Source organism: uncultured Cocleimonas sp., from assembly GCF_947495625.1.
Classification (GTDB): Bacteria; Pseudomonadota; Gammaproteobacteria; order Thiotrichales; family Thiotrichaceae; genus Cocleimonas.
On sequence record NZ_CANLZW010000042.1, the window covers coordinates 1 to 41,977 of the forward strand.

Genomic DNA, 41,977 nt, shown 5'->3' on the forward strand with positions numbered 1-41,977 from the left:
ATTGAATGATTTACATCTCCAATTATGGCACTTTGATGCCGCATTAAAGAGGAGGAGACCATCTCATCACCTTTTAGCCTGTTTTTTATAGTTGCATGATTGTGGCCGTTTTAAGTTAGTCGCAAAAAAGCCAGATAAAAATCTGGCTTTTAAATTATCAGTTAAAGTTTAATTTTATTGTCTGATAATTACTTTTTTCTGGCCTGTGACGCTTATATCAACTCTACGATTTTGAGAGCGACCATCTTTAGAGCTATTGTCAGCAACCGGTTGCGACTCACCTTTACCAGATACGCTCATGATATTTCTGTTCATACCTTTACTGGTTAAGAAGTTTGCAACTGAAGTTGCACGTCTTTCCGATAGTCCTTGATTATAGTTATCTGAGCCAATGCTATCTGTATGACCAACTACCGATATACGATCGGGCGAAACTTTTGCAGTTTGTACGCTGCCGACAAAGTTGTTGAGCTCTCTCATCGCTTTACCGCTTAATTTATCACTATCAAAAGCAAAGTTTGAGCCACCTGTTTCGTTTAGGGTTAACACCTTAACTATAGGCTTTTGCGGCATGCGTTTTACTACAGGTTTAGGTGCAACATAAACTGCCACTGGTGGAGCTTTAACAGGCGGTTTTGCTTTCACTACTGGTGGTGGTTCAATAATAGGTGCGGCTGTTGGAATACAGCTGTTTACTGTGCTACCTAAAGAAGATGTTACACAATCTCCCGAAGCATCAGTCACTGCCATTCCGTTTGCAGATTGTACATAACCTCTTTCCATAGCATTTACTGATGTTGCCATTAAAGCAGTCGTTAAAATTACTACACTGCTTTTCGTCATATTCATTGTGATATTTTTGATAGTCATAATTTCTCCATATAGAACTTTTAATTTTAAAATTATCCAGTGTTTAAATTTACTGCGCCTGGATTTCGAATCGCTTCTGAACTAGAAAGTAGTTGTAAGCAACGATGGAGTAACTATATGGCTTTGCTCAAAGACTTTATCTCAGTAGAGTCTGTTAACAAGGTAATCTTTCAACTGTTTACAAAGTAGGAATTAACCTACGTTAATAGTTATATGTATATTTGTGAGTAGAACGCAGGTTTAGAATGTTATTTAGAGATGAGATTGAAAGCACCTTTTACATAACGATATTGTAAAGGAGGTTTAATTTTTAGGAGTTCTCCATCGAGTGCTATTTTAGTTTCTGATTTGCTACGCAGTGTAATTTCCATCTCGGTAAGGAAATGGTTCTCTATTTCATTATTTTTCTCTAAAGGATCTACACCTAAAAAAATTGCTCGTATCGCAACGAGTAGGGTAGAAAAAGAATTACGACTTTTGATAGCGATGACGTGAAGTTTTCGGTGACCATCTTGATCTATTTCACCCAGGCTCGGTAAGCTGACTTCTCGTTCACCAACGCCTATAAATATCAATGGTGTTTTTAATACAGTATTGTTCAGCTGTATATTTAAGCGGCGAAAATTAAGTAATCTGTTAGTCATCGCATAGACACTGGCGAATAAATAACCAAGATCTGCTTTATGGGTATTTCGTTTTTTCACGAAATGAACGTAAGCCCCGAGAGAGCTGGTATTCAGGAATAGGTTGTCATTTACATAAGCAACATCAATCGCTTTTTTTTGACCGTTCAAAGCCAAATCTAATGCGGCTTTAGGTTCGATAGGTATATCATGGCGTTTGGCAAAATGATTTAAAGTCCCGCCCGGAATCACTGCCATTGAGATATCTTTACCGGCTATTTTATTAGCAATCAAAGCGAGTGTTCCATCACCACCCGAAACGAGCAGTATGGATGGATTCCGCTTAATTTCTTCGTCAATCGCAGTATTGAGTTCTTCAGGTGCTAACGAAACTATTTTGATTCGTTCATCATCTTGCAAAGCCGCAGTTATTGCATCTGAGCTGCCTGCTAATTTATTTATCCAGAGTGGAATTCGCTTGGATGATGTATTCATTTAAGTGATTTATTCGTAAAGTTGATGCAAATAGATGGCGCAGAATGATTACGTTTCATACCACTCACCTTTTTCTCTATGAAAGCTCTGCTTTTTAACTGGAGCAAAACTGTCTTCTCTATATTCCCAGTTTTCAATAGATAGATTCTTCCGGTCACCGTTCATGACATTAAAGCTATTGGGTTGATTTTTCAAAAGTCGATTAGAGAGTGTCGTTCCCGCATGTGAAATTATGATGCCTGAATATAATTTGTGGTACGCCAAATGGATATGACCACTTAAGATAATATCTACGCCGACTTTATCTAGTGCCGCGATTGCCTCGTCACGTCTGCCGATGAGGTTGCGGCTCTCATAAGCTTTTGGTAGCCAAAAAGGATGATGGGCAACCAATAAGCGTAAATTGGTATCAGGGTTGTTTTTAAATATCTCTTCTGTGCGCTTTATTTGTTGGTGTGAAATACGCCCCCTTGACAAATCAAAATACCAGCCGAGGCGTCTTGCTGTATTTATTCCTACAGCAGTATATCCATCTCCTTCTATTAGGGGTTCAAGTTCCGTAGATATATACTTGCACCAGTTTTTCCACGGATTAAAGAACCGTTCAAGCACTCGAAAAACGGGTAGGTCATGATTGCCCGGGATTAAAATATAAGGAAATTTAAGTCTATTTAGAAATGCTTTGGCTTTTATGAACTCTTGTTTTGTAGCTCGCTGGGTAATATCACCACTGATAATGATTAAGTCCGGCTTGAGATTATCTAGTTGCTTGACAAGTTTATCCTCTAGATTTGCGATCTCGCGACCATAATGCAAATCTGAGATATGGATGAAAGTATTCACTCTAAATTTTGATAGTTGCTCTAATAGTGTGTATAAAAAGGTTACTCAAAATTAATTGCTACCTACGCATCAATGTTTCAATTATCAAAGCTTTGTATATCAAGGCTTCGCAATAATTTTTTTGGTATTATGTTTTTTATATTTGGACAGATAGCGGAAAAACTCTACTATACTACTTGAAGAGAAATATAATAATATCTTTAACAGTATTAAGGTTTAGCTGGGTCTCAATCTATTAATGAGAAATTCATTTTGGGGCTGTTCTAGATAACTAAAATTATCTAGTTTGGTTTAATCATAGAAAGCAGATTAAGCAAGTACGGCTTATAGAATTTTTTGTTGCAGGGACGACAGCACGAACAGCGGCTTCATTAATCGGAGTTAATTAAACGCTCCCAGCTGCTATTTTCAAAGGTTGCGCCAACTCATTTACGAACATACTGAATACCTTGAAGGATGGTTTGAAGCAGATGGAAATTATTTTGGTGGTAAACGAAAAGGAAAGCATAGGCGAGGAGCGCCAGCTAAAGTATCTGTATCTGATCTTCTAAAGCGCGTGGCAAGGTTTTTACGGTGGTCGGTAAACACCGGGCGGGGCGTCATTACCAATAATCAGACAGCATTGTTTATACTGACACATGGTGAAGACATAATGCGCTAGATGTTTCGGAGTTTAAGCACTATCGAATTAATTATATTGAATTGTTTGCTTATAAGCATCATCACCTAAATGGAAGAGATAATTTTTGGAAGCAGGCTAAGCGTCACCTGGGAAATTTAACGAGGTCCCAGAAGATCACTTTTATCTCTTTTTAAAGGAATGTGAATGGCGTTTTAACAACAGTGACTCAAAGACTCAATTAAAATAATTGAATCAATGAGTTAAAGATAAAAGGGGTTGATTAACTAGGGTAGCCTCTAGGATTAACTATATAGACTAGCATACAGATTCAATATTAAATCTATCATAATATTAATCGTCATAACCGTAAAAAGTCAATGCTGCTTGGGCTGTAGCTGAAATATCTTTAACTTTGACGACTGGATGATTATTAGGGTATTTTACTCTTGAAACTGCTTTATTAACTTCTTCTTGATTAGCATCTATTTCAAGGAAGTTTAGAATCTGTCGAATTGTTGTCTCTGGTGATTCTAGTAAAGTTTCGTATTTTAATTCAAAATATTGCTCATCGGATAATGCAGAACAGTTTTTATGCGCTTCCATAACATATTCAGCCCAAAGGTCTAAGCTAAGTGATGTGCTTAAAGAGACTAATGACAATGACTTCCCTTCCTTCAAATTGTTATTCCCCCGATTCAAAAGACTAGAAGCTACTGACTCACCATTTCTTAATATGTTAATAACTTTAGCATTTGGGAAAATATTTAGCCAAATTGGTAAAGTGTAGGTATTTCTAGGGTCTTTGAATCCCCATAGTTTTCTTTTGTTTTGCCTGCAAGGATTTGTTGAAAAGCGAATAGATTTGGACTTGCTCAATTCATGACTAATGACTTTGGTTAGCGCTAAATTCCAGTCTTGATTTTTTAGAATGCTTGAAAAAGATTTTGGATTATCCCATGTCGCATTAGAAAGCGCTAATAATAACTCGTTAAGGCGTTGAAAGAAAAGGTCTTCACTGGTGCTGATTTGTTGTTCGCAACCCATAGACACGCCTAAATCTTCTAGTAAAAGAGTAGTCAATGTAGTTCCTGATCGGTGCATGCCAATAATTATAATAGGACTTTCTGGTCTGGATTTAAGAGGAGTTTTGTTAGCTAGTTGCTGTGAGAATAATTTCACTGTGTTGTAGTACAGTAACTTTTGCTTGAAGAGTCGAAAGGCGTAAGCAAAAAGTAATTTACTTTTAATGAATATGTTCAAATTAGCTGTTCTGATGTTGCTGGGGTCTGATCTATATGGTTGGAATAAGTACTATATAAATTAACTAATTTTTTCAAGTCAGGATTTTTTTTAAGTACCCTAGCAGATGCATCAGATAATAGGGTATTGTTTTCTATTTCTTTAATTAAAGTGCAAATTTCAACTCGGCGATTTTTTATTTCAATAATATTATCAGCCTCTTCCTTACTACAATTGAACCGTCTACTGTTAATAAATGCTATTAGATTTCTTGGTAAATAATTTCTTAGAATGTCTTTTATGAGAGAGGCAAAGTTATAAATTGATGGTTTAATTTCACCACTGAAACCACCAATATGAATAAGGTTGTTAATATTTCTATAAGATAATTTATGCCCACGGTCTTGAAGGAGGATGTTTATAACTTTTGCAGTGTCATAAATACTTTTATCAAAACCAAGTTTTTTTAAAGTAATAAAGACTTTGGGTGGTAATTCCTTTTTATGATAACTTTTAAATGATAGTCCCATTGATTTAATTAAATCTCTTAGTTCACGACAACGGTATGATGCAAGATATGTGCAACCTAAAAAATCATCTTCTGTATCTTTTATAAACTGTCCTGCCATAATCTTCGATGTTTTAGGCATAGTTAAATCAATATTTGAATGCCATACTGGTAGGCAAGAGCTTATAGCTACTTCATTATCGGCTGGTAGAATATCTCTGTAAGAGATTGGGCCAATTGCAAAGATGTCTGAGTCCATAAAGCTGAAAAAATCTGTAGGCTCAAGTTCCAGTAAATAGTCTAAAACTTTACCATGTTCAATTACCTTCGATGAGTTCATTGATAAGAATATTAATTTTTCAGACTTATTACATAAGTTGATTAGAATTTGTTCTTCGTCACGATTACAGCCATTAGAAATAATTCGAAAAGATAAATTAGTTAAATCAAGAAGGGAATACAGAAATGGTTTGAGGCTCTCAACGCTTTCTTTAACAAAAATGATGTTAATATAATGTGGATTTAAATCTTTATCCATAATTGACTTTAGTTTAGACCTTTTTCCTATTATGAATGATTGATCATCTATTTTAAACACTGTCAAAGCCAATTGATATTAGCTTTGCTTAATTATTAAGATGATAATCCGCCAAGATATTAGGTAATAAATATTAATCATTATAACCATAGTAATCTAATGCAGTTCTCGCTGTAACTGAAATATCTTCAACTTTAACGACTGGATTATTAGGGCGTTTTACTCTTGAAACTGCGTTATTAACTATTTCTTGATTAACATCTATTTTAAGGAAGTTTATAATTTGTCGAATCGTAGCTTCAGGTGATTCTAATAGTATCTCATATTTTAATTCTAAATATTTCTCACCGGATAATATAGAACAGTTTTGATTTGCGGTCATTACATATTCTGCCCAAAGATCTAGGCTTAGAGCTGGTTCCAGTGATACTAGAGATGGTATTTTGTTCCTCTCTTGTGAGTTTTTGCCCCGTTGTAGCAAGCTCGAAGCTACCGCATTACCTTCCCTTATAATATTAATGACTTTTGCGTTAGGAAAGATATCCAGCCAGATTGGAAGTGTAATCGAACTTCTTGGGTCTTTGAATCCCCAAACCTGTTCTTGCTTTTGCGTCAAATTTACTGATCTAAAAGACATGAAGTTAAATGTTTCTAAATCATGCGCAATAACTTTGGTAAAAGTCTTTCTCCAATGAGGTAATCTTAGTGCGCGTGAAAAGGCCTCAGGGTTGTCCCAGGTTGCATGAGTCATTTTAAGTAAAACTTCATTTCGACGCTGAAAAAAAAATCTTCACTTGTATTTATCCCTTGACTATTACCCATTGAGACACAAAGGTCTTCAAGCAAGCGTGTTACAAGAGTTGTACCCGAGCGGTGCATACCAATAACAATGACTGGACTCTCTGAACGTGGTTGAGCGGGTTTATCGCATTCAAGATACTTAGAGAATAGTTTTTCTGAACGGAAATGAAAAAGAGTGTCCGTAATTTTTCGAACTTGTAAATGTAAATACGGTAGTAAATAACGATAGATTTTTAACATATTAAGTTTTGCTTGATACTTTGTTATAGATGTTTATACAGGTAGGCTGATGCTCCAGAAACATTAGATGATCAGGATTTTTGCTGGTGGGTTTGGAGTTTCTATTCATCGATAGCACCTGATAAATAAGATATATAATTATTCGGATTAGTCAATAATGCTGAACGAATTTTGTTATAGGATAATTGGTTAGCTTCAATGACTGGAACGAGTAACTTATCCCGCTTTTCGAGAGTACGTGCAGATACAAAAGATTGTAAAGGTTTATATGGAATAAATCGACTGATCTTTAACTTTAGCTTGTCAATCGTAGATAAATGGACGTTTTGTACATCTTTTCTACAAAGTTTGATGCTACGAGAACCGGCACCAAGATGGAAAATAATGTCACTATATACACCACCCATAACAGTGTGTTCATTAATCATGTTGGATCTTGTTAAATTTCTCCAAGACAAGCCATTTTGCTGCAATATATAGCTGATGCCAATGCCCGTATCTAGTTCAGATATGTTTCGGATGTAAAAAAATAGACAAGCGAAACATTTGCACTCTTTCCAACTAGGGTAAATTTGAGGTTTATAGGTTACCCAAAAACTGCGTTCAAAGAAAGTGCATGATGGGTGTGTTAAAACAGAATCTCCGTTTTCCTCACGTAAAATAGCTGCTACCGGTGATTCATTAGTCAAGCTTGAGGCAAGGTCTTCTGCCCAACCAGGTTTGATAGGAAACGAATCGACATCTAAAGTACATAAATGACTGACATTATCAGAGACTGCTATATCGGCCAGAGTTTCCAGATAATAAGCATGCTCCTTAGACAAACGTATATCTGTGGTCGGAATAGAGCAAATAATTAAGTCGGATCTTTGTTCAAGTTTTAAACGTAATCTGGGTGAAAGTCTGTTTACTGCTGCATAAATAGTGTAATTGACATGAGTGTTTTGCTTTATCATATCCAGATGTAAGTCGAGGATAAGTTCTTCGTTCTCATCTATAAAATATACAACTAGGATTCCGAGTTTTTGAATTGAGGCCATACTTTCTGTTAAACCATTGAGGTTAATTTGTTTACTACAACTGATAATTGGGAGATGTAATACGGATGTGCTATTAATCGAGCTCGAAATTCCTCATGGTTTTGGTAAATACAACAAAGAAATTGAGAGTTAACCATCTCGTTGAAACTAATTACTATAGCTTTGTGCATAGTATTTATATCAGGATAATTTTTTTTGACGGTAACACAAGCCACTTCATCTGGACCTTTCAAACGACAATAATCCACAATAATGAGAAAACGTAACATGTACAAAATATCTTGCATTAGTCATTCCTGGCCATAACGATAATCAATCTCCGCATGTAAGCCTAATAGATAAAATTAGTTCGGTTTATAGGCGAGATTTAAGTATCAATCAGTGTCTTATAATTGCTTATGTAAGAGTAAATCACTTTGTTGTTTGAACTTTAAACAGTTAATTACAAGGATGTTTTTGAAGGAAAATCATCCTATATAATTTACCCGTGTATAATACCACAACAGCTAAATCAGATTGTATCGAACTGTAAAAGCTTTCCCTTGTATAATCATAAGTATTTCATGAATGACGTTACCTAACTTTCTAATTATCGGAGCTGGCCGTGCAGGTACAACCTCCATGTATAATTATTTGAATCAGCATCCTCAAATATTTATGTCTCCAGTAAAAGAACCTCGATTTTTTGCTTACGTCAATAATAAGCCTGAATATAAAGGTCCTCCGCTCGGCATTAATAACCTGGAAAGATATAGTACTGATTTATCATCATATAAAAAACTATTTTCCCAAGTATCAAATGAAACAGCTATTGGAGAAGCGTCAGTTGATTATTTATACTTACATTCATCCGCAGAACGGATGAAGGTTTATATTCCTGATGTAAAAATAATTATCATTTTAAGACAGCCTGTCGATCGAGCCTATTCACAATTTTGGGCAAGAGTTTCATCAGGCATGGAGCCATTAACTGATTTTTTTCAAGCTATGGAAGCAGAGGACGAAAGAATGCGGAACAACTGGCCACCACAATTCCATTATAAACAAAAAAGCTTTTATGCTTCTTCTTTAAAGCATTACTTTCAATTATTTGATAAAAGTCAAATTAAGATAATTTTATATGATGACTATAGTAAAGACCCAAAACAAACACTGAATGAAATAACTAATTTTTTGGGTGTAAATAATGTTTTCGAATTTGATTTAAATCGTAGATATAATTCTCCTCGAGGCTTAGCAAAATTTCAGTTCATAAACAAAATTCGCAGTTCACGTAGTTGGGTAAAAACAACACTTAAAGATTTAATCCCTAGTTCCTTTCTTACGTATTTAAGGAATGCCTATAATTCTCTTCAATTTTCTCGTAGACCCTCATTGGATAAAAAATTAAGAAAGGAACTAACAAGCATATATATAGAGGACATTTTAGAGGTAGAAAAACTTATTAAAAGGGATTTGTCAGAATGGATGAAATAGCCAGTATTGTTTGATTCTATATTTTCTAAGTATCGCTGAAAAACTGGTATAGCGATTTTACTATGAGCAAAAAGTACTTTTTTTAGTAATGTAGTAGATTAAATCGAGTTAAATAATATAGGCTGTTTAACCTTTTTTAGAGTAATCTTAATATTCGAAAACTACTCTTTGGAGATTTAAGATTTTTTCCGGAGTATGAAAAGTAAGAACGGCCTTGATGTTGCAGGTAATTAGAAAGGGTGATCTAGAACATTTAAGTAATTATCTAAGGCAGTATCCTGATATTTTACCGTCATGGAAAAGCTCATAGCCTCATTTTTTTAAAATGGAAATAAATTTTTTGATCCTAATAATCAGGTAAGTTCAATTTAGAATAAATTAAATTTATCGATATATGTATCATTATTAAAGGCATTTGTAGAAGAAGGTATGGCAAATCTTAAAGAGCGAATAACTCACATACCTACTGAAGTAATAGGTGTTCTAATACATATTACCTATGTGGTTCTAACTTTCCTTGCTTGGGCTATTCTTGCCCGAACTTTAGATCCTGAAGTATTCGGTAGATACGCTTATCTAATTTCTTGGGTAGCATTAACAGTTAGTTTTATAACAGCTGGTTTGCCAATATTTCTTGTTCGTGAAATCTCAACGTATAAGCAGAATAATGAGCAACCATTGATAAGGGGTATTATTTATTCCTCTTTTTTATTTGTAGTTTTCTTTTTTTTACTAGTGGTTATTGGGGTATTTATCATTAATAGTTTCGATGAATTTGATCCTGGGATTATATTTCCATTATTAACCGCAGTTTTTTTTCTTCCTTTTATGGCGATCTATCAAGCCGCTACAAAAGGCCTTGGTCATGTAATTTTAGGGCAAATTTCAACTAAATTGATAAGCCCTGTTCTATGCTTGATATTTATATCCTTGCTGGCTCATTACTCATATTATGAAGCAATTACTGTTAGTAATGTTTTAACTGTTTTTTCATTGGTCGCTTTTATTGGGACAATAGTGGCATTTCTTATTTTTCAGCGTAATAATAAAAATTATTACGGCTTAGAAAAAGAATATCAGCTGGCTAAATGGCGCACAAGTTTATGGAAAATAAGTTTAATTGGGTGGTTAGTTGCACTTAACATACAGCTCAGTTTTATCCTGCTAGGGTATTTTGCTAATAATGATGAAGTAGCACAATTTAAAGTTGCAGCGCAAATTACAAGTTTAATACCGTTTGGATTAATCGCTATAAATTCTATCCAGATGCCAGCACTAAACAAAGCATATAATAATAATCAGCATGAAGAATTACAGCGTTTAGCCAATCGTAGTTGCATTTTTAGCACTTTTTTTGGCATGCCAATAATACTGATTGTTTTATTCTTTGGGGAAAGCCTTTTAACAATATTGTTTGGTTCTGAATATCACAAAGCAAGTAACATATTGTTAATTTTAGCTGTTGGGCAGATTATAAATGTCAGTGCAGGGTCTACAGGGTTACTCATGCTAGTGTCCAGAAAAGAACATATGATCGTAATAAATCTAGGGTTTACATTACTATTGAATGTTGGTTTTTGTATTATTTTGATACCGAGTCTAGGGGCTATAGGTGCTGCTATTGCTTCTACTATCTCGCTTGCGCTTAAAAACGTTTTTCTCATATATTATCTTTATCGAAACATTGGTATCGTGTCTCTTCCTATAATTTGGCGAAAAAACTAATAAGAAATATTAGATAACTGTTTGATTATTTTGTAAAAAATAGTTGCTAACGGATGTTAATTAATGTGCTACTTATGAAAGTCCCAAAGGAAAGTCCAATTAAAAAATATTTTAAGTGGCTGACCCAGATAACTAGATTAAGTCCTCTTTAACTCATTGATTCAATCGCTTTAATTGAAGCTTTGGGTAACTCTTTTGTTAAATCGCCATTCACACTCCTTTAAAAAGAGGTAAAAAGGCCTTATTGGACTCCGCCATGGAAATTTAAACCAGCACTTAAATTTAGTCGGGCTTCCTTTAGGGAGCCTGTCCGAGTATAAGAGGTGTAATTTTCGGAAAATATTACAATTCGACTACATTTCCTTTTCACAACATCTATCCTCGGACAATTTCCTGATTACTTGCAAAATTAAATTGATTATTGAATCTTACCTATTCTTCAATAATTTTATCGAACCTAAGCACTAATGGTTTCATTAACGAGTCACTAGTCTCAAGTGTGGCCATGCGTGTTTGCAACCGATCTATAGTCTCTTGCTGCTCTAATGTATAGAGTACTAGCTCTTCTATCTTCTCAAGTAAACGCCCAGACATTTGCGCCACACCTATTCCATTCTTTTTCATATCATTGGCACTCGGTACCTTTGGAAGATGCTTTTTAGTGGATATAAAATCTTTTAACTCTGCCAAGGATAACTTTTTATAATCTGCTTCGAATACATGGTCAGCACAGGCTCCCCCTCCAGCAGAACAGCTACCAGAAATGACCAGGTTACCGGTGATGTCGACTTGGTCACTAGCATTAGTACCCACTTTTAATAAATTATTGTTGGCCTCATTGCCAATCTTGACAGGAGTATTGCCGTCAGCGATTCCAATGTTGAACCGGTTCGAGTCGTCTTTTACAAACATTCTCCATGCAATAGGGCCTAATGGGCCGGAACCCTGCGTTAAACGAACAGCTGGGCCGGTACCTTCTATATCAAGCTCATCATCTGGCGAAAGCGTACCCATACCAATATCCCCATCAGCTGCTATAGTTAATGCATCTGTGGGTGCACCCGGTTTAATCCTAAACGGCAACTTGCTGCCATTGGTCGTGTCGCGAATAAAAAAGTTAGATTCATTTCCCGCCATATCCCACGTTTGCGGGGTAAAGCCAGAACTGCCATCCTGTTCAAGGCGTAATGTTGGTGTGTTTCCATCTACATGATGAATCCCAACTGCTGGAGTAGCAGTTCCAATACCTACATCACCTTGACTGTCTACGCGTAAGCTATTAGCTGGAGCGCCAGCATCAACTCTGAAAAGTTGACGCCCTGCAGTTGAATCTTCAATGGCTAAATAATTACCGCCACCATTTGAAGAGTCGTTAGCAATTATGCGCCAGTCATTACTAGGGAAAGATGCAGAGGCACTTGTGTCTTCAAAGTGAAGCCGCAAGTTGTTTTCTTTTAATCGCAATGTATCAAAGCCAAAAGATTCGCCATTTACACAATCTTGTCCAGCACAAACACTTCCATCAACTATTAAGTCATCGACTATGACTTGATCAGCTAATGCAGAACTGGATACTGAGCTTAAGCCAGCGAGAGCTACAACGGAAAATGCATAGTTTAATATTTTTAAGTGTTTCATATTATTCGCTCTCCTGAATATCAGTATAGGTGACTATAGAACCGTCTTTAACGCGAAAAGAACCAGATTGGGTTTCACTGGCATTCATTGTGGTTTTAGCGTTTTTACCTCGACCATTATCGAGCGTATCTGTAACGTTGATAATTTTATCGGTCGCGACCGTAATCTGATATTGATATTCACCATCGGCGAGTGAAACTGTGCTGGGCAAACTAGCTTTGGATGCTTTTCCTGCTAATGCAGGTCCTGATAAATTAACTGTAGGCGTCCCCCTTTCTTGAAAAACTTGGGTATTAAAACCATTAGGACCACTCACACTAATCGTGGTGTTGTTAAAATTTCCTTTATAATCGAAGGCAAGAGTAGAGCCATCAAAATATTCAGTTGCAACGGCTTTTTCATTGGCGAAACCTGAACTTGCTATACACAAGGCACACCCTGCTAAAAGTAGTTGGGTTTTAAATCTAGTCATATTGACTTCCTCTCATTTGTTGGTGATACACATTTAAACTGGGTTTGATTTTTATTATTTTGATAGCTTTATTCAGATTATTGTTTTAAAGATACTAAAGTATCAATACTACGATAGCCTTTGATTTCGAATTTTATCTAAACTAATTCTACTCTCAGTATAGGTAAAATTTTGTGAAAAATGTCACAATTTAATTATTAAATGTATTAAGGTCTGTTGTCGTTATAGCCTGTTATTATTTTTTCTTGTTTTTACTAGCTATGATGTAATCAATAAAAACCCCTTAAAAGTAGGGGGGTGACATCATATTTTTCTCTAAAGTAATTTCAGGATCATAATATTTTTTTATGTTCATTTTTTGATCAAAAGATAGCAAAAACGGTGTGTGAGTTCTGTTTATTGCTCGTATTTAATCAAGTGGCTCTGATTTGCTTTTAAGTCGCTAATTTTTTGCGTGTGCCCATTTGGCCAAACGACCAGTAAATCAGCTTTACTACTTTTGCCAATACCAATATGTTGTAGTTTAGGGTGCGCCGACATATAACCTATTGAGCCGTGTATTTCTCTCCAGATTCTTCTGCCTGATTCGGTTGTAATGATAATTTTTGCACCGATGGCATCTTTATTAATTTTCTTTTCCGGGGCACCTTCTAGTTTGATTTTAAGCCAGTTATTCTTGAGTTGTTCTGCATTGTTTTTATACACAACCGCTTTGTCATGATAGTTGTTGATTACAATATCCAAATCACCATCCTGATCGATATCCAAATAAGCCGCGCTTCTTGAATTACCTAAAAAATCAATGCCACTTTGTTTAGACACATTTTGAAAACGGCCGTTATCATTAATAAAGAAAACATTAGATTCTTTGGTGTCGGTAGGGATAAATACATCTAATTTCTTATTTTCTACAGGATCGGTGTAGTAGGGGTTTTCGCTGCTATACAGGTTAAATTCATTCATGCCATTGAGTACGTATAGGTCCTCATCGCCATCGTTATCAGCATCAAAAAAATCGGCGTCCCACGACCAGCCTGTTGAAGAATACCCTCTATCAACTGCCTGACTGAGCTTATAAGTAAGTTGTTTATCACTTTTTGGTTGCGATAAAAATAAGTCATTCGCTTCGACTACACGCATATTAGCGAGTTTTTCAGGGTTGAATTTCATCTCGGTCGATTCGGTCGGAAGAACATACTTTTCATCCTTGTTCATCGTCACTATATTTGAAATATAAATATCGGGGAAAAGGTCGTCGTTCAAATCGGCTAACCCGATATTCATGGTATAGGATGGTTTGTCGGTGCCAATTTTGGCTGTAATATTTTCAAACTTGCCGTTGCCCAGATTTTTGAAATAAGCATTGATACCAAAGTCATTGCCTACTATCACATCTTGCAACCCATCATTGTCCAGATCAGTATGAGTAACAGCCTGCGCCCAACCAGAATGATCAAGATTACTGCCTGCTGTGACATCTTTAAACTTAAATCCTCCCATATTCTTAAACAGGCGGTTAGGTAAGCCATTTGAATTACGACGTTTCAAAGTGGGAAGAACGCCTTTTAAGTAATTACCAAAATACGTAATGTAGATATCCAGCAATCCATCATTATCAAAATCAAATACTGTCGCTGGGCCACCCACCAGATCTTGCCCACCTAAATTAGCGGTAGCTGTAACATCTTCAAACTTTTCATTACCGAGATTCATATAGACCCTATGGATGTCATTCACATAGGTAATTAAAATATCCTGTTTTCCATCATTATTAAAATCCGCGATAACGGGTTGGCGAGGTTCCCCTGGTAAGTTGTCTTTTGACCTAACCCAGTTTAGTCCCGCAGTTTTAGTGATATCTTCGAATTTTTCATTGCCGCGATTTACATAGAGCTTATTGCCAAGGCCACTTAATATCAGTATGTCATCTAGACCATCATTATTGATATCTTCAGCCGCCACACCAGAGCCTCCAAATGCAGGAGGGATTGTTATAATTCCTGTGGTGCTGTCTTTTTTCAGGTAACTCCTCAGTAGTCTATTAAGCCAATCGGAAGAACGATGCATAAAGTCAATGCCAAGGTCTTCTGTAACGTCCGAAAAGTAAGTCTGTTGCTTTGTTTCGCGTTGCCCACTTTCAACTGAAGATATTGTCGACTGCTGTATTTGCTTAGTTTGATTAGCCACTTTTTGATGGAGGTTTATACGACTCTGAATTTCCTTAATTGCAGTACTGAAATGATCCAGCTCAATACGTTTTTTGCCCTGCTTTTTCCCCACTACGCCAGTCATACGCAGTGCCAAAACCCCAAATTGTGCGATATTTTCCACGATTAATTCAGAGGCAAATGGATCAGGTTCTAAAAAAGCTTTGAATTCAGGATCATCAATGGCGTATTGTAAATAGCGCCAATGGATGCCGGTATCTCGAAAAGCATCCATATCGTAAGACTCTATTTCAATGCGGTCTTTGGGTTCCAGGGCGGGGAAAAAGATAGCATCCTCATAATCATTAATATGGTGTGGTATGAATCGTTGCACAAAATCACTGACATCCGATTCTTCGATAAATGCATGCCCTTTTTTTAGCGCATTGGCTTCAGCACCTTTGTATAAGTCTGCAGCAAAAGCAATCATGCTTTCGGTAAATAATCCTTTGAATTGTTTTCCTACTTCAGGGTCTTTAGGCCAGCTACTCCGGGCAAAATAGACTTGCAAATTTCTCACAAAAAGCTGATTGCTTATTTTGTTATAAGCTTCATAGGATGAGATTTTTTGTTTGATAATGGAATTCAATAATTCTAACTTTATTGGTTTGCTTACCTTGCTAATGTTGTTTTCACTGGTTTGTTGTTTAAGGCCAGATAGTCGCTCCCATGTTGATACCAACACATCTTTTTCTAAGGTGTAACTATTACTAAGCCGAGCCTGTTGGTCTGTTTGTTTGAGCACCGCTAAGGTGAAAATATCCAAAGACAGTTTTAATTCATCAATCGCTGCTTTGGATAATGGCAATATAGATTTGGAAGGGTCTTTCTCACTTTTTTGTTGGGCAGCTAATATTGCACGAAGCGAGTAAGCAATACTGCCATACTGGCGTTCATCGACTTTGTTAATTACTACTGGATCACTATTTTGAAACTTAACTTCCCAATCACCAAAAGTATTTTTGGAAAAGTCTAAAATAGATTTTGATGCTGTTTTTATATGCTCAGCGTTAATGTCTGTTTGTTTGTTTTGTTTTGCTAAATTAGACGCCCTTTCCCACACATCATTCACCCACTGCGCCTGTAAGTTATTCTTAGCAAATCGTGCGGCATCAGTCAGGGGAGTGCCATACATGAAATTTTCAAGTCTAGATGCAGTCGCATAACACTTGGGGTCCTTGCGACCTTCCAGGTCCTTAATGCTACTAAGAATATCGCTGATACCTTTGGCGTGTAACTTGGGAGGTAGCAATAAAATGGTGATGAGCAAAATTGCTAACGTTGAAATAAATCTTGGGGTGCTTGAATACTTTTTTTTCATTTGGATTGTCATTAGGCGCCAATTTCTGTCTATTGATAGTGAGTGATTAAGATTTCCAGTTTATACGATTGTGACGCTGATAAGATAAAGCATCAATCATCATGTTTCTTAATAATTTAGCTTATAGAGTAAGCTTTTTTTCATCAATACTGCAATTAAAAAACTCACATAGGCCGTGAATGTCATAGCTGAATTATGGCTAAAACGTCATTATTACTAATAAATCCAAAGTCTTCTTCTAAACTAATCTATACTGAACAATATATAAAAAATATTATAAATTTGCGCAGTTGCTGAATAAATTGCTGAAGAATTGTTAAAAAGTGACTGAAGAGAGTATCAAAGGAGATAAGGAATGTTGCAGGTTTCTAAGGAAGCATTTGGAAAAAATTTACTGGTTTTACTTTTATTAATTGCTAGTTTTTCAGTTGCACATTCAGCATATGCTGGTGTTTCTGTTCCTATTTTAACTAAACAATTCAGTCCAGCTACCATAGGGCCTGGTAGTGTATCTACGCTGACATTAACTATAGATAACTCAAATGCTCCTATTCCTGCATTAGATCTGGCCTTCACTGATCCATTGCCAGCTGGAGTTACCATTGCCGATCCGGCGAATGCCTCTACAAGTTGTCTCAACGGCATACTTGATGCACCCAATAGCGGTAGTGCCATTGCCTACAGTGATGGTGTCGTTGCCGCAAATGCAAGCTGTGTTGTCAGTGTTGATGTCACCAGTAGTACACCGGGTATACACACCAATACCTCGGGCGATCTAACGTCCAGTGCGGGGAATAGCGGATCAGCTATTGCTGATCTGAATGTTGTCACCACGCTGCCGGGCTTTAGCAAGAGTTTTTCCCCCGATAGTGTTTCATTAGGTGGCCGAAGTACCTTAACCTTTACTATCGATAATACCGCTGGAGCCTCTAGGGTGGGTTTTCTGGATTTCACTGATAATTTACCAGCCGGGATGATAGTAGCTGATCCCGCGAATGTATCTACCGATTGTATAAGTGCGAGCGCCCCTAATACTACGGTCACGGCAACTCAGGGGTCGAGTGTTGTTACTCTAGATGCAAACGGGAGTAACTTTGTCAACGGTTTAGAAGTCCTGCCAATTGGAGCCACCTGTACAGTAACTGTTGATGTTACTGCAAGTGGTAGCGGTGTTCTTAACAACGTCAGTGGTGATTTACTCGCTGATTTCACATCGGCGGGAAATGCCAGTGCTTCCCTCACAGTTACCACCACACCATTGTCCATACAGAAATCTTTTGTAAATGACCCAGTAGCACCTGGTGGAATAGTGAATCTGGACTTTATACTTAATAACTTTGATCGTAATAGTACAACTACAGGTATTGCATTTACGGACGACCTTGGCGCTGCCCTTACTGGTTTGAGCTTCGAGAGTTTGCTTTCCAACGATTGTGGTGGTTCTGTTACAGGAGCTGGAACGAGTTCTATCGGTTTTAGTGGAGGCACAGTGGCAGCGGGTGGTTCTTGTACCATCAGTACCAGTCTATCTATCCCAGCAGGTGCAGCGCCAGGCGCATATACCAATATCACAAGTACTATTACGGGAACGGTTGACGGAAGCACAGTGACCGGCAATACGGCATCTGAAGTTCTATTTGTTGCACCCACCCCCCTACTTACAAAGGAATTTTTAGACGCTGATACTCTAGCGCCGGACCCTGTAGTCAATGCAGGGGATGATGTGGTACTACGTTTTAGTATTACCAACCCCAGTACTACATCTGCTGCTACAGATATCGAATTCCTTGATGAGTTGACCGATGGCAGTGGTGGCACCCCCCCAGATCTGACGTCAGGCTTTTTGCCTTTTCCCGTGGTTAGTGTCACCACACTCCCAGCTAATGGTATATGTGGCAGTGGCTCTTCGGTTGTAATGACATCTGTAGGTGGAGATCGGCAGGGACTTCAGTTAACGGGCGGTAGTTTAGCTGTTGGTGAAACTTGTACATTTGATGTCACACTAACAATACCAGTAGATTTATCCCCCGGCATCTACACAAATACCACTGAGGAGCCGACCGCTACTATTGACGGCGCTACGCGTACCGGCAAAGCTGCCAGTGATACCTTGACGGTTATTGGAGCGCCAAGTCTGACAAAAGTATTTGGTGATGACCCAGCTACTCCCGGTGGCACTGTTACCCTTGAATTCACCCTTAGTCATCCTGCTGATGCGAGTGGTGATGCCACAGATATCTCCTTTACGGATAATTTAATGGACGACCTTGTTCCTGCATTAAATGGACTTACAGCTACGGGATTACCGCTGACCGCAGCTTGTGTTCCCGATGGTGCTGGAGAAAACCCCGGTACTGGAACATTAAGCGCTACGGCTGGAGATACACTCTTAACCCTGATGGGAGCTTCATTATCGCCGGGTGAAAGCTGTACCATAAGTGTGACACTAAACGTACCTGTCGATGCAGCTGCTGGAACTTACACCAATACCAGCAGTGGCGTAATGGCTACGGTAGGTGGGCTGGCCGCAACTTCAGCTCCTGCCAGTGATGATCTGAAAATCTCTGGTATTAAATTCACCAAAGAATTCCTAAGCAACCCAGTGCTTCCGGGTGCTACAACCACCTTGCGTTTTAGTATAGAGAATCTGCATCCAACTGATGATGCTACAGCTTTATCTTTTTTCGACAACCTTGGTGGCGCTTTATCCGGCTTGACTGCAACGGGTGTCGCAACAGCTGATAGCTGTGGAGGAACGTTATCTGGAACAACTTTCTTGATTTATACAGGAGGTAGCGTACTGAGCGGAGAAACTTGTACCATCGAAGTGCCTGTTTTAGTTCCTGCTGGTGCTGCGAACGGGGATTATTCCAATGTGACGGACGTTTTATCTGCGACCGTTGGAGGCACAGCTGAAACTGTGCAGCCTGCCACGGATACGCTTACTGTTAACAGTGATCTAATACAACTGGAAAAGTCTTTTGCAGATGATCTTGTTGCACCGGGTGGCAGCGTTATTCTGCAGTTTACATTGACTAATCTCGATCCGACACAAGCTGCATCAGCGATTGCTTTTACTGATAACCTTGATTCTATGCTATCTGGTTTAGTTGCGACTGGAGTCATAGCTAATGGTTGTGGCGGTACAGTCAACGTTGGTGGCACAATCGCCTTTACAGGTGGCGTGCTCGCCGTTGGTACAACAGATTGCCAGATAGATGTCACGGTTGATATACCTGCTACGGCAACTCCCAATATTTATACCAATACCACAAGCTCAGTTACAGGAGTCATTGATAGCTTGGCCGTTACAGGGAGTGCTGCCAGCGATAATTTAGAAATTATCAACCTATTGCAATTTAGTAAATCCTTCGATGGGCCTAGCACTGCTACAGGCACTGCTACTCTAACCTTTACTATCTCTAATCCGGGTACTTCTGCGGCCAGTGGTATCTCCTTTACTGATGATCTCGAATCAGTATTAAGTGGATTAGTCGCAACCAGTTTGCCAGCAATGCCCTGTGGTGCAGGTTCATCAATTACTGGTACCTCTTTGTTAGCATTCACCGGTGGTGAATTGCCTCCAATGGATGGTATGTGCTCCTTCGATGTTGAAGTTACACTACCTGATGTTGAAGACACCGGAAGCTTTGCCAATACCACTAGTGATTTAAGCATAAATGGATTATTTGTATCACCACCTGCAACTGCTGACTTAATTGTTGAACCAGCACCCACGTTCAATAAGGCTTTTGCGCCCGATACTGTTGCTTTAAATGGCCCGAATACAGTAAGCACACTGACTTTTACTATTGATAATTCAGCGAGTGCTTTATTGGCAGCTTCCGCGCTTGATTTCACTGATAGTTTACCCGCAGGGTTGGTAATAGTGACTCCGTCTAATGCCTCAACCACTTGTACAGGGGGAACTGTCACTGCTGCTTCGGGAGCTAGCATAATTAGCTATACTGGGGGTTCTGTTGGTGTAGCAAGCAGTTGTACTATTTCAGTTGATGTCATTAACACAACGATCGGTGATAAGGTTAATACTTCTGGCGACCTCACTTCATCTTCGGGGAATAGTGGTACTGCGACTGATACTTTGATGGTTGATGCGCCACCGGTTATTACCGCACCCGCTGATATTCCTGCTTTTCAAGCTACAGGCGTTACTTCGGCTGTAATGTTAGGTACTCCAGTTATTAATGATGATATAGATGCTGGTTTGACTGCTACACCAAGTCCTGATGGATCATCATTACCACTGGGTACAACACCCATTACATGGACAGTTACAGATGGCATTGGAAATATATCAACCACAATACAATCTGTAACGGTTGTTGACACTCTAGCTCCCGTTATAACTCTTCTTCCTCAGCAAATTATTACCCTAGAGGCGACTGCTAATCAAACACCTGTCACTATTAGCGCTACAGTGACTGATGCTGTTAGTAGTGGGTTAACAGCAATACCTAGCACTACGGGACCTTTCCCTGTTGGAACAACGATAGTGACCTGGAGTGTCACTGATGGAGCGAATAATACAAGTACTGCAATGCAAACCGTTACAATTGCGGACACTACACCACCTGTGATTACTTTAAATGGGTCCAGCACTGTTTCACTAGATTTTGGGGGGGCATTTACTGATGATGGTGCTATAGCGAGTGACATTGTAGATGGGGATTTAACCAGTAGCATAATTCCTTCAGGTACGGTTGGTACAGCACCAGGATCTTACATCTTAACTTATTCCGTTACTGACAATGCCAATAACACAAGCAGTGTAACGCGAACTGTAATAATAGGAGCAGTACGTACATTTAGTAGTTTATTACCAAGTGGTGAAACCGGTACCTTAACGTTTACCAGTACTAACGTTGAATCTGGATGTACTTTCAATACCAGTAACCAAGCATATTTTGACGTTAGCGGAGCTACAATTACTCCACCTTCAGTGCTAAGTTTTGTAGATGGTCTAATCACATTTGAAATCATTAATTGTGCCGTGGGTGAAACAGTAGTTGTCACGATGGATTATGGTCAACCACTTCCTGCTAATGCTGCTTATTGGAAAGAAGGAACCCCATGGTTCCAGATACCTTCAACTATCAGTGGCAATACGGTTAGTTTCTCGATAACTGATGGCGGAATTGGGGATGCAGATGGAAATGCAAATGGCACTATCGTGGACCCAGGTGGGCTTGCAGTATTATCTGGTGCTCAGTCGATACCAACTCTTTCAAATTGGGCATTGATGATTTTAATTATGCTAATGCTGGGCTCAATGACTTACTACCAAAGACGAAGAAAATATTAATAGTTTTAGAGTTTGTTGGTAATTTATTTTGCACATAGGCTGTTATGTCAGCCTATGTGCAATGAATCTTTCAAGGCTTTTATTAAATGCTCTTCTCCTGCTGTTTTTTCTTCTATTAGCTAAAGGGCGGTAATTTATTTCAAGGGTAGTAGTTAGCTTTGAAATTATCTTGCTAATTATTTGAGCATACTTTGGAGTGCATAGTTGAGAGATCTTTTGAATCCGTTTTGCCAGTTAGATATCTTGTCGATCAAGACATAGTGGAAAACCACCATATAAACGGCAATATCACCTAATATAAAAAATTAGTTATTTGTTTATTGTATTTCTACCTGAAACCATCCCCTGATTTTTAAATTTACAAATACGTTTCAGCGATTATTAAAAATACAACTAATTTTTTTTGAATGAGCTATTCTTTATACCGAACATACAATTATATTAAAAAAAATTTAGAGATAATAAGTTAACTAGGAGGTCAAACATGCGAAATAGTTTTCGCGTACTGTCAATCGCTACATCTGCATTGACACTAATAGGAGTATTAGCAATCGCACCTACTGCGATAGCAGAAGATAAGAGTGCTTTAGAGCAAGGTAAAAAACTTGCTTTTGGTATTAAAAAAGGAAATTGCTTAGCTTGCCACATGATGTCTGATGGTGATCAACCAGGGAATATCGGTCCACCATTGATTGCAATGAAAGCTCGTTTTCCTGACAAAGCTATTCTTAAAGCACAAATTACAGATGCGCGCGCTAAAAACCCAAACACCATCATGCCTCCTTTTGGCTCTCATGGAATTTTGACTGATAAAGAAATCGATTTGATAACTGATTACGTACACAGTCTATAACCCATGACCAGAGCCTTAGTTTGTTCGATGGAGAACAATCTTTTAAACTTTAAACCTTATATAGAGGAATTATAATGAAACGTAGAAGCTTTTTAAAAAGCACATTAGTAGCTAGCGCTGCTGGCGTTGCAGTTACTTCTGGCCTTCTTAGCTCAAGCAACGTATTCGCTGCTGCGGTTATGGGTGCAGACTTAGCAAAAGCAAAATCAGTTGATGAAATAATGACTATGCTCGGCGCTACCGGTGCAGAAGAGTCGGATAAAATTAAAATCAAAGCCCCTGAAATTGCAGAAAATGGTGCGGTTGTCCCTGTTGGTATAACTTCTGAAATTGAAGGTACAACAGAAATTATCTCTTTAACTGCTGCTAACCCAACTCCATTTGCTGCACGATATATGATGGGCGAAGGAGCAGAGGCTGCTGTGAAGTCACGCTTTAAAATGGGCAAGACAACAGACGTTATTGCAATCGTTAAAGCTGGCGATAAGTTCTATACAGCAAAAACTAACGTTAAAGTAACTAAAGGCGGCTGCGGAGGCTAATATCATGGCAAAATCTACAATAAAATTACGTACAAAAGAAAAAGGTGGAATGGTTCAGGTAAAAGCTCTGATCACTCACCCTATGGAAACTGGTCTTCGTAAAGATAAGAAAACTGGCGATGCTATACCGGCTCATTACATTACCGAAGTAAAAGTCGAAGCTAACGGTAAAGTTGTAATGACAGCAGATTGGAGTGGTTCGGTATCTAAAAACCCGTTCCTTTCATTCAATTATGCTGGCTCTAAGTCTGATAAAGTTAAACTTACCTGGACAGACAATATGGGTAAAAGCGACTCTATCGAAAAAGAAGTTGGTAAGAAATAAAACTATAAAAATTGAATGTCTCGCTTGGCTTTGTCTAAGTGGGACATTCTTATATGTAAGCTAGGAGGAAAAAATGAAAAAACTGATCACATCAGTGGCTTTATTAGTAATAACACTACCTTTTGTTACAGCTCAGGCCTCAACGCCAGCTGAGGATACAGAAGCTTTCAGAAGTTACTTTAAAAAGGCTGTACCTGACGTAAAATTTGAAGATTTTCAAAACGGTGTATATGCGCTAGATGCAGATTCACGTAGTCAATGGGAAGAAATTGAAGAGTTTCCACCGTATGAACTTGCAATTGATACTGGAACTGAGCTTTGGGAAAAACCATTCAAGAATGGCAAATCTTTTGCCAGTTGTTTTGGAGAAGACCTTAGCGGCACTCGTGCAAAGTACCCCTACCATGACGAAGAAAAAGATACTATCGTAACTTTAGAAGGCGATATCAATAAATGTCTGACAGATAATGGTGAAAAGCCATTTAAATGGAAGAAAGGCAATATCGCCGCAGTATCTGCCTACGTTGCTTATCAGGGACGTGGAGAAAAAATTGATGTTCAACCTAAAACTGAAAAAGCAAAAGCCTGGTACGATAAAGGCAAGAAATTTTTCTATGCTAAACGTGGTCAATTAAACTTGGCTTGTGCTGATTGTCATGTATACAACTTTAATCGTAAGGTTCGTAGTGAATTGTTGAGCCCTGCGTTAGGTCATCCTACTCACTTCCCAGTATTTAGAACTAAGTGGGGAGAAATGGGTACTTTGCATCGTAGATACGGTGGTTGTAATAAAAACATTAGAGCTAAGCCTTTTAAAGCACAAAGTGACGAATACAAGGCTTTGGAATACTTCCAGGCAGTAATGTCAAATGGTCTTGAGCTTAACGGCCCAGGTGCTAGAAAGTAAACCAGACTACTATTGGAGACATTTATGAAATTCAAATTTTTATTAGCTACATTAATTTTTAGTTTGAGCTCAGCAGTAATGGCTGGTGGTGCTCAAGATGCAATTGATGCTGCAAAGAAAGCACAGAAAGAAGCTAGCGCCGTAGGTATGGAGTGGCGTGATATGGGTAAAACCATAAAGAACGCTGAAGCAGCGGCAAAAGATGGCAAAGAAAAGAAAGCTATTAAGCTAGCTAACATTGTTGTAATGCAAAGCAAAGAATCGTTAAAGCAAGCGGAATTAGCAAAAACGGCTGGTCCACGTTTCTAAACTTTTCGGTTTAAGAACAAAAAAACCGAGTTTATCTCGGTTTTTTTGTGTCTACAGATTAAGATTATTCTCAGAATTATTTTAGATAATTATCTTGGTTAATTGTTCTAACCGCAGTCATATTGCTTTTTCAACCTATAAAAAATTCTAAGTCCTAATTTAATATTAATGATTATCTCGATAAAACCTATTTTTCGTAGTGCATTAGTGATGCTAGTTTTCTTGATATCACTAACTGTAAATGCTGATGTAGTTAAACCTGCATTGATAGAGCTAGTTGTTAATGAAAAGGGGCAAGTCAATATAGAAATTCGTGCCAGTATCGAAGCGCTGCTCACGGGTATAGACGGTCGCTACAAGAATACCAAAGACGCTCCAAATGCAGACGAATATGATGTGCTGCGTAAAATGGAGGCTGATGAGTTATTAGTAGAATTTGAGAAATTTAAATCTACGTTTCTAGAGCAAATTAGTCTGGTAAATAACAGTAAAAATAAAGTCGATTTAATTTTTAAGCAGGTAAAAATTCCTGAACCAGGCTATACCAAAGTACCTCGAATAAGTCTCATAGAGCTCGCCGGGGAAGTGAGAGATTCAACTACATCGTTGACGTGGTATTACCCTGCATCATTTGGTGATAATGCGGTGCGCTTGAAACAGGTAAACAAAGTCAAGCAAGAATATCACTGGTCGCAATGGCAGTGGTTGAAAAATGATAAGTCCAGTGAAGCTATGTCATTAACGGAGATAGTTGCGGACAAGCCTCTCTATCAAACTGTTATATCTTATGTAGTGATAGGATTTGAGCATATTCTTCCAAAGGGTCTGGACCATATTCTATTTATTTTAGGGTTGTTTCTTTTTGGTGTCGCATTTAAGCCTCTGCTGTTGCAGGTCACCATGTTTACCGTGGCGCATACACTGACTTTAGGCTTGGCAATGAATGGCGTGATTAATCTACCCGCAAATATCGTAGAGCCTCTCATTGCTTTATCAATTGCCTATGTTGGAATTGAAAATATTTTTGCTAAACGTCTGAATAATAGCCGCTTACTGTTGGTGTTTTTATTTGGTTTGTTACATGGTTTAGGGTTTGCTAGTGTTTTGGCGGACTTTGGAATGCCAGAAAATGCCTTTGTTACGGCTTTGATTAGTTTTAATGTGGGTGTCGAAATAGGTCAATTGACAGTCATTCTGGCAGCATTCCTATTAGTGGGTTATTGGTTTGGAAAAAAGCCATGGTATAAAAATGTGATAGCAAAACCTGCCTCTTTAGCTATAGCACTTATCGCTTTTTATTGGTTTATCCAGCGATTAGACTTGAATTATTTTTAATAGGCCTGATAATCAGGCTTTACACTATTGAATTATACAATTAGTGAATAACACTGGAGAAACAAAAAGTGAGCATTGTAAGCCTGAGTGATGATTCATTCGAACAAGATGTTTTAAAAAGTAGCACACCTGTTTTAGTAGATTACTGGGCAGAATGGTGTGGTCCTTGTAAATCTGTTGCCCCAATACTTGAAGAGTTAGCGGCAGAATATAAAGGCAAAGTAACTATTGCTAAATTAAATATTGATGACAATGGTGACACTCCACCTAAATACGGTATTCGTGGCATTCCAACACTAATGCTATTTAAGGATGGTGAAGTTGCAGCAACTAAAGTTGGCGCATTAAACAAATCACAATTGACAGCATTTTTAGATCAGAATATTTAATTAGACTTTTCATAGTCCAGCTTATCTCTTAAAGCTGGACTAATATTTTTTCACGTGATACCTTTGGTTTAGTTGTTCGAGACTGTACTCCTTGTTTCGCCATTTCAGGCGGAAAATTACAAGCATATTTTATAAATCAAACACTTAATAATAACTTTATTATTTTTTTTCTAAAATCCCATATCGTAAATAAATTCTTTCATTCAAAGTTCTTGTTATGGCTAAGCCATAGAATTTAATTAATCGATAATGTGTACTGAAACGAAAAACTACTCTAAATCTAGAATAACTATTCTATTTATCTAACCTTATCTTTCAATTATCTTAAATCTCACCTATGAATCTTACTGAATTAAAACAAAAAACTCCTCCCGAAATTCTAGCTATTGCCAAAGAAAAAGGCGTTGATGGAATGTCCCGTGCTCGTAAACAAGATGTAATCTTTGCCATTTTAAAAGCTGTTGCCAAAGAAGGTGATGACATTTATGGAGACGGTGTATTAGAAATATTACAGGATGGGTTTGGTTTCTTAAGATCGAGTGACAGTAACTATGTTGCTGGTGCTGATGATATTTACGTATCTCCAAGTCAGATACGCCGTTTTGGTTTAAGAACAGGTGACACGGTTGCCGGAAAAATACGTACACCGAAAGATAGCGAGCGTTATTTTGCACTGCTTAAAGTAGATACAATCAACACTGAGCCGCCAGAAAACGCACGTAATAAATTATTATTTGAAAACCTGACGCCACTTCATCCTGATGAAAGAATGCGTATGGAGCGTGGTAACGGCAGTACTGAGGATATTACTGCTCGAGTTATCGATATTGTCGCTCCAATTGGTAAAGGTCAGCGTGGTTTGATCATTGCACCGCCAAAAGCGGGTAAAACAATGATGTTGCAGAACATTGCGCAAAGTATCGCAACGAATCAGCCTGATGCTCACCTTATCGTTCTTCTGATAGATGAACGTCCTGAGGAAGTGACAGAAATGTCTCGCATGGTTCAAGGTGAGGTTGTTTCTTCTACGTTTGATGAACCAGCAACACGCCACGTGCAAGTTGCAGAAATGGTAATTGAGAAAGCGAAACGCCTGGTTGAGCATAAGAAAGACGTTATCATTCTATTAGATTCTATTACGCGTTTGGCTCGTGCTTACAACACTGTAGTACCTTCATCCGGTAAAGTATTAACAGGTGGTGTGGATGCGAATGCATTGCATCGTCCTAAGCGTTTCTTTGGTGCGGCGCGTAATCTTGAAGAAGGCGGTAGTTTAACGATTCTTGCTACTGCTCTTATAGATACTGGTTCAAAGATGGACGAAGTTATCTATGAAGAATTTAAAGGTACCGGTAACTCAGAATTACATCTAGATCGTAAGATTTCTGAGAAGCGTGTATACCCTGCAATCAACGTTAATCGTTCTGGTACTCGTCGTGAAGAGTTACTCGTCGGTGAAGACGAATTACAGAGTCTTTGGATCTTGCGTAAATTCCTACATCCGATGGAAGAAGTTGAAGCGATGGAGTTCTTGTTTGATAAGTTACAAAAGACAAAAACCAATGAAGAATTCTTCAATAATATGAAAGGCTAATAGTAATACTAGCCGTTCTATAAGCCTCTAGGGACATTGTCGCTAGGGGCTTTTTTATTGCCGTTTGTATTTTGATTTATTTTCACTACAATGGCTGTAACTTGTCCTTTTTGATGTGGGCATTATTCTGATGAATTAGTGATTGGAGAAATTACATGGCAGCTGAATTAGAGCTTCGTTGGTTGAAGACAGATAAAGTTAGAGGGGCCGCAAAACGCTTCGCTAAATTCTGTAAAGAAGATGTAAAAGAGCAGTCAGAAAAAGAAGATTTCGATATCGATAAGTATGAAGATGCCGTTAAGCTTGTACTTCAAAAACTAGATGACTCTATTTCTGTAGAGGAGCTGTTCCATGCTGATTAAATCTCTAGTTGCCACCAACTTTCGCAAATACCATAAGCTTGAAGTCACCGATATTCCTGAATCAGGGGTTATTACTGTAGCTGGCTCAAATGAATCAGGAAAAACCAGTATAGGTGAATCCATCTGTTTTGCGCTTTTCGGCAGAACATTTTTCCTCGATGAAAAAAATCTCGGTAAACTCGTTTCCTGGGGATCAGATGTTTCTGATGTCACCATAAATTTTATTTCGGGTGATGATGATATTTACGAGCTGACTCGAAGTGTCGATCGCAAAGGGGTATCAAAAGCAACACTGCAAAAAATTACCGGTGATGATGAGGGAAATAACAAAATCGATGGTGTGGATGAAGTCGCTAAAGCGTTACCTAAAATTCTAGGTTTTGATTACGATGCCTTTGCTAATTCGTTTTACCTCGCTCAAAGAGAGTTAACATCTCCAGATCCACAAAGTAGCACCATAAAACAAATGGCGGGTATTGGCGCTTACGCTCAAATTACCGACGATTTCGAAAAATCTAATATTCAGAATGAAGAAGCAATCAAAGAGTTAATGCCACAGGTAGAATCGACTCAAGCCGATCTGGATGAAATTCAACTGGATGAAACCTGGCTCCCAGAATTAATTGATGCCGAAGAAACTTTGGGCACAGAGCAAAGGGACAGAGAGCGATTAGTCGGCCATTTGAATGATAATGGTGAACTGTACTCAAATAATTATGATGCTTTTCACAGTGCCAGAAAAGCTTTTGGCACTTTCTCTTTTTTGGGTAAGTTATTATTTCCAATAACTGTAATTTTATGGATATTGTGGGTTTTAAATACTTATTTTAAAGACTCATCAATGGAATCTTTATCGACTTTATCGACTTCAATGAGTGAAGAAAAAATTTCGACTTATGCCAGCATGGCAGATAATTGGCTATTACCAGCCGCGATAATTACATTGATTGGTTACCTGATCACACTGGTTGTGCGTAAGAACTCTCAGGCAACTATGGTTAGGTTAGATGAAGAGGCGGAAGGCTTCTCTGGTTCCTTGCAGCATGGTCATCGATACGTAACAACATTGGTGGAAACCTTATTGCCAGAACGTGTTGTGCAAATGCTTCATGAAAGAAAAGAAGCGCCTTCCACACTTCAAATTCTTCCTCCAAGAGAGCAATTCAATAATCTGTCGCAATTAGCTGAAGGTACTACTGGCTATAAGGCTGATACCGAGGAAATTACGGCTGCAGTAACAAGGTTAACCGATTCACTAAAAAAACAAGATGGTGAAATAGAAGATTTGGGTAGAGAGTTACTTGGCGACATCAGTAAAGAGAAAGAGCGTTCTGACAAGGCTGGGAATTTACGATCTACCTTGCAAAGCCTCAATAAGGTTGTAGATAAATGTAAATACAGTATCGAAACACAAAATATTTCAATTGGGTTAATGCAACGTGCGGCGAAAGATTCAGTCGAACTTTTCAATCAAAATATTTCCGATATATCAGCGAATACGTTGCCTAAGTTTACTGAAGGCCGTTACAGTGAAGTAAGAATCGCAGAGGATTTTAGCGTACAAATTTACTCTGGCGAAAAGACCGATTATATGGATTTCGATGAGATATCCTCGGGAACTCAGCGTCAGGTTATGCTGGCATTGAGAATGGCGATGTCCGAAGAGTTAGCGAAGAATTCTGGCAATGAAAAGCAATTTATCTTCCTTGATGAGCCATTTGCTTTCTTTGATCAGTTAAGAACAAATGCAACAATGCGTGCACTACCAGATGTCAGTAATGTGATTAATCAGGTCTGGATTTCTGCACAGGAATTCCCGGCAGATGTACAAGTGGCTAAGGCGATTATATGTCCGCTGGATGGCACGGAGCTTATCGTTTAGTTTTGAGCAGTTAATAGTATGCAATAAAAACCCCCTTAAAGTAGGGGGGTGACTTAAATCTATTTTAGATATAAATATTCGATAAGAATCATCTTATTCTCTGAATGTTTTTGTATCACAGTTCTTAAAAAGTAAATTTTTATACTTCTTGCGGTTTTTCTCCAGCTTTTTATATTCAGAGTTTTTATAGCCGCTTCTCATTTTATCCGAATAGTGATCGAGCTTTTCTTTATAACGCTGACAGCGTTGTATGCTGTGCTTACCCGTTTTGAATTTTTTGTTATGTTGCTTCTTTTTACTTGAATTTTGCGTTGTGTAAATAGTCGTTTGAGTATTGTTTATCTGAGTCGAATAGTTGTAAGTAGTAATGGTATGACTATTATTACTTTCCTTACTGTTTGGCTCTGTCACTTCTATGGTTTGCGTTTTGTATTGCTTACTTTTAGTCGGACGCTTATCCGTAAAGACTGGTGTGCCACCCGTAGATTGATACGAATACACTTCTTTTTTATTGAATCCATCCGCATGGCCTGAGCTAGATAGCAGAACTACGACAAGACCTAATAGGTAATTATTTTTTATTATCATTGTTTATTAATTTTTATTTGATGTGCAAAGTTTAGCTAAGTATCAAAAGTACATCAAACCGATCAGATAAATGGAAAAGATAAAAAAGGGCTTTAAAGTAGGGGGGGGACTTTCGTTTATAAGATTAACTTCGATAAACGCAGAAATTAACTGTTACTTATAATTCGTCCCAATTTTATCATCGCTTCTTCTAATTGATCTTTAGTGGCTCTGCCATAATTAATTCGTATGAAGTTTTTATACTCTCCGCTCACTGAGAATAGTGGACCGGGAGCAATGCTGATATTTTCGTATTTGGCATCTTCATAGAGTTTCATGCTGTTGATATGTTCCTCTAGTTCTAGCCAAATCACATAGCCGCCTTCAGGGTGAGTCAGCCTAATATTTTTTGGTAGATGTAGCGTGGCGAGGTGAAGAAAGTAATCACGTTGATCTTTATAATGGCGACGCATTTGTCTCAGGTGGCGATCGAAAATACCTAATTCCAGATAACGTGCGGCAGTTTTTGCAGGTACAGTGGCGCCTGCCATACTATTACATACTTTTAACTGGGTGACTTCGTTTAACCATCTACCAGGAATAGCCCAACCAATCCTTAAACCCGGCGAAAGTGATTTAGATAATGAGGAGCAGAGTAAAACATTGCTATTTGCGCATGTTTCATCAAAGGCTTTAATTGCCTTGGGGCGTTGCGCGTTGTAACTGAGTTCTGCGTAAATATCATCTTCTATTATCGGAACATCGGCGGCTTTAAGTAGTTTTCTGAGTTTTGATTTTTTTTCATCACTCATAACATAACCCAGTGGATTACTGAAATTAGGTGTGAGCACACAGGCACTAATATCCCATTGCGCAATGGCATCTTGTATCGCACTCAGGCTCACACCTTTTTCGGCATGAGTAGGAATTTCCAGTACTTTTAGCCCTAAGGATTCAATCGCTTTTAAGGTGCCAAAGTAGCTGGGAGATTCCACGATGACTGTATCGCCGGCTTTGGTGACCGCTCTCAGGCATAACGTTATTGCTTCCTGACAACCTGTGGTGATCACAATTTCATCGGGGTGAATGTTTACGCCTGCGTTTATCATGCGCCGGGCAATTTGACGTCTTAAATCTTCGTTGCCGGCGGGAGTATCATAATCCGCAATATTAGGCTCTTCTCTGATGACTTTGGTCATAATGCGATTCAGCGCTTTTACTGAAGGCACGTCAGTAAAAGGTGGCGCTGTTCCTAACTGTATTACGTTTTCATCCTGTGTGGTTTGCATTAACGTTACTGCAAGTGAATCGATATTAACGTCTGATGGTTCGGCTGTCGGTTTGCTGATGGCAGGAGGGTTGTTTCTTTCAAATTGAGGGCGAACATAAAAGCCTGATTGTGGGCGTGGTTCAATAAGCATTTGATCTTGAAGTAATTCATAGCCACGAATCACGCTAGAAATACTCAAGCCCATTTCCGCTGAACATTGACGTACCGATGGGACTTTTTCTCCAGCCCTGAGTAGACCATTTTTGATTTGATCACTGATGTGATCGGCAACTTGTTGGTAGCGGGTTGTCATGTCATTTCTCTTTATAAAAACAGGTACAGATCTAAATTAACTAAAACTGTACCGTATCAAATATAAAATATTGAATCTGTATTCTAATATGACACAATAGTATATTGATGTGCAAATAAAGCGGAGCTTGGCGATGGCTTATTTAGTTAACGGCTTAGTCGGGTATAACAAGGTTAAACAATGATTAATTTATTTCAGGTTGATGCATTCACAGATAAACAATTCAGCGGTAATCCAGCTGGCGTTTGTATTCTTCCTAAAGGACATCAACAGACAGATGTGTGGATGCAAAGTCTGGCAGAAGAAATGAATCTGCCAGAGACCGCTTTTGCTGAAGAAGTTGAAGGGGCACACTATGCTTTAAGGTGGTTTACTCCGACTACAGAAGTCAAATTATGTGGTCATGCGACTTTAGCTACGGCACATGTCTTATGGTCTGAAGGACTTATCGCAAATAGCGAAACTATCTGTTTTGATACATTAAGTGGCAAACTAAAGGTGGCTTACCAGGATTCTCTGATCAGTCTTGATTTCCCTCAGCAGCTTTCTTACGAGTGTAAAGAACCAATAGGTTTAGAGATGGCTTTGGGCTGTGACATTCTAAATACCTATCAAGCAGGTGAAAACTTATTGATAGAGGTGAAGAATGAAGAAACAGTCAGAAACATAACACCGTATATACAGCAGTTAGAGCTTCTGGATGCTGAATGTGTGATCGTTACTGCTAAAGGTAATAGTGTTGATTTTGTCTCCCGGGTGTTCGGACCTAACGTCGGAATCAATGAAGATCCAGTTACGGGATCGACACATTGTTCACTCGCGCCTTTTTGGGCAGAAAAATTGAATAAAACGCAAATGAATGCTTTACAGTTATCCAAACGTGGAGGAGCATTGCAGGTCGAATTAGTGGGCGACAGAGTCAGTATTGCAGGACAGGCCACGACAGTATTTAAAGGTGAACTCTATGAGTGATAAAAACAGACATTTACTATCAACTAGAATTAAAAGTGTTCCAAAATCTTTTATTCGAGAAATACTCAAGGTATCAAACCACTCAGATATTATTTCTTTTGCTGGTGGGTTGCCGAATGCGAATCTATTTCCTGTTGATGAAATCGCTCAGGCGAGTGCCAAAGTTTTAGAGGAAAATGGCCCCAAAGCGCTGCAGTATAGTAATACTGAAGGTGATGTTTCATTGCGCAACTGGATTGCACAGCGTTATAAAGATAAACAGGGTATCGATGTATCGCCAGATAGTATTTTAATCACGAATGGCTCACAGCAGGCTTTTGATTTAATCGCGAAAGCACTGATTGATGAGGGTGATGAAATCGTTATTGAAAATCCGGGTTATCTGGGTGCAATACAGTCATTTTCTTTGTATCAGCCGAAAATGCTCACCGTTGAAGTCGATGACAATGGCATGAATATAGAGCAACTAGAGAATGTTTTAGATAATTCTAAACCAAAGTTCGTTTATACCGTTCCTAATTTTCAAAATCCGACGGGTATCTCTTATTCACAACAGAATAGAGAAGCGGTAGCTGCGCAAATTGAAAAGCATGACTGTTTGTTAATTCAAGATGATCCCTATGGGGAATTACGCTTCTCTGGCGAAGAAAAAGAAAGCTTTTATTCTTTGATACCTGAGAGAACCATCATGTTAGGTACATTTTCAAAAGTAGTTGTTCCGTCGTTTAGGATTGGCTGGATTGTGGCTCCTGAATGGTTAATGGATTCGCTCATTATTGCCAAGCAAGCCTCAGACTTACACACCAATTACTTTTCGCAGTTGGTGATGCATCAGTATTTGCAAGATAATCCAGTAGATCAGCATCTGGAAAAAATCATCGGACTTTATTCAAAACAACGTGAAGCGATGATTTCTGCGATCGAAGAATACTTTCCAGAGGGTGTGACTGTTGCAACATCCGATGGTGGCATGTTTTTATGGGTAACGTTGCCCGAAGGGATGTCATCAATGGATTTATTTGACGATGCGCTGGAATCGAAAGTCGCATTTGTTCCTGGTCATCCATTTTATGTTGGAGAGCCCCAAGAGAATACGTTGCGCCTCAGTTATGTAACAGTTGATTCAGATACTATCCGTGAAGGTATCAAGCGTTTAGGAAAATGTATCAAAAATAGAATGAGTTAGTAGTTACTACTAACTCATTTAATTAGGTGGAAACTGACTTTCAAAGCATTAAGTTCCTTTTGTTTTTTCAAAAATCAAAAAAAGCTGCCTAAAGTAGGGGGGTGACTTTTACTTTAAGTACTTATCGAATAAACGCCACGAATCGTTAAATGCTTAATTTTTCACCTAAGGCAGACATTTGTGCAGTTTAAGCAATGTATTTCACTAATAATTCTACTTAATATGCTAAGCTTATGGCGTTTTTCATAGTCAAAATAATATTAAATAAAGAATGAGTTCAGTCACTAAAATACCCGCAAGCGAGCACGGTATTAATCCTCGGGAAATAGACAAAAAAGCCCGTACTATATTAAAGTCTTTGACTGATGCTGGTTATGAAGCCTACTTGGTGGGTGGCGGAGTGCGTGACTTGCTTCTCGGCTTTCATCCCAAAGATTTTGATATTGCTACCAGCGCAACCCCAGAACAAGTAAAAGAAGTTCTTCCCTCTACCCGAATTATCGGACGACGCTTTAGATTAGCGCATGTCCACTTTGGTCGTGAATACTTTGAAGTGGCGACCTTTCGTGCGCCTCATGATGATAGCGATAAAGGTCAGGTTGGTCAGCATGGCCGAATCATTCATGACAATGTCTATGGCACTGTTGTAGAAGATGCTTATCGCCGAGATTTCAGTATCAATGCACTTTTCTATGATTTGAAAAATGGCGAAGTGCTCGATTTCGTTGGTGCAATGGATGATCTGGAAAAGCGTCAGCTGCGCATGATAGGTGATCCTGTGGTTCGTTATCGTGAAGATCCGGTGAGAATGATTCGCGCTATTCGCTTTGCGGCAAAGTTAGACCTTAGTATCGAGCCTGCATCAGAAGCGCCAATAAGAGAGCTTTCTTCTTTGCTGGGCAATATTGCTCCTGCTCGATTGTTTGATGAGGCTTTAAAGCTTTTCCATAGTGGCCAGGCAATTAAAACGTTGGAGTTATTACGTGAATATCACTTGCTGGAATATTTATTTCCTCAGGCTGAAAAGAGTCTTAATGAAGACATCGATAAAGATGGTAAAGAAGGTACATACACCAAGCTTGTCTATGCCGCTTTAACCAATACCGATAAAAGAATCAGGGCTGATATGCCTGTTACTCCTGCATTTTTGTTTGCAGTCATGTTATGGAAGCGGGTACGTGAAGGTTCAATTATGTACAGTGAGCTTGGTAACCCTGCTTTGCAATCAATGCATTTAGCAGCGTCAGATGCCTTTGGTGAACAAGTGAAATGTATTTCGGTGCCTCGCAGATTTAGCAATATGACGCGTGAGATCTGGACGCTCCAAGGTTTATTTGCATTCAAGAATGAAAGAAGAGTGCTGAGGTTTTTAGAGCATAAACGCTTTCGTGCTGCCTATGATTTTATGTGTCTTAGAGTCCGTGCTGGAGAATTGCCGGAAGAAGAGTGCGAATGGTGGACATTAATTCAGGAAGTTGATGCCGCAGAAAAAAAGGCAATGTGTCTCGCCGCTTCCCCTGGTAAATCTAAAAGCAGGAATAAGCGACGTAAGAATGGTTAGAGTGCCTGCGTTAGTCAATGGTTAATCACTCCATCAAAAATGTACGTTGTTACATCGCCCTAGGAAGTAATATGGGTGATTCTTTTTCTTATTTGCAAAAAGCCATTTCAGACTTGACTTCACATCCAGATATTTCCGGATTAATATCCTCCCGCTTTTATAAAAGTAAGCCTCACGGTCCCCAGGACCAACCCGATTATCTCAATGCTGCTGTATTTATAGAAACGACTTTGGGTTCTGAATCTCTGCTTGATGCTATGCAGAATATCGAAAATGATAATGACAGAGTGCGAGAAGGCGTCAAGCGCTGGGGCGCAAGAACACTTGATCTAGATTTGCTTTTTTACGGTGATCAGGAAATTAATACGAAACGTCTTAGCGTTCCACACCCTAGAATTTGCGAGCGTTCTTTTGTTTTGTACCCACTTCAAGATTTGATTAAAAAAACTAAAGACGATTTAGTGATTAATAAATCTACTACAATACTAGATTGTATAAACAACCTATCTAACACAGAAAAAAATAACATCATGGAGTTCGATCATGCCTAACCGAGTTACTGTAAAAACTATTCGTGAAATGAAGTCAAAGGGTGAGAAAATCGTTTCTCTAACCGCCTATGATTCGAGCTTTGCACGAATTGTCGATGAGCAAGGAGTCGATGTAATTCTTGTAGGTGATTCGCTGGGTATGGTGATGCAAGGTCATGATTCCACGGTTCCGGTGAGTGTTGATGATATTATTTATCATTCGAAAGCCGTTGAGCCACAAACAAAGCGTGCGCTGGTAATGGCTGATTTACCTTTTATGAGTTACACCAATCCTGATCAGGCGATTGGCAATGCAGCGCGCTTAATGCAAGAAGGATTCGCGCATATTGTTAAGCTAGAAGGTGGTGAAGCGCAGCTTGATACAGTGCGCCACATGACGCGACACGGCGTTCCAGTTTGTGCACACATTGGTTTAACACCACAGACGGTTCACAAATTAGGCGGTTATCGAGTTCAAGGTAGGGAAGGTGATGTCGCTAAACAAATGCTTTCTGATGCGCTCGCACTTCAGGATGCAGGTGCTGATGCGGTTGTGCTCGAGTGTGTGCCTGTCGATTTGGCGCAACAACTCACTGAAGAGCTAGAAATTCCAACTATCGGTATTGGTGCAGGTCGAACTTGCGATGGTCAGGTTTTGGTGCTTCAGGACATGATCGGTATCTCAAGTCTGGCGCCAAAGTTCTCATTGAATTTCTTAAAAGATGGTCGAAATATTCCAGAAGCAATTAAAGCGTATGTCGATGCGGTGCGCGATATATCGTTCCCTACAGATGATCAGTGTTTCTTCTAATTTCAGAGAATAAACCATAAAAGCTCCCCTAAAAACTACCTAAAAATAGGGGGGTGATAATACTTTGTTTAATAAATACTAAAGGCCTATTTCATGTTACAAGCAAATGATAAAGACGAACTAAGAGTGGTAATGCGCGGTTATCGGGCAAGAAATGAGAGAACAGCGTTTGTTCCTACTTTGGGTAATCTGCATGACGGTCATTTATCATTGGTACGTAAAGCGAAACAAATAGCAGATCGTGTTGTTGTTTCAATTTTTATTAATCCTACTCAGTTTGATAAGGCTGAAGACTTAGCGGCATATCCAAGAACACTAGATAGTGATTTAGCTTTGTTAAAAAGCGAGGGTGTTGATCTGGTTTTTCTTCCAACTGCCGAAGAAATGTATCCAGTTGGTAGTGCAGCTCGTGTGGAAGTTGATGGGATTAGTGAGATTCTAGAGGGTGATTCTCGCCCCGGTCATTTCTCAGGTGTAGCAACCATCGTTGCCAAGCTTTTCAATCTGGTGCATCCTGATGTATCGGTATTTGGTGAAAAGGATTTTCAACAGTTGATGCTAATCAGACGTATGGAAAGCGATTTAGATTTTGGTATTGAGATTATTGCAGCGCCTACAGCTAGAGAAGAATCAGGCTTGGCGATGAGTTCTCGTAATAACTATCTGGATACTGAGCAACGTAATAGAATTGGTCCTAAGTTATATCAGCAAATGCAAGAAACTCGCGAAAAAATCATTGCTGGGGAAAGAGATTATCTAGCCTTACAGGCTGAAAACATCAAGGTTTTGAACGATCAGGGTTTTAATACCGATTATTTTGAAGTACGCAACGCGTCTGACTTATCTGTTGCAGATGCTGATTCTAAAAAACTGGTTTTATTAGTTTCTGCGTGGCTCGGTAAAGCGCGTTTGATTGATAATATTACTATCAATATATAAAAAAGTGCCCTAGCTATGCATAAATTCTATTTACGTTTTCAAATAACAAAAACGTAATATTATTCAAAAGTAGGGGGGGGGCTTTTTTTAAGTGTCTTCTCTAGGCCTTCTGTATTATGCAGGATAAATAGCGCCAAGAATTCTTTTGCCTTTAGCGCCAGTGACTGAAGGCAGGTTGCCCGTTTTGTTTTCATGCGCTTGTTTCGCCAGCCAGGCAAAGGCTATTGCTTCCATCCAGTCCGGATCAATCCCAAGTTTAGCTGTGGAGCCTATTTCTGTATCGGGCAAATGGTATTTTAATCGTTCGATTAGATAACTATTGTGTGTGCCTCCGCCGCAAACGTATAACTCGTCACAATCAATAACATTGTCGCTGATGGATTTTGCGGTTAGCTCTGTTAATGTCGCCTGGATATCTTCTGGTTTTTCTTGATGGAGTTTGTTTCCGATTAGATTTTCTAGCCACGTAAGGTTAAAAAGTTCCTTGCCGGTACTTTTGGGGGGGTGTAAGGAAAAATAAGCTTCTGATAATAATGTATTTAATATATTTTCATTGATGGTGCCTGATTTCGCCCAGTCACCGTTTTTGTCATAACTAGTAGCTTGATGCTTAGCGATCCAGGCATCTAATAAACCGTTACCAGGGCCAGTATCGAAGCCACTAGCTGATTTTGATGAGTCAGAGGCGGGTAGTATTGTGATATTTGATATACCACCAACATTAAGAATGACTCTGTTTTTATCCGGATGGCTAAGTAGCTCTTTGTGAAAAGCAGGTACAAGTGGTGCACCCTGACCACCTGCGGCAATATCACGACTCCGGAAATCTGCAATGGTCGTTATGCCAGTTTGTTCGGCTATAATGCTCGCATCTCCCAACTGAAGGCTAAACGGGTTTTTTCCTATAGGTTGGTGCCAAAGTGTTTGTCCGTGGCTTCCTATGGCGGTTATCGCGCTTTTATCAATGTTATTGTCTTTGATCAGTGCGCAGGCTGAATCTGCAAATAATTTGCCTAGTCTTTGATTGAGAATCCCAACGTCGGCAAGACTTCCCTGCCATTCAGGGTGAATGGTTTTGAGAAGTGATTCTCTAAGGTCTGGATCTATGGAATGTATGCGAGATGTTATTAGTGTAGGTTTCAGTTGATCAAAACCCACAAGAACCGTGTCAACACCATCTAAACTGGTGCCAGACATAAGTCCAATATAGTAATAAATCTTAGCCATTTATTGTGATTAAAAGTAGGCTAAGAATTTAAGAATTAACCGCCAATGGCGCTGTCTATTTCAATGTCAGCTTCAACAAAGCGGTGTAATACGTTTAATTGTAAAACCAGATTTACAGCTTTGTTACGGAAATCCTGAAGCTCAGATCTCGAAAGTGACATGCTGTTTGGTAAAGCGACAGTCATAGCGTTAACTGCTTTTTTATCTTGATGGAGTTCATAGTGAAGATGTGGTCCAGTAGCTAAACCTGATTGTCCAACATAACCGATCAGATCACTTTGATAAACCTTATCTCCAACTTTCAAGCCTTTTTTGTAACGAGACATATGAGCATAAGTGGTCGTGTAGCCTTCGCGATGTTTGATAATAACCGTTCTGCCGTATCCGCCTTTTCTGCCTAAAAATTGCACAACACCGTTACCCGTCGTCATGATTGGAGTTCCAGTTCTTGCGGCAAAATCAGTGCCTTTATGAGCACGGAATTTATGCAGCTTCGGGTGGAATCTTCCAGGGTTGAAGTGTGAAGAAACTCGAGCATGTTCAATCGGCGTGCGTATAAATGCTTTCTTCATCTCTCTGCCTTGAGGAGTGAAGTAGTCAGATTTTCCGTCTGCATAGGTATATCGAATTGATCTGAACTGACGACCTTTATTAATAAACTCAGCAGCTAGAAGATTCTGTGTACCAACTTTATCGCCATCGTGAAAAATTTCTTCAAAGACAGCGGTTACTTTATCGCCAACACGAACATCATGAGAAAAGTCTATGTCCCAGTCAAAAACTTTCACAAGCTGTTTGATGACTTTATTGTCAACTTTAGCTTTTTTGCCATCAAAGAATAAGCCGTTTTGTATCGTAAAGCTTGCGCGTGCCTGGCGAACTTCAAAGACATTGTCTTTCCAAGTGCCTTTATAATCTTCACCTTGTTTTGAAATCACATAACTACGTTTGCTGTCATTGGTATGGGTAAATACTAGATCAGACAAATCACCTTCAGTTGAATTGGCGCGGACGATGCTGCCTTTCTTAAGTGCTTTGATTTGGCTATATATTTCTTTGTTATTTTTGAGTGTCTTTAGAAGAGCCTGATGACCAACTTTATGGAAGATGTTGGTTGCATTGTCATATGACTTAACGTGGTAAGTAATCCATTTGCTTGTATTATCTGCGTTAACTTGTCCAGCATAGGTTTCAAGTGCTCTTGCGGGTAATTCTAGTTCTTTAGACTCAAGAATATCTTCTCCATTTAAGATATCTTCGAGGTTATCAATCTGATCTTGTTGGAGGTCGTTTTGTGTAGAGCTTAATTGGGTTGCTTGTGCAGAGTTATCTGTGATATTGCTAGCAATGTTGATTTCGTTGGGAATAATTTCAAACGTTTTAACAGTAGAGTTAGCTTGTGCGTCTTTAATCAAATGTGATTGCACAGGGATATTGCCGATCACAGCAACTAAAGCTATGAAAACGGCAGATCTAGATAACCATGATGCATGACTAGCAGGGACAAGGTTTTGATCAGTAACTGGTTCTGAACTTTCTTTTTTAATGACTATTTCTAGATCATTAAGTAAGTCGTATTTGTTAGTAACATCATTCCAGTTTTTATTACTGTATATAATGTTATTTCGATCTTTTGATAACAAATTTAAAGCCCTTATTATAAAAATGAAAAACATATGTTTAAAAATTAAACGCATAAATACATTAAAATAGTACCGTTTGCAACCTTAATCCTACCTTAACTACCATTTGATGGGGTTTATAAGAATTATAGATGGTTGCTTTTTTCTCTTTTAAGCCTACATTTATAGGCTTCTCAGTTTTAAGTATTCGTGTGAATTTAAAAAGGCCTAATATTAATGTATTAAATAGAGAATGTCTCTATTATGGTTAATTTTTTATGAACCTAATCTTTATATAGTACTACGTCAGGCAAAAGGTCATTAGATATGCGTAGAAGCAATAAGTTCTAATTAATATATGAATATTTGAATTTAGTAGTTGCTACAAAATTTAAGGTGCCTATAATGCGCCGCTCCAACGGATTAGCGGCTTGTTAAAGTGGTTGATGTTGTTGGTAGTTTTGATCTGATTTGGAGTTATTTAAATTAAATTGAAATTA

The 41,977-nt window shown here is 38.7% G+C and carries 33 protein-coding genes and 1 pseudogene; 20 read left to right on the plus strand and 14 right to left on the minus strand.

Annotated elements, in window-relative coordinates; all coding sequences use genetic code 11:
- Positions 1-174: 174 nt before the first annotated feature.
- From Q1A31_RS18365 to Q1A31_RS18375, 3 genes are all read right to left on the minus strand, one after another.
- Positions 175-870, minus strand: a complete 696-nt coding sequence (locus Q1A31_RS18365; protein WP_299880356.1) for an OmpA family protein — start codon at positions 868-870, stop codon at positions 175-177.
- Between the two features lie 248 nt (positions 871-1,118).
- Entirely contained in the window at positions 1,119-1,988 is an 870-nt protein-coding gene (locus Q1A31_RS18370; RefSeq protein WP_299880359.1) for a diacylglycerol kinase family protein, read from the minus strand.
- Between the two features lie 48 nt (positions 1,989-2,036).
- A complete protein-coding gene (locus Q1A31_RS18375) occupies positions 2,037-2,831 on the minus strand; it encodes a metallophosphoesterase (RefSeq protein WP_299880362.1) in 795 nt (264 codons plus the stop codon).
- Between the two features lie 308 nt (positions 2,832-3,139).
- Between Q1A31_RS18375 and Q1A31_RS18380 the strand changes: the two are divergent.
- Positions 3,140-3,700, plus strand: a pseudogene (locus tag Q1A31_RS18380) (IS1595 family transposase).
- 104 nt (positions 3,701-3,804) lie between these two features.
- Here Q1A31_RS18380 and Q1A31_RS18385 read toward each other — a convergent pair.
- From Q1A31_RS18385 to Q1A31_RS18400, 4 genes are all read right to left on the minus strand, one after another.
- Positions 3,805-4,632: a sulfotransferase gene (locus Q1A31_RS18385; protein ID WP_299880365.1), complete on the minus strand. Its 828-nt coding sequence runs from the start codon at positions 4,630-4,632 to the stop codon at positions 3,805-3,807.
- 77 nt (positions 4,633-4,709) lie between these two features.
- Positions 4,710-5,738, minus strand: coding sequence for a hypothetical protein (locus tag Q1A31_RS18390; protein ID WP_299880368.1), 1,029 nt, complete (start codon positions 5,736-5,738; stop codon positions 4,710-4,712).
- A 133-nt stretch (positions 5,739-5,871) separates the two neighbouring features.
- A complete protein-coding gene (locus Q1A31_RS18395; RefSeq protein ID WP_299880371.1) occupies positions 5,872-6,489 on the minus strand; it encodes a sulfotransferase in 618 nt (205 codons plus the stop codon).
- 391 nt (positions 6,490-6,880) lie between these two features.
- Positions 6,881-7,819 carry a hypothetical protein gene (locus Q1A31_RS18400; protein WP_299880374.1) on the minus strand — a complete coding sequence of 313 codons (939 nt, stop codon included), beginning with the start codon at positions 7,817-7,819 and terminating at the stop codon, positions 6,881-6,883.
- 567 nt (positions 7,820-8,386) lie between these two features.
- Here Q1A31_RS18400 and Q1A31_RS18405 point away from each other — a divergent pair.
- Together Q1A31_RS18405 and Q1A31_RS18410 are read left to right on the plus strand one after the other, a co-directional pair.
- On the plus strand, positions 8,387-9,295 hold the full coding sequence (locus Q1A31_RS18405) for a sulfotransferase (RefSeq protein WP_299880377.1): 909 nt from the start codon (positions 8,387-8,389) through the stop codon (positions 9,293-9,295).
- Between the two features lie 429 nt (positions 9,296-9,724).
- Positions 9,725-11,020 (plus strand): oligosaccharide flippase family protein, encoded by a 1,296-nt coding sequence (locus tag Q1A31_RS18410; protein ID WP_299880380.1) that lies wholly within the window; start codon positions 9,725-9,727, stop codon positions 11,018-11,020.
- A gap of 432 nt (positions 11,021-11,452) precedes the next feature.
- On the opposite strand, the gene Q1A31_RS18415 is transcribed toward Q1A31_RS18410, so the two are convergent.
- From Q1A31_RS18415 to Q1A31_RS18425, 3 genes are all read right to left on the minus strand, one after another.
- Positions 11,453-12,658, minus strand: a complete 1,206-nt coding sequence (locus Q1A31_RS18415) for a hypothetical protein (RefSeq protein ID WP_299880383.1) — start codon at positions 12,656-12,658, stop codon at positions 11,453-11,455.
- A gap of 1 nt (position 12,659) precedes the next feature.
- A complete protein-coding gene (locus Q1A31_RS18420; RefSeq protein ID WP_299880386.1) occupies positions 12,660-13,130 on the minus strand; it encodes a hypothetical protein in 471 nt (156 codons plus the stop codon).
- 396 nt (positions 13,131-13,526) lie between these two features.
- Complete coding sequence (locus Q1A31_RS18425; protein WP_299880389.1) at positions 13,527-16,658, minus strand: CRTAC1 family protein; 3,132 nt, start codon at positions 16,656-16,658, stop codon at positions 13,527-13,529.
- A 355-nt stretch (positions 16,659-17,013) separates the two neighbouring features.
- On the opposite strand from Q1A31_RS18425, the gene Q1A31_RS18430 reads away from it, so the two are divergent.
- The 11 genes from Q1A31_RS18430 to Q1A31_RS18480 all read left to right on the plus strand — a co-directional run bounded on the left by Q1A31_RS18430 (position 17,014) and on the right by Q1A31_RS18480 (position 30,479).
- Complete coding sequence (locus tag Q1A31_RS18430) at positions 17,014-21,981, plus strand: choice-of-anchor U domain-containing protein (RefSeq protein ID WP_299880391.1); 4,968 nt, start codon at positions 17,014-17,016, stop codon at positions 21,979-21,981.
- Between the two features lie 484 nt (positions 21,982-22,465).
- The gene (gene soxX / locus Q1A31_RS18435; protein ID WP_299880394.1) at positions 22,466-22,834 is read left to right on the plus strand and encodes a sulfur oxidation c-type cytochrome SoxX; all 369 of its coding nucleotides are present in this window, start codon (positions 22,466-22,468) and stop codon (positions 22,832-22,834) included.
- A gap of 74 nt (positions 22,835-22,908) precedes the next feature.
- Positions 22,909-23,376, plus strand: a complete 468-nt coding sequence (gene soxY / locus Q1A31_RS18440) for a thiosulfate oxidation carrier protein SoxY (protein WP_299880397.1) — start codon at positions 22,909-22,911, stop codon at positions 23,374-23,376.
- A gap of 4 nt (positions 23,377-23,380) precedes the next feature.
- Complete coding sequence (soxZ, locus tag Q1A31_RS18445) at positions 23,381-23,701, plus strand: thiosulfate oxidation carrier complex protein SoxZ (protein ID WP_299880400.1); 321 nt, start codon at positions 23,381-23,383, stop codon at positions 23,699-23,701.
- A 73-nt stretch (positions 23,702-23,774) separates the two neighbouring features.
- The gene (gene soxA, locus Q1A31_RS18450) at positions 23,775-24,608 is read left to right on the plus strand and encodes a sulfur oxidation c-type cytochrome SoxA (RefSeq protein WP_299880402.1); all 834 of its coding nucleotides are present in this window, start codon (positions 23,775-23,777) and stop codon (positions 24,606-24,608) included.
- Between the two features lie 24 nt (positions 24,609-24,632).
- The gene (locus tag Q1A31_RS18455) at positions 24,633-24,917 is read left to right on the plus strand and encodes a hypothetical protein (RefSeq protein ID WP_299880405.1); all 285 of its coding nucleotides are present in this window, start codon (positions 24,633-24,635) and stop codon (positions 24,915-24,917) included.
- A 168-nt stretch (positions 24,918-25,085) separates the two neighbouring features.
- Positions 25,086-26,252 carry a HupE/UreJ family protein gene (locus Q1A31_RS18460; RefSeq protein WP_299880407.1) on the plus strand — a complete coding sequence of 389 codons (1,167 nt, stop codon included), beginning with the start codon at positions 25,086-25,088 and terminating at the stop codon, positions 26,250-26,252.
- Between the two features lie 68 nt (positions 26,253-26,320).
- Entirely contained in the window at positions 26,321-26,641 is a 321-nt protein-coding gene (gene trxA / locus Q1A31_RS18465) for a thioredoxin TrxA (RefSeq protein WP_299880410.1), read from the plus strand.
- A 337-nt stretch (positions 26,642-26,978) separates the two neighbouring features.
- Positions 26,979-28,235, plus strand: coding sequence for a transcription termination factor Rho (gene rho / locus Q1A31_RS18470; protein ID WP_299880413.1), 1,257 nt, complete (start codon positions 26,979-26,981; stop codon positions 28,233-28,235).
- Positions 28,236-28,390: 155 nt separating this feature from the next.
- Positions 28,391-28,597: a hypothetical protein gene (locus Q1A31_RS18475; protein WP_299880416.1), complete on the plus strand. Its 207-nt coding sequence runs from the start codon at positions 28,391-28,393 to the stop codon at positions 28,595-28,597.
- Positions 28,587-30,479, plus strand: coding sequence for an ATP-binding protein (locus tag Q1A31_RS18480; RefSeq protein ID WP_299880418.1), 1,893 nt, complete (start codon positions 28,587-28,589; stop codon positions 30,477-30,479). Before Q1A31_RS18475 ends, Q1A31_RS18480 begins: the two co-directional genes overlap by 11 nt.
- A 93-nt stretch (positions 30,480-30,572) precedes the next feature.
- Here Q1A31_RS18480 and Q1A31_RS18485 read toward each other — a convergent pair whose 3' ends face one another.
- Together Q1A31_RS18485 and Q1A31_RS18490 are read right to left on the minus strand one after the other, a co-directional pair.
- Positions 30,573-31,067, minus strand: a complete 495-nt coding sequence (locus tag Q1A31_RS18485) for a hypothetical protein (protein WP_299880421.1) — start codon at positions 31,065-31,067, stop codon at positions 30,573-30,575.
- 146 nt (positions 31,068-31,213) lie between these two features.
- On the minus strand, positions 31,214-32,629 hold the full coding sequence (locus Q1A31_RS18490; RefSeq protein WP_299880423.1) for a PLP-dependent aminotransferase family protein: 1,416 nt from the start codon (positions 32,627-32,629) through the stop codon (positions 31,214-31,216).
- 180 nt (positions 32,630-32,809) lie between these two features.
- On the opposite strand from Q1A31_RS18490, the gene Q1A31_RS18495 reads away from it, so the two are divergent.
- The 6 genes from Q1A31_RS18495 to panC all read left to right on the plus strand — a co-directional run bounded on the left by Q1A31_RS18495 (position 32,810) and on the right by panC (position 38,628).
- Complete coding sequence (locus Q1A31_RS18495) at positions 32,810-33,601, plus strand: PhzF family phenazine biosynthesis protein (RefSeq protein ID WP_299880425.1); 792 nt, start codon at positions 32,810-32,812, stop codon at positions 33,599-33,601.
- A complete protein-coding gene (locus Q1A31_RS18500) occupies positions 33,594-34,787 on the plus strand; it encodes a PLP-dependent aminotransferase family protein (RefSeq protein WP_299880427.1) in 1,194 nt (397 codons plus the stop codon). Before Q1A31_RS18495 ends, Q1A31_RS18500 begins: the two co-directional genes overlap by 8 nt.
- Before the next feature lie 271 nt (positions 34,788-35,058).
- Positions 35,059-36,348, plus strand: a complete 1,290-nt coding sequence (gene pcnB / locus Q1A31_RS18505; RefSeq protein WP_299880430.1) for a polynucleotide adenylyltransferase PcnB — start codon at positions 35,059-35,061, stop codon at positions 36,346-36,348.
- A 17-nt stretch (positions 36,349-36,365) separates the two neighbouring features.
- On the plus strand, positions 36,366-36,899 hold the full coding sequence (gene folK, locus Q1A31_RS18510; protein ID WP_299880431.1) for a 2-amino-4-hydroxy-6-hydroxymethyldihydropteridine diphosphokinase: 534 nt from the start codon (positions 36,366-36,368) through the stop codon (positions 36,897-36,899).
- A complete protein-coding gene (panB, locus tag Q1A31_RS18515; RefSeq protein ID WP_299880433.1) occupies positions 36,892-37,689 on the plus strand; it encodes a 3-methyl-2-oxobutanoate hydroxymethyltransferase in 798 nt (265 codons plus the stop codon). The genes folK and panB overlap by 8 nt, the downstream gene beginning before the upstream one ends.
- A 93-nt stretch (positions 37,690-37,782) precedes the next feature.
- Positions 37,783-38,628, plus strand: coding sequence for a pantoate--beta-alanine ligase (panC, locus tag Q1A31_RS18520; protein ID WP_299880436.1), 846 nt, complete (start codon positions 37,783-37,785; stop codon positions 38,626-38,628).
- A gap of 114 nt (positions 38,629-38,742) precedes the next feature.
- Here the strand turns inward: panC and Q1A31_RS18525 are convergent, their stop codons facing one another.
- Positions 38,743-39,855: an anhydro-N-acetylmuramic acid kinase gene (locus Q1A31_RS18525; RefSeq protein ID WP_299880439.1), complete on the minus strand. Its 1,113-nt coding sequence runs from the start codon at positions 39,853-39,855 to the stop codon at positions 38,743-38,745.
- A gap of 35 nt (positions 39,856-39,890) precedes the next feature.
- A complete protein-coding gene (locus tag Q1A31_RS18530) occupies positions 39,891-41,498 on the minus strand; it encodes a peptidoglycan DD-metalloendopeptidase family protein (RefSeq protein ID WP_299880442.1) in 1,608 nt (535 codons plus the stop codon).
- Between the last annotated feature and the right edge of the window lie 479 nt (positions 41,499-41,977).

Excerpts from the sequence above, each read along its gene's own strand:
- panB (WP_299880433.1), top strand. The coding sequence starts at position 36,892 with ATGCCTAACCGAGTTACTGTAAAAACTATTCGTGAAATGAAGTCAAAG.
- Q1A31_RS18420 (WP_299880386.1), bottom strand. The coding sequence starts at position 13,130 with ATGACTAGATTTAAAACCCAACTACTTTTAGCAGGGTGTGCCTTGTGT.
- Q1A31_RS18405 (WP_299880377.1), top strand. The coding sequence starts at position 8,387 with ATGACGTTACCTAACTTTCTAATTATCGGAGCTGGCCGTGCAGGTACA.
- Q1A31_RS18490 (WP_299880423.1), bottom strand. The coding sequence starts at position 32,629 with ATGACAACCCGCTACCAACAAGTTGCCGATCACATCAGTGATCAAATC.
- Q1A31_RS18500 (WP_299880427.1), top strand. The coding sequence starts at position 33,594 with ATGAGTGATAAAAACAGACATTTACTATCAACTAGAATTAAAAGTGTT.
- Q1A31_RS18495 (WP_299880425.1), top strand. The coding sequence starts at position 32,810 with ATGATTAATTTATTTCAGGTTGATGCATTCACAGATAAACAATTCAGC.
- soxX (WP_299880394.1), top strand. The coding sequence starts at position 22,466 with ATGCGAAATAGTTTTCGCGTACTGTCAATCGCTACATCTGCATTGACA.
- Q1A31_RS18370 (WP_299880359.1), bottom strand. The coding sequence starts at position 1,988 with ATGAATACATCATCCAAGCGAATTCCACTCTGGATAAATAAATTAGCA.
- soxZ (WP_299880400.1), top strand. The coding sequence starts at position 23,381 with ATGGCAAAATCTACAATAAAATTACGTACAAAAGAAAAAGGTGGAATG.
- Q1A31_RS18410 (WP_299880380.1), top strand. The coding sequence starts at position 9,725 with ATGGCAAATCTTAAAGAGCGAATAACTCACATACCTACTGAAGTAATA.
- Q1A31_RS18455 (WP_299880405.1), top strand. The coding sequence starts at position 24,633 with ATGAAATTCAAATTTTTATTAGCTACATTAATTTTTAGTTTGAGCTCA.
- Q1A31_RS18460 (WP_299880407.1), top strand. The coding sequence starts at position 25,086 with ATGATTATCTCGATAAAACCTATTTTTCGTAGTGCATTAGTGATGCTA.
- Q1A31_RS18365 (WP_299880356.1), bottom strand. The coding sequence starts at position 870 with ATGACTATCAAAAATATCACAATGAATATGACGAAAAGCAGTGTAGTA.
- folK (WP_299880431.1), top strand. The coding sequence starts at position 36,366 with ATGGTTAATCACTCCATCAAAAATGTACGTTGTTACATCGCCCTAGGA.
- Q1A31_RS18475 (WP_299880416.1), top strand. The coding sequence starts at position 28,391 with ATGGCAGCTGAATTAGAGCTTCGTTGGTTGAAGACAGATAAAGTTAGA.
- Q1A31_RS18390 (WP_299880368.1), bottom strand. The coding sequence starts at position 5,738 with ATGGATAAAGATTTAAATCCACATTATATTAACATCATTTTTGTTAAA.
- Q1A31_RS18400 (WP_299880374.1), bottom strand. The coding sequence starts at position 7,819 with ATGGCCTCAATTCAAAAACTCGGAATCCTAGTTGTATATTTTATAGAT.
- Q1A31_RS18430 (WP_299880391.1), top strand. The coding sequence starts at position 17,014 with ATGTTGCAGGTTTCTAAGGAAGCATTTGGAAAAAATTTACTGGTTTTA.
- Q1A31_RS18395 (WP_299880371.1), bottom strand. The coding sequence starts at position 6,489 with ATGACTCATGCAACCTGGGACAACCCTGAGGCCTTTTCACGCGCACTA.
- panC (WP_299880436.1), top strand. The coding sequence starts at position 37,783 with ATGTTACAAGCAAATGATAAAGACGAACTAAGAGTGGTAATGCGCGGT.
- rho (WP_299880413.1), top strand. The coding sequence starts at position 26,979 with ATGAATCTTACTGAATTAAAACAAAAAACTCCTCCCGAAATTCTAGCT.
- pcnB (WP_299880430.1), top strand. The coding sequence starts at position 35,059 with ATGAGTTCAGTCACTAAAATACCCGCAAGCGAGCACGGTATTAATCCT.
- Q1A31_RS18415 (WP_299880383.1), bottom strand. The coding sequence starts at position 12,658 with ATGAAACACTTAAAAATATTAAACTATGCATTTTCCGTTGTAGCTCTC.
- Q1A31_RS18525 (WP_299880439.1), bottom strand. The coding sequence starts at position 39,855 with ATGGCTAAGATTTATTACTATATTGGACTTATGTCTGGCACCAGTTTA.
- soxY (WP_299880397.1), top strand. The coding sequence starts at position 22,909 with ATGAAACGTAGAAGCTTTTTAAAAAGCACATTAGTAGCTAGCGCTGCT.
- Q1A31_RS18425 (WP_299880389.1), bottom strand. The coding sequence starts at position 16,658 with ATGAAAAAAAAGTATTCAAGCACCCCAAGATTTATTTCAACGTTAGCA.
- soxA (WP_299880402.1), top strand. The coding sequence starts at position 23,775 with ATGAAAAAACTGATCACATCAGTGGCTTTATTAGTAATAACACTACCT.
- Q1A31_RS18480 (WP_299880418.1), top strand. The coding sequence starts at position 28,587 with ATGCTGATTAAATCTCTAGTTGCCACCAACTTTCGCAAATACCATAAG.
- Q1A31_RS18485 (WP_299880421.1), bottom strand. The coding sequence starts at position 31,067 with ATGATAATAAAAAATAATTACCTATTAGGTCTTGTCGTAGTTCTGCTA.